This is a genomic window from Clostridioides sp. ZZV15-6598 (genome assembly GCF_020657705.1).
Classification (GTDB): domain Bacteria; phylum Bacillota; class Clostridia; order Peptostreptococcales; family Peptostreptococcaceae; genus Clostridioides; species Clostridioides difficile_F.
In genome coordinates, this window is record NZ_JAGWCS010000010.1 from 1 (window position 1) to 57,671 (window position 57,671).

Here is a 57,671-nt window from a genome sequence, read left to right on the forward strand (position 1 = left end):
GATATATTGTTTATCACAGTGATATTATTTTTAGTAGGTTTCCTATTAATTACTAAAGGCGCAGATATTTTTATAAATTGTACTGTAGAGATAGGTAGAAAAACGAATATTTCAGAAATTATACTTGGAGCAACTATTGTTAGTTTTGCAACAACATTGCCTGAATTTACAGTATCATTACTTGCTTCTATTGATGGTCATACTACAATGAGTTTAGGAAATGCAATTGGTTCTATAATATGTAATACAGGATTAGCATTAGGGTTAGTTGTTTTTATAAGTCCATTTAATGTAGATAAAAAAATGTTTTTTTCTAAGTCTTTACTATTAATAGTATCTGTTATAGTTCTAATTTTATTGGGGTTAGATGGAGTTATAACAAGAGGAGATTCATTATTACTTATAATAATATTGATTTTTTATATGGTTAATAACTATAGGAGTGTTGTAGGAAAATCGAATACTAAAAATAGAGGTATTCAAAAAGATACTATTAAAGAAATACCTACAAAGAAGAGTAAACAGTACAGAGGTTTTTCTATAGCAGAAATCATAAAAATACTAATACTTTTTGCTACAGGCTTAATAATGATGATAATAGGTTCTCAAATTCTTATAGAGAGTGGTGTAAGAATAGCTAGTTTTCTTAATATACCTCAAGGTATAGTGAGTTTGACTATAATAGCACTTGGAACTTCTTTACCAGAGATAGTGTCTTCAATTACTGCCATAAGAAAAAATCATCATGAAATATCTGTAGGAAATATTCTAGGTGCAAATATATTGAACATCGTATCAGTAATAGCTGTATCAGCAATACCAAATAACATACCAATATTATCTCAAAATAGAAAACTTGATATACCATTTATGATATTATTATTGTTATTAGTAATAGTACCAACTCTTAAATCAAATAGACTTAGTAGACTACAAGGTATATTAATGTTATTTACATATTTTATATATATATCAATTTTGTATTTTATGTATATTATTTAATCATACTGTTAAAAATATTAATTGCAGAATATCCTAAAAAAGTATATAATGGATAGGTTAAGATTAATTGATAACGGAGAGGAATAATATATGAATATAACAAAGTTTGAAGATTTACCAATAAGTGAGGGAATAAAAAAAGCTATAGCTGAAATGGGGTTTGAAGAGCCATCTCCTATACAAGCACAGTCTATACCTGCAATTTTGTCAGGTAAAGACGTTATAGGACAAGCACAAACTGGTACGGGGAAAACAGCAGCTTTTAGTATACCTATACTAGAAACAATAGACCCAAATAATAGAAGTTTACAAGCTGTAGTACTTTGTCCAACAAGAGAGCTTGCAATACAAGTATCTACAGAAATAAGAAAACTAGCTAAATACTCGCACGGAATAAAGACATTACCTATATATGGTGGTCAACCAATAGACAGACAAATAAAATCTCTAAAGAGTGGTGTGCAAGTTGTAATAGGTACACCTGGACGCACAATAGACCATATTAATCGTAAAACATTAAAGATGGATAATGTAAAAATGATTATACTAGATGAAGCAGACGAAATGCTAGATATGGGATTTAGAGAAGATATAGAAATGATTTTAAGTAAGATTCCAGAAGAAAGACAAACAACTTTCTTTTCAGCAACTATGCCAAAAGGAATTTTAGATTTAACTAAGAGATATCAAAAAGATCCAGAACATATAAAAGTTGTTAGAAAAGAACTTACAGTTTCAAATACAAAACAATATTATATAGAAACTAGATCATCAAATAAATTGGAAGTATTATGTAGATTAGTTGATGTGTATGACCCTAAATTGTCAGTTGTTTTCTGTAATACTAAGAGAAAAGCAGATGAATTAGTGGGAGATTTACAAGCAAGAGGATATTTTGCAGATGCATTACATGGTGATTTAAAGCAAACACAAAGAGATATAGTAATGGATAAGTTTAGAAATGGTACAATAGATATACTTGTTGCTACTGATGTTGCAGCTAGAGGTATAGATGTTGATGATGTTGAATGTGTATTTAACTATGATTTACCACAAGATGAAGAGTACTATGTTCATAGAATTGGTAGAACTGGTCGTGCTGGTAGAGAAGGTATGTCATTTACTTTTGTATTTGGAAAAGAAATGAGAAAGATGAAAGATATAGAAAGATATACTAAATCTAAATTAATCAAGCATAATATACCAACAATAACTGATGTTGAAGAGAAAAAAGTAGGTACTTTCTTTGCACAAGTTAAGCAAACTATAGAAGAAGGTCATTTAACTAAACAATTACAATGGTTAGAAAGTTTCTGTAATGATGAAGATTATGCAATGGTTGATATTGCTGCTGCACTTGTTAAGTTATCTCTAGGTGAAGAAATGAAAGAAGAAATAATAGAAGAAAAACCTAGAAGAGAACGTGGAGAGAGAAAAGGTACTACTGGAGCTAAAGATGGTATGATTAGATTGTTTATCAATATTGGTAGAAATCAAAGAATACAAGCTAAAGATATCGTTGGCGCTATAGCTGGAGAAGTTGGAATACCAGGTAAAATGGTAGGAACTATAGATATATATGATAAGTATACTTTTGTTGAAATACCTAAAAAAGATGCAAAAACAGTGATTGAAAAAATGAAAGATATTAAGATAAAAGGTAACAAGATTAATATAGAAAAAGCCAATAAAAAGAAAAAATAATATATAGTATATAAAAATATAATTTTAAAATATAAAATAATATATCGAATATTTAAAAAGCCTAATGTGTTTTCAAAACAGATGATGAATAATCTGTAAGAGTCAACAACATAAGGCTTTTATTGTTTTATATAATAGTATTGTTAAAGACATTTTAAATTTTATTTGTGCTTTATTTCCATAAGTATAAAAAATACATTAAAAAATAAATAATAAAATAAAAATTAACATATGATTTTCATTTGATAATGGGAAGTAAGAGATTGATTTATGACATAAGAAAAAGATACTGTCAGATAATGATTTTTTATTTGACTTCTGGCAGTATCTTTTGTTAAAAATCGCATAATAGAAATTGTAATACAACACATTAGAATGTGTTATGAAATCTCATTTTCGCAATTTATCACTTTATGATAGGCACATATATAGAGAAAAACATCACTTACTAGAATATTTCATCGCCACTCTTAAAGCCAAAAGCTGGATGAAAATCAAATTTAACTGCACCCACAGCAACCTTAGGTCCAACAGCCTTTTTAATTCTATAAATACCTTCATTGCCGAAACCAGCACATAGCTCAATAGCTGTACATCCTTTTTCAACCATTTCTTTGGCTACTGTTTCTGCTTCATCATAATTTTTTACACCAATAACATTCATGTTGATGGTATCGGATGGGATAATAGCTCTTTGCTTATCTGAGCTAAGGCCATCAGCGACATAGATAAATGCACATTCAAACATCAGAAAATCTCCTCTCATAAATTATATGTAAAAACATATTAAAAATTTTTAAATAGACTATTAATTTGCCTATGACATTTAGGCGTAATTTTTCCTCCTTTTCTTGTAATTCTAATGATACCATGATACGATAGGGAAGAAAAGTACTGTCCTGTTATGGTTATAGTACATTACATACTACTAAGTAGCAAAATGATAGTATATACATTTTATGGATAGGAGGTTTTGTGGATTATGGCAGTTGAACGATGTGAAACAATTGCGAAAATACAAAAGATTTTAGGCGGAAAGTGGAAGATTGCAATTTTATATTATCTTTCCATAAAAACAAGACGTTTTGGAGAACTACAACGTCAAGTCGGGGATATTACTCAATCTACATTGACAAAGCAACTTAGGGAACTTGAAGCAGACGGTTTTGTTTCCAGATATGTCTATCAAGAAATCCCACCCAAAGTGGAGTATTCGTTAACTGATTTAGGGGAGAGTTTTGCAACTATTCTGGAGCAGATGAAAATATGGGGAAAAACATATCTTCACAAAGAAAACGAAGCAAAGGACTAATGAAATGTTCTCTGCTTCTTTTAAATATAACATCTAAGTTTACAGGAGAAAGAGATGAAGCAATTGGAAGAGCCATATATTGAAGAAAAAGAAATAGCACCTATTGGCATAGGTACTATACTAAAAATAATTAGAAAATAAAATTTAAAACTAATATAATCATATTATAAGTAAGTTATAGATAAAAGTCAATTTAACTTATCAAGTTAACTTTTAATGTGATACAAAATAGTAATTAAACAGTATATGTGAATTTAAATTTAAAGAAAAAATTGATTTACTTTAAATTTATTAAAATTTTTTAGGAAGAATTATAATATATTATAATATTGTATTGTTATCTAACAACAGCTAAAGCATAGTTTATATTTTCAAAAGCATGTAAATAATCATTTCTATTATCAAAAAATTTCTTTTCAATAGCATCTGATGTTAAATGTTCAGTTAGGGAAAAGTTATTTTCATTTAAAAGGTGTTTTAACTCGTCATAGCTATAGCAGGATTTCATTGGTTCTCCACATCCTTGTGCAAGTGTGACCATATTTTTAACACGTTTAATATTTGATTTAAATAGATTTTCATCAGCATAGTCAAATATAATGAGACTACCTTTTGGAGATATAGCTGAGATAGTGTTTAACATATTTATATTTTGCTCACTACTTAAATAATAAGTGACTCCAAGCCAACTAAAGAATGTACGTTTTTCAGTACTAAAACCATATCTTTTCAATTCATCAAATAATATATCCTGTGTAAAATCCATTGGAACATAATGTAAGTTTTTAGGAATATCTAGCCCAGCCATATTCACTCTATCAATTTTAAAATTTTGAGTGTCAGGATGATCTACTTCAAATATCTGAACATTATCAGATAAATCAAGATTTCTATATGCAAAAGTATCCATTCCAGCTCCAAGTATTACATACTGTTCTATGCCATGAGCAATTGAATCTTTTAATTTGTCCTCACAATATCTTGCTCTTGCAATTGGAGTAGGTTCAACTTGAGTTTGAACAACCCATTTTAAAATTTCTTTAGAGTCATCAAACTCATTCTCTTTATCTGAATTAAAAAACCCTAAACCGCTTATCATATAATCTGTAATCTGATTATATTCTTCAGTAGTCATTAATTTTATAGCAATTGTATCATTAAAAATCTTTGGCTTATCAAATTGCGAATGATAAGCTCTTCCAAAAGAAGAAATTAGTGATGTTAAACTTGCCTGGTTTTTTTTCATTTAAACACGTACCTCCAAGATAGAATTTATTATTTGAGTGAATCCATAATCTAAAAAATTATCTATACTTGTATCAAATTCTTTTTCGATGAAAGTGTTTTTAGACGATGCTAAAGATAGCAATGACGAAATACTTGCCCATAAGATATAAACTGTTTGCATGGGCTTAATGCTTTTCATGACAATTCCTTGTCTTATTCCTTCCTTAATATAATTTTCTAATAAATTATTTATATCAGTACCTACTGTAAATATTTGTACTACTACAGGGGGAATTTCATCAAAATTAATATCTTTAGGTTTTTGGTTATTAATAGCATTAAAAGAATGAGGATTGTTTAAATAATAATATTTCATAGAATTACAAATAGCTTTGTATTTATCTAAAAATTTAATATGGTTTGAGATGCTTTTTGTTATATCTTCTCTTAAGGTTATTAAACCATCTAATACAATATGATTTAAAATATCTTCTTTACTTTCAAAGTATGAATAAAGAGTTCTTCGACTATATTGTGATTTTTTTGAAATATCATCTATCGTAGTTGCAATAAATCCTTTCTCTGTAAATATTTCTTTTGCAGACTGTATAATAGTATTTCTATGTAATTTAGCTACACTTTCTTTTTTATTTTCTCGATTCAAAGTATATCTCCTTTCTATTTAGTATATTGTTAGTATACTAAATAGAACTGTAGTTGTCAATAAATTATAAATTTGAAGAGATGTAGTTTATACAAATATAATTTTAAATTTAATATTGGCTTTCTAAATTCGATTTTTTGAAAAGTAATTTTATATGATTATCATATTTATAAAGTATTTTTGAATTTAATTTGATAAAATATATTTATGCCTTAAGCAGAGAATTTTAAGTATACAAAATTTAATGAAAATATAGTGAAAATGTAACTTTTATAAGGAGATAAAGATATTTTATGGATACAATAAAGAAATTAAGTCATGGATGTACACTAGATTGCCATGATTGTTGTAAATTTAATGTTTATACTAAAGGAAATAATGTGATAAAAATTGAAGGAGATAGAAATCATCCTTATACAAAAGGATTTATATGTAAAAAGGGGTCTGCTCATTTAGATAGATTAAATCATAAAGATAGAATAGAGACTCCAATGTTAAAGGTAGATGGTCTATGGAAAAAAATTTCTTTTGATGAAGCTTTAGAAATAATGGCAGATAAACTTCTATACTATAAAGAACATTATACATCAACGTCTATTATGCACTATGACCAATATGGAAGTGGGTCTATATTAAAATATATAGGAGATGTATTTTTTAATTTTTATGGAGGAGTTAGTAGACATAAGGGAGGGCCATGTTGGAGTGCAGGAATGCATGCCCAAAAGTATGACTTTGGAGTAACTAAGGGACATGCTATAGAAGATATGCTAAACAGCAAGAGTATCTTTATATGGGGAAAAAATCCAGCATATACTACCATTCATACTATGCAAATAATTAAAAAAGCTAAAGAAAAAGGGATAAAAATAGTAGTCATTGACCCTATATATACAAAAACTGCTCAAATGGCAGATAAGTACATACAAGTAAGCCCTGGAACAGATGGAGCATTAGCTATGGCTATGGCAAAAATTATAATAGAAGATAGCTTGCAGGATGAAGAATATATAAATTCGTATGTTGTTGGTTTCGAGGAATATAAAAAATATTTGGATTCATTAGATTTAAACTTTTTATGTGATGAATGTGGAGTTAAAGAAAAGGATATAAGAGAACTAGTTAATTTATATGCTAATAAATATTCAAGTATAAATGTAGGTTATGGTCTTCAAAAGTATAAAAATGGAGGAAATACAATAAGAGCGATAGATGCCTTAGGAGCTATAACAGGTCAAATAGGATTTAGTGGTGGAGGAGTGAATTATGCTAATAAGGTTTATCCAAATGTGATAGATGCTGATCCTTATAATAGCCAATCATATGGCGAAGATAGGGAGTTTTATGTAAGTAATATTAGCAAGTTTATAGAAGAATCCTTAAAAGACAATATATCAGATGAAGTTAATAATACATTAGAGAAACCAAATAATACATTGAACAAGTTTGATAATATGCCAAGTAAATCACTAAAAGGAAATATTCCTATAAAGATGGCAGTAATAACTAAAAGTAATATGTTAAATCAATTGCCAGATTTAGTAGAGCTAGAAAGAGTTTTTTCAAAGATTGAATTTAAAGTATGCTTTGATATGTTTATGACTGACACAGCTACTTTATGTGACTTATTTATACCTTGTACAAATACGCTTGAAAGTGAAGATATAATTTATAGCTCAATGACCAATCCATATATAACATACAATGAAAGAGCAGTAATACCAAAGCATGAATTGATGGATGAGTATTATTTCTTTATGGAGTTAGCTAAAAAGATGAAACTAGAAGGTTATCCTTTTGTAACAAAAAAAGAATACTTAGAAAAAGTAATTGAGCCACTTAAACGTTTTGATAAAAGTTTAGGTATAGAAAAGCTTAAAAATAGTTATTTTACTATACATAATCCTATTGCTTGGGAAGATAAGAAGTTCGAAACTCCCTCTGGAAAGTATGAACTTTATTCAGAAAGGATAAGAGATTTAGGAATTAGCCCAATTCCAGTGTATATAAGTAATAAAGCTAGAAACTTTGAAGATGAAAATAGAAAAAGTATTTTTAGACTGCTAACTAATCACCATGCAGATACTTTGTTTAGTCAACACTTTATGGATAAGACATCTATAGCTCAAGCATATATAAATCAAAGTATGGCTAAAAAAATAGGTGTTAACAATAAGGATATTGTATCTTTAAAGTCAAAAAAAACAAAGATAGATGTACAGATAAATATAGATAATGGAGTAAGTGATTATATAGTAAAAATGTATGTTGGATGGTGGAAGAAACATGGCAATCCTAATAGTTTAACAGATACTGGTATATCGGATATTGGTGGTCAAGTAACATATAATGAAACGATGGTAGAAATAATACGACAAAACTAGTTAAATTTCATTGAAGGAATAGAAATGCGCTTATAGAATTGATTAAAAGTTACTATTTTTACAAAACTATTGAAGGAGGGATTTTGATGGTAAAATATTCCTTAGAACATAAGAATCTATACATAGAATTTATGTGCTCAGAACTAGACCACCATGTAGCTAATGAAATAAGGGAAGAAATAGATAACTTATTAAGTGTTAATCAAGTAAAAAATGTTGTATTTGATTTTGGAAATATTAATTTTATGGATTCTTCAGGTATAGGTGTCATCATAGGTAGATATAAGAAAATTTCTAATGAAGGGGGACGAGTTTCAGTAATTAATATAAGTTCACGAGTTAAGAAAATTTTTGATTTATCTGGGTTAAATAAAATTATTGGCATTTATGATACGTATGAAGAAGCTCTAAGTTCTTTGTAGGGAGGAGTATGTGATGAATAATATTATGGAAGTTAAATTTTCGGCACTATCAGAAAATGAAAGTTTAGCAAGAGTTATAGTAGCATCATTTGCAGCAAAATTAGACCCAACAGTAGATGAATTAGTTGATATAAAGACTGCTGTCTCTGAGGCTGTTACAAATGCTATAATACATGGATATGAAGAAGACAGTTCTAAGTTTGTTTTTTTGAGATGTGAGATAGAAGGAAATACTATAAAAATTGTAGTTGAAGATGAAGGGTATGGAATAGAAAATGTGGAGAAGGCAATGGAACCACTTTATACATCAAAACCAGAACTTGATAGATCAGGAATGGGATTCACAGTTATGAAAAGCTTTATGGACGATGTAGAGGTAAGTTCTAGAAAAGATAATGGCACTAGAATTGAAATGACTAAAAAAATAAATTTGCCTAAATAAAGTCCAAAAGTGAGGTTTTATTATGGAAGTAACTGTTGCCAGAGAAGAAAAAAAACCTCTTCTTAGTCATGAAGAGACTCTAGAACTTATTGATAAAGTTCAAAATGGAGATGAAGAGGCAAAAGAAATATTAATATCAAGTAATTTAGGTCTAGTTAGGAGCGTTGTATCTAGATTTTTAAATATAGGGTATGATAGAGAAGATTTATTTCAGTTAGGTTCTATAGGTTTAATAAAATCAATATATAAATTTGACCCAAAATTTAATGTTAAATTCTCTACTTATGCAGTACCAATGATTCTAGGTGAAATAAAGAGATACTTAAGAGATGATGGTATGATAAAAGTATCAAGGTCATTGAAGCAAATAGCTGTAAAGGCCAAGATGGAAAGTGAAGCTTTAACTAAAAAGCTAGGTAGAGAGCCAAGTATAGAAGAAATAGCTCAAGCATTAGACGTAGAAAAAGAAGATTTAGTAATGGCTATGGAAGCTAATTTTAATGTGGAGTATTTGCAAGGTGTTATTCATGAAGAGGAAGGTTCTCCTATATGCCTTATTGATAAAATAAGCATGAAGGGAGAAAGTGAGGAAGAAAAAGTTGTAGATAATATATTATTAAAGGACATACTTGGAAGACTTGATAAGAGGGAACGTCAAATAATAGTTCTCAGATATTTTGAAGATATGACTCAAAGTGAAATAGGAGAAATGCTCAATATATCACAGGTTCAAGTATCAAGGATAGAGAAAAAAGTATTGTCTAAGTTAAAAGAGTATATATCATGATAATACTTATAATATATTAAACTTTTAAATTCTTTCTATTAAATTTAAAAATTATTATTAAAAAAATTATGAGTCTGAATAAAAAATATTAAAAAACAAGGTGTCTTTATGATAGAAAATAAATTATTTTCTTTATTAGGCATCTTTTTTATTTTTTGACTAAACTTTGAGTGTCTAAAATAAATTATAGGTTTATTTTTTTAAAATTAACAAATAATACTTTAGAGAGGTGTTTAGTATGGATAAAAATTATAAAAAGTATGTAGACCAAATAAGCCCAAAACCTACATATTTAAAAAACTATACACTTGCATTTATTGTAGGTGGAATTATTTGTATGATAGGGCAAGCTATAAATGATTTATATATGAAAGTTGGAGGGCTTGATAAATTAGGTGCTAGTTCTGCTACATCAATAACACTAATATTTATAGGGGCATTTCTAACTGGATTAGGAGTGTATGACCTAATCGGAAAAAGAGCAGGAGCTGGTTCTATAATACCAATAACAGGTTTTGCTAACTCAATCGTATCTCCTGCAATGGAGTATAAAAGAGAAGGATATGTATTAGGTGTAGGTGCAAATTTATTTAAAATTGCAGGACCAGTTTTAGTTTATGGTATAGGTTCTTCTATTTTATGTGGAATTATTTATTATATTTTTAAAATGTTTTAGATGATTTTTATTTAATTTAAACTTTATTAATTAACTATTAGCTATAATTATTGATTAGAAAATAGCTATGAAAAATTCAATTAATATTAAAGGATTAAATAATAAAATTCAAAATTAAAAAGGTGTGAAAATATGAAAAATAAAAGAATTGGAAAAAGAACAGTCAAGCTAGAAAATAAACCAACAATAATATCAGCTGGTACTATAGTAGGTTCTAAAGAAGGTGAAGGACCGCTAAAGGACTATTTTGATATGATTATGACAGATGATTTATATGGTGAAAAAACTTGGGAATTAGCTGAAAGTAAAATGGTAGAGACTGCATCTCAGAAGGCAATACAAAAGGCAGGGAAAAAACTGTCAGATGTAAATTACATGCTAGGTGGAGATTTAATCAATCAAATAGTGCCAGCATCTTTTGCTGCAAGAGAATTAGCAATTCCATTTTTAGGTATATATGGTGCATGTTCTACGATGGCAGAAGGACTTTGTATAGGTTCTATGCTTGTAGATGGTGGTTTTGCAGATTTAGTGTTATCAGGTACATCAAGCCATTATTGTACAGCAGAAAGACAATTCAGATTTCCACTAGAGTTAGGAAATCAAAAGCCAATGACAGCTCAATGGACAGTTACAGGAGCAGGAAGTGTTTTACTAGCTCCTAATGGAGAAGGTCCTAAAGTAAAATATGTTACAGTTGGAAAAGTAATAGATAAAGGTATTGATGATGGTAATAATATGGGACCAGCCATGGCTCCAGCAGCAATAGATACTATATATTCTTACTTTGAAGATACTAATGATGACCCAAATAGTTTTGACATAATTGCCACTGGAGATTTAGGTACACTAGGAAAACAGATAACAGAAGACTTTTTAAAAGAAAAAGGTGTAGATATTTCAAAGTGCTACACTGATTGTGGTATAGAAATGTTTAACCTTAAAGAGCAAGATGTTCACTGTGGTGGAAGTGGATGTGGATGTTCAGCTACAGTATTTGCAGGATATATATATGAAAAGTTGAGAAAAAAAGAATTTAACAAAGTAATGCTCGTATCAACAGGAGCACTATTATCACCAACAAGTACACTACAAAAGCAAACAATACCATGTGTTGCACATGCAGTAGTAATAGTAAATGAGTAGGAAGTGATATATATGTTAATGGACTATGTAAGAGTATTTATTGTAGGTGGAATTATATGTTTAATAGCCCAAGTAATGATGGATTATTTTAAAATGCAAACTCCATATGTTATGGTAACATATGTAACATCTGGTGTAGTTTTAACTTTTCTAGGACTTTATGAACCATTAGTTAAGTTTGCAGCAGCAGGTGCAACAGTTCCTATAATAGGATTTGGATATTCACTTGCAACAGGAGTAATAAAATCAATACAAAGTGATGGATTTTTAGGTATTTTTCTAGGTGGAACAACTGCTACAGCTGGTGGAATAGCCGCAGCTATATTTTTTGGATATATTATGTCAGTAGTATTTACACCAAAAGCAAAACCATAAAATAACTTAAATATATGATAAGTTTTTGTATTAAATAGGTAGATATCTTTTTAGATTCTGCCTATTTTTTTATAGTTACAAGCGTTTACATAATCAAGTTGACAATTATTTACAACATGGTGTAGTATTATATTAGCAAAAATAAAATGAAGTGAAGTAGGGGATAAAGATGGTAACTATTAAAGATATTGCAAAGAACCTAGGCATTAGCTATTCCACTGTTTCTAGGTGCTTAAACAATAATCCTAATGTATCTGAAAAAACAAAAAAGAAGGTAGTGGAAGAGGCTAACAGGCTAGGGTTTCATTTTAATGTAAATGCAAGAAATCTAGCAAAAAAAGAAACAAATAGAATAGGGGTAATCTTTTCAAATAATTTTAATCATCAAGACACTAGAAAATTTTTTAGTGATATAATGGATAGTTCTATAAATTCTATTGAGACCAATAAGTACGACTTTATAATACAGCCTAATAATAACATTAGTGGTGATAGTAATGTCTATAAAATGGTTAATGGACAAATGGTTGATGGATTAGTAATAGTGTCTCAATCAATGAAAAAAGAAGAGTATGAGTTTTTAAAAGATAACAATTTTCCACATGTATTCATATATTTTAAGCCATCTTTTGTAGGGGAAGTAGATAATTTCTTTTGGGACGATAATGTATATGGAGGTTATATAGCTACTAAGCATTTAATCGACCATGGTCATAAAAATATAATAACAATAACTTCAGAAGATAAGAGTTCAAAAATGCATGAAGATAGAACAAAAGGGTATTTAAATGCTATGGAAGAAGCTAATTTAAAGACTGATGTAATTGAATCTAAAATGGATTTTGAATCTCAAGTTGAACTATTAAGAATTCATATTGATAAAATAAAAAAAGCTTCAGCTATCTTTGTGCAACAAGATGTACCAGCTATTTCTATAATACAAGAATTAAAAACTACTTATGGTATAAATGTACCAGAAGACATATCTGTAATAGGATATAATAATATTGAATTAATATCTTACTTTAGGTCACACTTATCGACGATAGATGACCCAAGAGAACAAGTTATAAAAAATGGAGTAGATAGTTTAGTAAATACAATAAATAAAAAGAGTACAGAACATATCCCAAGAAAACTTTATCCAAGACTAATTATAAGAAATAGCGTTAATAGAATAAAAAACTAAAAGTAGTCCAGTTATTTATAGAATTTAATATGAATAAAAACCTGAATAAAATAAAAATACTGGAATGAAAGCTCATTCCAGTATAAAGTCCAACCTTTGGAGCTCAGTATAACACTGAGCTTTTTTATTTTTTAAGTGGTTTTATTAAGATAGTTTTTTATAAAGTCAATAAATATCCTTGTTGATTTGTTTAAAAATTTATTATCTGTCCAATATAGTTCAATAAATTGCTCGCATTTTATATCATTAATAGGTAATAGTTTAATAGAAGATTCATAATCTATACACCATGATTTTTCAGGAATAAATCCAACTCCATAACCTTCTTTTATCAAATTATAAACAGTTGAAGGAGAATCACATTCAAAACCTACATTAGGTTCAAAGTCAGCATAGTTACAAAATCTATCTGTAATTTTTCTGAAATTTGTACCTTCTTCTAAACATATAAAATTCTCATCTTGTACATCTTTAAAATATATACTATTAAGCTTTGATAGTGGATTGTTGTAAGGTACACCTATAAATATTTCTTCACTAGTTAATACTTCATAATTTGATGATTTAAATTCAAAGCAATATGAAGTAATACATATATCAAAATCGTAGTCAAATGTTGATTTTGGAACATGTTGTATTAATTTGAATGAAATGTTTGGATGCAATTTTTTAAATTCACTAAGTACATCTAAAATTAACCCTGATGCAGTAAGTACGATTAATTTGATTTGCTCAAATTCACTACAAGCTAAATCTTTTATTTCTTTAGTTGATGTATCTAATAAATTGAGTATCGAATCAACTCTTTTAAGAAAAATATTTCCACAATAGTTTAATTTGATAGACCTTCCTTTCCTGTCAAATAATTTTACACCTAAATCCATTTCAAGTAGAGCTATACTTTTGCTAAGTGCTGACTGTGTTACATGTAATTGTTTAGCAGCATTAGTCATATTTTCAGTACGAGCTACCACCTGAAAATATTTTAATTGTAATAAATCCATGATGCTTAATCCTCCTTTTGCTTTATGACTAAAAGCATATAAAAATAATGAAAAATTTATATTATACATTATCGATGAGAGAATATATAATTAAATCACTAATAGTTATATTGTAAGAAAATTATAAAAATTGCAAGGAGGTACAGAAATGAAAGAGAAGACAGGAATTAGAAATGCTCTGATAGCAGCCTGTATAATTACAGTATTGGCTGAATTAATTGGGCCTATTTCATTTAAAGTTATGGGTATTAATATAACTTTACTTAGTATACTATGGGCTATCTTTATAGGTATGGCTATTTCACCTCATTTGTTAGGAAGGGTTATACCAATTTTAAAAAAGTTTATAGGAGATAATGAAATAAATGTGTCTCCATATCTTTTATCTTTAACTTTATATCCATTAGGAATAATGTTTGGAATTAATGCAGGTCCTAAAGTTGGTATATTACTTCAAGCAGGACCAGCACTTTTATTACAAGAGTTTGGTCATATGGGTACAATGTTAATAGCATTACCTGTTGGAGTAGCATTAGGTCTTGGAAGAAGTGCATTAGGAGGGACTTTTTCATTATGTCGTGACACAGCACTAGGAATTATTGGGGATAAGTATGGATTAAATTCACCAGAAGGTATAGGAACATTAGGAACTTATATAAGTGGTAGTATCTTTGGAACATTACTATTTTCATTTTTGGCACCACTGGGTGTTCTTATAGGCCTTCATCCATATGCTTTAGCAATGGCATCAGGAATGGGAAGTGGTTCTATGATGGGGGCTGCAACAGCATCATTGATGAATACTGTCCCAAATATGTCTGAACAGATTTTAGCTTATTCAGCAACCAGTGGATTGATTACAGCTGTTACTGGAATATACATAGAATTATTTTTATCATTACCAGTAGCCAATTATTATTATAGTAAAGTGGCTCCAATTATTGAGAAGTTTAGAAATAGAAAAAAAGCAAACACAAGAGATGTCTTATAATGGAGGGTGTATAGATGGAAAAGACTTTGAAGACTATTATGGAACAGATAAAAATAGTAATGTTCATATATATTATTATTTGCTTTGGACAGGCTATAGCACTTAAAACACAGGCTAAAGATTTGTTGATTGGAAGTATATTTGGGTTTATATTAGTAATAATTGCTATTGTAATAAAGAATTTTGTTAAGAGACCAAATTTACCAGGTTTTGCATGGGCTACTTTAGTTGCGTTTGCATTATCACTTCCAATATCACCAGTTGGAGATTTTATAGCAAGTAATATAGGAAAAATCAATTTTATGTCTACAGTAACACCATTATTAGCTTTTGCAGGAATTTCTGTAGGTAACCAATTAGACATATTAAAGACTTTGAGCTGGAAGCTAGTAGTTATATCATTTATAGTTATGACATCTACTTATTTTGGTTCTGCTTTTATATCTCAAACAGTTCTAAAAATAAATGGAATGATTTAAGGAGGTAGTAAGTATGGAAGAATTAAAATTAAAAATCAAAGAAGATATAAAGTTGTTATCTGATGAGAAAAAAGCATCATTTGAAAAGGTATCTAAATCTCTATTTGAAAATCCAGAATTAGCATTTGAAGAATTTAAATCACAAAAAGCATTATGTGATTTATTAGAAGAAAAGGGATTTAATGTGACAAAGGGTGTAGGAGGATTAGAAACATCTTTTGAGGCAGTCTACTCAAATGGAACTGGTGGAAAGACAGTGGCTTTTCTAGCTGAATATGATGCACTTCCAGGTATGGGACATGCTTGTGGACATAATATAATAGGTACAAGTTCTGTTGGAGCGGGTATTATTTTAAAAGAAGTTATAAAAAAATATGATATAGAAGGAACTGTAAAAGTGTTTGGAACACCTGCAGAAGAAAGAGTAGGTGGAAAGATAACTATGATTAGAGAAGGAGTTTTTAAAGATGTAGATGCTGCATTAATTTTACATCCATGTGATGCTTCAATACCTGATGATATATCATTTGCTCAAGTTAATTTAAAATTTGATTTTAGTGGAAAAGCTTCTCATGCTGCTGCTTATCCTTGGAAAGGAAGAAGTGCATTAAGTGGAGTAATAGCACTGTTCAATAGTGTAAATAGCATGAGATTACATCTTAAAGATTATGCAAGAGTACATGGAATTATAACTGATGGAGGGAGTATACATAACATAATTCCTGAAAAATCTACAGCTATATTTAATGTAAGAGCATTAAGTATAGAATACCTAAATGAAATTTGTGATATGCTTAAAAATTGTGCTAAGGGAGCTGCAATTTCTACAGGAACTAGTGTAGAAGTAATTCAATTAGATGAGATATATAAAGAAATAAAAAATGATTCAAGATTAGTAAATATAGTTAGAGAAAATTTTGAAGTATTAGGTGAAGATTATATTGAAAGAGATTTAACACAAGGTATTGGTTCAACCGATACTGGAAATTTAACTCATGAAATACCTGCAATACAAGCATATATCAAATTAAAAGAAAACACTGCAACTCATACAGAAGAATTTGCTGTAGCTGCTGGTGGCGAAGAAGGAAAAATAGCACTTATAAAAGCAATTAAAGTACTAGCAATGTGTGGTGTAGATGTTTTGTACAGTAAATAATGTATTACTAAAAAATACATGAAGAAAGGACATTAAATATGATATTAAAACAAGTATTAGAGGTTTATGATATTTTAGACAAATCAACTGCAAGTGGAGAAGAAGTAAAGACATACTTACAAAGCTATGGTGGAGAAAAGATAATGGTAAAAAAGCTATCATCAAATAAAGGTTCTACAGATTTGGTTAAGCTTACAATTGCTGGTAAGAATGGTAAATTAAATGGAGGAAATGCTCCTACTCTTGGTATTTTAGGCAGACTTGGAGGTATTGGAGCAAGACCAGAGGTAATCGGTTTTGTTTCAGATGGTGATGGAGCATTGGTAGCAATTTCAGTAGCAGCGAAACTTTTAGATATGCAACGAAAAGGAGATGCATTAGAAGGCGATATTGTAATTTCCACTCATATTTGTCCAGATGCTCCAACTAAAGAACATTATCCTACACCTTTTATGGATTCACCAATAGATATGATAACTATGAATGAAAATGAAGTTGACAGTAGTTGTGATGCAATACTTTCAATCGATACTACTAAAGGTAATAGAATAATCAATACTAGAGGATTTGCAATATCACCAACTGTCAAAGAAGGGTATATATTGAAAACTAGCGATGATCTTTTAGATATTATACAGACTGTAACTGGAAAATCTCCATTTGTATTTCCTTTATCAATTCAAGATATAACACCATATGGAAATGACTTGTATCACTTGAATAGTATTTTACAGCCAGCAGTTGCTACAAATTCTCCAGTAGTTGGAGTAGCAATTACTACAGAAATGCCTGTTGCTGGATGTGCTACAGGTGCAACTCATTTTAGTGATTTAGAGTCAGCTGGTAGATTTGCAATTGAAGTTGCCAAATTATTTGGTGCAAATAAGTGTGATTTTTATGATAAGGAAGAGTGGGTAATATAACTGTTAATAAAAATCTATACAAATGTATATAAATTTATACAAAAATACAGATAAAATATAGATAAACAGTAAGCCCTTCGTATCAAGTAATTGGTGCGAACTCCACGTTAATTGCTTTTAACTCCTAAAGCTCAATGACCAAAGCAAAGCTAGAAATGGCATATGTAAAGGTGCGAAAGCGGAAAAAATAATTGAGATGGCATATGGTGAAATAAAAGCTATCAATTTTATGTGATAGTCCTAAGTGCTAATGCAATGGATGTTTAGCAGGGAAACTCCTAAGTCTTAGATATGGAGAACCTTCAACGACTATCTCCTTGAGGGAGAGTAAAACCACAAGCTAATGGTGGAAGAAAAATGTGGCTCTTATCAGAGGATAAGATGAAGATATAGTCTACGCTTATGTGAAAGCATAAGAGGTCTACTTGTGAGAGAAAGACTGCATTAAAAGTTGCGTTTTAATGTGAATGAGAAAAATGTAGACAAATTTAGAATATATAGATAAATTAGCTGATTTGTATTAAAATATAATTAATACAAGGAGGTGGTACATATGGAATTAATGTCCATTGGAAAGTTTGCTAAAAAAGTTAGTGTTCATCCAAGAACATTAAGAAGAATGGAAGTTGATGGAAGGTTAAAGCCTTATTATGTTTCAGAAGGTGGTACAAGATACTATTCAACTGAACAACTTAGAGAATTTAATCAAAAGTCAGAATTAAAACGCATTGTAGTTGGATATTGTCGTGTTAGTACGCCATCTCAAAAGGATGATTTAGAAACACAAGTTGAAAATCTTAAAACTTATATGTATGCCAAAGGATATGAATTTGAGATTATTAAAGACGTAGGTAGTGGCATTAATTATAAGAAAAAAGGTTTGCAACAGTTAATAGATAAGATAAATAATAGAGAAGTAAGCAAAATCGTAATTCTATATAAGGATAGGTTAGTACAATTTGGTTTTGAACTTATCGAATATCTTTGTGAAATTAACAGTGTTGAAATAGAAATTGTAGACCATAGTGAGAAATCTAAAGAAGAAGAATTAACTGATGATTTGGTTCAAATTATCACAGTATTTGCCAATAGATTATATGGTTCACGTTCTAAAAAAACTAAACGTTTGATTGATGAGGTGAAAAGCATTGATAATAGGGAAAAAGATTAGATTAAAACCCACAAAAGAACAAGAAATGTTATTTTGGAAATCAGCTGGTGTAGCTAGATGGTCATATAATTACTTTATAGCTACTCAAAATGAAACATATCAATCATATTTAGATAATAATAAAACAGGAAAAAAATTTATAGGTGATGGGGAGGTAAGAAAATACATTAATAATGTATTAAAACCTACTACTCATGCATGGTTAAAAGAGGTTGGAAGTAATGTAATGAAGCAAGGTGTTAAGGATGCAAAAGATGCCTACACTAAATACTTTAAAAAACTTGCTGACAAACCAAAATTTAAATCAAAACATAAATCTACTCCAAGTTTTTATGTAAATTATGAATCTTTAAAAAGAATTGATGGATTTCATTTTAGAGGAGAAAAAATAGGAATAGTTGAAACTTCTGAGATGTTACCAAAAGTAAAAGATAAATATAGTAATCCCCATATTAAGTATGACGGAAAGTATTGGTGTTTATATTTTAGTATTGAAATTGAGGAAGAAACATATCAACTTACAAATATATCACTAGGAATTGATGTTGGAATAAAGGATTTAGCTATATGTTCAAATGGTGAAACTTATAAAAATATTAATAAAGGTAAGGAAGTTAAAAGACTTGAAAAGAAACTTAAAAGGGAATTAAGAAGTTTTTCACGTATGAAGGAAAATAATATGATTAATAAAATCTATTATAAAAGTGGAGATAAAAAAGGAAGATTGAAGTCTTTTGAATATATTCGTCCACTTAGAGAGTGTAAAAACTATCAAAAACAACTTAAAGTTGTTCAAGGAATTTACCGTAGACTTACAAATATTCCTAATAACCATTTACATCAAACAAGTTCTGAAATTGTGAAAACCAAACCTTTCAGAATAGTAATGGAAACTTTGAACATAAAAGGTATAATGAAAAACAAACATTTATCTAAAGCTATTCAACAACAAAAATTATATGAATTTAAAAGACAAATTCAATACAAGTGTAAAAAATATGGTATTGAATTTATAGAAGTTAATAAATTCTTTCCAAGTAGTAAAAAGTGTTCTTGTTGTGAAAATATTAAAAAAGATTTAAAACTAAGTGATAGAATTTACAAATGTGATAATTGTGGAATATCTATTGATAGAGATTATAATGCAAGTATTAATTTAGCAAATTATTCAGTTTAAGAGCTTTCACATTAAAAGAAACCTTAAACGTGTACCCATCGATACTGGGGAATTTAAGCCTATGAAGTGTTATATCAAACTAAAGTAGATTATCTTCGGATATTCAAAATAGGACACGTTGAAGTAGGAAAAGTTAAGTTGAAAGCCTTTTAGGTATAAGACAACTTACAGTAAAGATGTAGACAAGTAGATATATTTATATAAATTTGTATATGTTTTTCGTATCGGATATACTTATCAAAAGATATGGTAAATTGAACACATTCCAGACTTTTGGTATACAATAAGCAAAAAATATAAAGTTTATATAATTTGTAATACATAAATATTATTAAAAAACACACATCTTGATTATAATTACTAAAAAAGGAGTGCCTCATTGATGATTTTTAAAAATCACTTTGAGGCAACTCCTTATATTTTTGTTTAAAATTTAATTATTTATTAATATTTAAATATAATCTTTTGTTAAACTAAGGTGTTGTATTTCCACCACCATCAGGAGGGGTGACAGTACCGCCACTATTACCACCATTATCAGGAGGGTTAGTAGTGCCACCACTGTTACCACCATTATCAGGAGGAGTAGTAGTACCACCACTATTACCACCATTGTCAGGAGGGTTAGTAGTACCACCACCATTATTTCCACCATTATCAGGAGGAGTAGAGCCACCACCATTATTACCTGAATTATTGTTGTTATTATTGTTCTCTTCTTCTTGTTGATTATTATCTGGTTTCTTTGTATCTTCAGTAGATGGTTGAGAACTTACTCTAGAAGGAGCAGTACCTTCAATAAATGCTGCTTTAGAGCCAGAAGATTGCTTTCCTCCATCTTCTAAATTAATTTTTGTAAAATATACATTTTTAGGAACTTCAAATTCAGTAACTGTTAAATTTGCATGTATTTTTGCCATAATTTTTTGCCAAAGTTTTGCTGTACTAGTACTTCCATGTGGAACATCTCTACGTTTTATAGTGTTACCAGCATCATCTTTTCTACCAGCATCATCTCCAATGTATGTTGCTCCTACATAATAAGGTGTATAACCAACAAACCAAGCATCAAATGCGCTATTTGTAGTACCAGTTTTACCTGCAACAGGCATTCCTTTTGGAAGTGATGCAACACCACCTGTACCTTCAGTAATTACACTTTCTAACATATCTGTAACAACATAAGCTACTTCTGGGTCTACAACTTTATGCTCCTCAGGAGCGTTTTTAACTAACAATTGACCATCAAAAGTAGTTATAGTAGTGTAAATAGATGGTTCTACATAAACGCCTTGATTTGCTAATGTACCATAAGCAGCAGCCATCTGAAGTGGAGTAATACCACTTGCCATACCACCAAGTGTTAATGCTGGGAACTGTCTATCAGTTGCTCCTGTTTGGCTATTTTTAACAGTTGTTATACCAAAGTTCTTTAAGTAGTCCATCATTATATCTATACATTCATCGTAAGAATCTCCAAGCATTTCAGCAGTTTTAACTGCTATTGTATTTGAAGATTTAGCAAGTGCTTTACGTAAACTCATAGAACCATGACCACTAGTAGTAGTTCTTGGATTCCACTCATTATTTTTTTTGAATTTATATCCTCCTCTAACATCATTTAGAGCAGTTGATTGTGTAATCTTTAAAGTATCAATAGCTGGTGTATAAATTGCTAAAGGTTTTATAGAAGAACCTGGCTGATGAGGGCTAGTAGCACGATTTAAAGTTTTTCTGCCACTTATGTTTCGGCCTCCAGCTAGTGCTCTTATTTCACCATTTTTGTAATCTAAAATTACCATTGACGCCTGAGGCTGGCTAACTCCATCAGGTCCAACCATATGTCCTGGGAAATTGCTATTTCTATCAAATTCTTCTTCTAAAGCATCTTGCATTTTAGGGTCTATAGTTGTATTTACAATTAAACCACCATTGTAGAATAAGTTTTGAGCTTCATCATTTGTATGACCTTGTTCCATTAGGGCATTTATAACTTCACTTTCAATAAGGTCTTCTACAGATGAAGAAACTTTATCTGCTGATTTAGGTAATTTTATTTCTATCTTAGCATTAATTGCCTCGTCATATTCTTTTTGTTTTATATATCCTAGGTCTAACATTTTCTTTAGAACAATTTCTTGTCTTTTCTTAGCTTCAGGATTACTTTCAGCTTTTCTAACTACTAATGTACCTGCTTTTAGCTGTCTATAAGTATCATTAGATATAAGTTCCCAAGTCTTTAATTTTTCAATCATATCAAAGTCTACTTGAGTTGGGTCATCTAAATTATCATCAGTTGTATTAACAAAAAATAATAATTTATTCTCTAAGTCACTCTTAGTTTCACTTCCATCCAATTTAGAAGTTTTGTAAGCTGAAAACCTAGATGGATTTTTAGTTGAACCAGCAAGAAGTGCTGATTCAGCTATAGTAAGGTCAGCTGCAGACTTATCAAAATAACCACGTGCACCAGCCTCAGCTCCTGCTAGACCTCTACCAACGAAAAAGTTATTTAAATAAGTTTCTAATATTTTGTCTTTACTTACTGTCTTACTCATCTCATATGCATAATAAATATCTTTTATTTTACGAGGTATAGTTTGTTGCTCAGTAGTCAACAGCATCTTAGATACCTGCATAGGAATAGTACTACCACCTTGTTTGGTACCTGTAAGAGTTTTTAATACTGATCTAAATAAACCTCTAATGTCAACACCCTTGTGTTCATAAAAACGTTCATCTTCTATTGCAACTACTGCATGCTGAAGATGAGGTGAAATTTTATCTAATGGAACGGGTGTCTTCTTATTTACACTTGGAGCAGTAGATAATGTTTTTCCATTAGCGTATTTAATTGTAGTTGTTTGGTTAGTTTGCTTGTCTAAAACAGCTTCTGTAACTGGAGACACATCTCTTAATGATGCAAATACTAATCCAGCAGTACCTGCTGCACCAACAACTAATAAAACTAAAAATACTATACCAAATACTCTTAGTTTTTTAAATTTATCGCTTTTTTTAGATTTCTTCTTGCTTTTAGTTGAATGAGTTTTGTTAGCTGAATTTCTATTAACTGGTTTATTTGAGCTACTAGATGAGCTAACCTTTTTTCTTCTTATTTTATTTCCATTTTTATCATTATCGTTATTCATAAGATTTTAACCTCCTTACTTAATGCAATATTATAACACAAATAGGAGTAATTTTGTAATTAATAGAAAAAATGAATTTGCTATAATATTCTGTACATTGTAGATATGTATAAACAAAATGTATTAATAAGTCTATATTTTTATTTATTTATTTTTGACAAATATTATAAAAATTATGCCAAAGTTACATATAAATAAATAGGAGGCGATAATTTTGAATAGGATAGTAGATAGAAAAAAGAAAAATGAATTTAGAAAAATTGTAGCTATCTTCTTGTTAATTCTTTTCTTGTCTGTATTTATAGGCAGTTTTATATATATAGATAAAAGTTTAAGACCAACAATTACAGTTTTAGCAGAAACAAAAGCTCTTGAATTGGCAAACAGGTCTATAAATAAAGCTGTTGCTGAAATGGTAGAAGGAAAAATAAATTATGAAGATTTAATGGATATACAGCTTGATAATAATGGAAAAATAACTATGATACAAGCAAATACTATTATGATGAATGAGATTGCATCTGCAATAGCTTTAGAAATACAAGATGAATTAAAAAAAGGTAAAACAGCAGATTCTTACATACCTATAGGAACAGCATTAGGAAGTCCTATATTAGCTAAATACGGTCCTAAACTTGAAGTATCTATTGAACCTATAGGAACAGTATCAGTAAACTTTAAAACAGAATTTGAGTCTTCCGGCATAAATCAAACAAGACATAGAATATATTTAGAAGCTCAAACACAAGTAAAAGTTGTAATCCCACTTATAACTTCAACAAAACAAATTAAAGCTCAGATACCTATCTGTGAGACTATAATAGTAGGTGATGTTCCAGAAAGTTATGTAAATATACCTGAAAAGAACCTTGGGAATGTTTTACCTAACACTGGAAAAAATGCTAACAAGTAATATAGTGATATTTATTTTTTAATAAATTTGAAATAATAGTTTATAAATAAAAATTTTGTAAATAATAAGTAGTAAATAATAATTAATAGAGTTGTAATAAAAGCTAATATAATTGTAATAAAAATTTATACTTTAAAGTATGTAAAATATTTAATATATTTGGTCTGTAGAGTGAAGGAATATATCTTCAGACCAAATATATTATTAACATTTATTTAGTGATGTTTTAGAGTTTACAAATTACTTATAATATTTATTATCTAGAGCATCCATTTAATAAATACACCATAACCAACAGCTGGGTCATTTTCAATGGCATGAGAGACTGCTCCTATTATTTTATCATCTTGTACTATTGGAGTACCACTCATACCTTGTACAATACCACCAGTTTGAGATAAAAGGTTTTTGTCAGTGATTTTAATTTTAAAACTTTTACTCTCAGGATGGTTTTGGTTTTCTATATCTATAATTTCAATATTATATTTTTTACATTCATTAGAGTTGTTTTGTAAAATTATTTGAGCTTTTCCTAATTTAACTTCATCTAATGAAGCTACTTTATATTTTTTTAAGCTAGAAATATCAAAATTATTAATTTGACCTCTTATTCCAAAATCAGTGTTTTCTGTAAAACTACCAATAATATTTTCTCTTTTTGCATTTATACATCCAACACTACCTCGATAAGATTTTTCTATATCAAGATGTTTAGTTGTAGAAATTGAACCTGATTTTATAGGTATTTTTCTTGAACTACCAACACTTATTGGATGACCTACAGCACCAAATTCTGATGTTTCTGGATTGATATAAGTTAAGGTAGCAAATCCAGAAAGCAAGTTATTAAAACTAATTTTTTCTAATATGTGTTTAGTTGTTTTCATTGTTAAAAGTTGACCACTTCTATTTAATAAGATAGAGACTGGTTTTTCTTCAGGTAAAGCATTTAGTGTATTAGCAAAATCACTATATCCATCAACTTCTATATTATTTACCTTGATTATAGCATCACCTAATCTAAATGGAGATGCTTCACCAGGACTTCTAACAATGATATTTTTTAGTTCTGCATCAATTTGAAGAACATTTCCTATAGGTATTAAATATTCAGGTTCACTTTTTTGTAAATTTTGTGCATAAATTAAATTATTTGAGAAAAAATATAATAAAAATAAAAATGTTAAAACAATTGTAAATTTAGACTTAGCTAAGTTACTTCTTTTATTTAAAGCTTTATTTTTAAAATAAAAATTTTTAAATTGCATAGAACACCTCTTTCTTATTAAAATATTTTAATAATAAAATTGAAATTTTCTTGCTGCTTCAATATTATGTTGCTCAAGAATCAGTTTTTGATGCTTGGAAAACTGACGCAATAACACCTTTGTTTTCATAAAAATAAATAAAATAAACAAGGTATATGATAAAATAGATACATATTCATATAAATTTAAAATAGATAATAGCTGTCTATCATTGAAAGGAGCAAAAGATGAAAAAATATAGATTGTTAGTTACTTGTATAATTGCCATGGGAATTATAATTATAGGAACATCAAATCCAGTTACCAATTTTTACAAGACAACAAATTTAATTAATTCAGGTACTACTAAAAATGAAAAAACAGATAAAGATAAAGATTCAAATAAAAATATAAAAGATAAAGATGAAAATAAATCAAATTCAAAAAGCAAAAATGATAATAAATCAGAGGATAATAAATCAGATAGTAAAACAGAAACTCAAAAAAATAAAAAGTTTTTAATTTGTATAGACCCAGGACATCAAGGAAAAGGAGATAGTAATTTAGAGCCAGTAGCTCCAGGTTCTTCATCTCAAAAAGCAAGAGTATCTTCAGGAACAGAAGGTATAGCTACAAAGAAAGCAGAGTATGTTTTAAATCTTGAAGCATCTGTAGTTTTAAAAAATATATTAGAATCTAAAGGTTATAATGTAATAATGACTAGAGAAACACATGATGTAAATATAAGTAACTCAGAAAGAGCGATACTTGCTAATGAGAAAAAAGCTGATATGGTTGTAAGAATACATGCAGATAGTTTAAATAATTCTTCAAAAACTGGTGCATCTATATTAGTTCCTGAAAAGGATGGAAAATATACAGCTCCTATATATGAAGATAGTAATAGATGTGCAGAATTTATCAAAACAAACATGGAACAAGCTGGAATACAGATAAATGGAATTGTTCAAAGAGGAGATTTGACTGGATTTAACTGGTCAAAAGTGCCAGCTGTATTAGTAGAGATGGGATTTATGAGCAATTATAATGAAGACCAAATGATGTCAAATCCAGAATATCAAAGAAAAATGATGCAATGTGTAGCAGATGGATTAGATGAATATTTTAAATAAAATGTAAATAGAGAAAAAATTGGGATGGTACTATTTTCCTAATTTTTATCTCTATTTTTTATTTTACATAATATAGTGATAAAGTTTATTCTCAGTTAAATTATTGTAAATATAACTAAAAATATTGGTAATACTTGATTTAAGTTTCAAAAGAATATATTATAGTATAGAATGTGTAAAATTTTTTTGAGAGGTGTTAAAATGCTAGTAGTAGAAAACGTAAGTCACGGATTTGGTGCAAGAACAATATTAGAGAATGTATCCTTTAGACTTAGAAAAGGTGAACATATTGCACTAGTTGGCGCTAATGGAGAAGGAAAATCGAGTTTTTTAAATATAATAACGAAAAAACTTATGCCTGATGCTGGAAATATAAAATGGTCTTCAAGAGCTACAGTAGGTTACTTAGACCAACATACAGTATTAAGTAAAGGTAAAAGTATAAGAGAAGTGCTTAGAGAAGCTTTTAAGCATATGTTTGATTTAGAGCAAGAAATGATTGCTATGTACGACAAGATGGGAGAAGCTAGCGATGATGAGATGAGTAAGCTTCTTGAAGAAACAGCAGAAATACAAACTATACTTGAAAATAGTGGTTTTTATATGATAGATGCAAAGATACAAGAAGTTGCAAATGGTCTTGGTCTTGGAGAAATTGGTCTTGATAAGGATGTAACTGATTTAAGTGGAGGTCAAAGAACAAAAGTACTTCTTACTAAACTTTTACTTGAAAATCCAACTATTCTTATTCTAGACGAGCCTACAAACTATTTAGATGAGGAACATATAACATGGCTTACTAGATATCTTCAAGAATATGAAAACAGTTTTGTTCTAGTATCGCATGATATTGACTTTATAAATAATACTTGTAATGTAATATATCATATGGAAAATGGTGAGTTAAATAGATATAAAGGTAATTATGATGAATTTGTAAGACTTAATGATATAAAGAAACGTCAAGAAGAGCAAGCTTATGATAAACAAGTTGAAGAAAGAAAGAGATTAGAAGACTTTGTAGCCAGAAATAAAGCTAGAGTTGCAACAAGAGGGATGGCTAATAGTAGACAAAAACAACTAGATAAGATGGAAATACTAGAAAGACCAAAGGAAAAGATAAAACCTACTTTTTCTTTTAAAGATGCCAGAGCAGCAAGTAAAATAATTTTTGAAACAGAAAACTTAGTTTTAGGATATGATGAAGCATTAACAAAGCCACTTAACTTCCAATTAGAAAGAGGAAAGAAGATTGCTTTAAAAGGGATGAATGGTATTGGGAAGTCTACATTATTAAAGACATTACTTGGAATAATAAAACCATTTGGTGGAAATGTCAGACTGGGAGACTATTTAGAAGTTGGATATTTTGAACAAGAGAGTTCAAAAGAAAATAATAATACACCTATGGATGAAGTTTGGAGTGAATTCCCTGGTCTTACGAATTTTGAAGTTAGACAAGTCCTTGCAAAATGTGGACTTACTAATGAACATATAACTAGTCAAATGAGAGTATTAAGTGGAGGAGAAGCTGCTAAGGTTAGACTTTGTAAAGTTATGTTAAAAAATATAAATTTCTTAGTACTAGACGAGCCTACAAACCACTTAGATGTAGATGCAAAAGACGAATTAAAGAAAGCTATAAAAGAATTTAAAGGTACAGTTCTTTTAGTATGTCATGAGCCAGAATTCTATTCAGAAATTGTCGATGATGTATGGAATATAGAGGATTTCACTACTAAAATCGTTTAGGCAATTAATTTGTTACTGGGGGGATTTCATGAAAAAGTTTCTAAATATAATTTTTTCAGTGTGTATAAGTTTGGTGGTAATAGTAGGTGCTATTAATTTTACTGTTGGATTTAAGCAACTTTATTATTTTGATATTGATTATTTAAACATATCGGAGTTATCTGGTTTATCTAAAGATAATATAAAATTAAATTATGATTATTTAATAGATTACAATCTAAGCAAGGATGTATCTGAGTTTAAGTTACCAACAATAGAATCTTCTCCAGAAGGGAAAATACATTTTGAAGAAGTGAGAAATATATTTCAAAATATAAATAAATTAGCTAAGTTATTAATGATAATTTCTTTGGTAGGAATTATATTAAGTATAAAAAATAAAAATATAAAATTACTAAAAACTACATCAATGACATTGATAATCATGCCAGTAGTGTTGGCACTTCCTATTTTGTTGAATTTTGAAAAATCATTTATTATTTTTCATAAATTATTATTTAGAAATGATTATTGGATATTTAATCCTGATTTAGACCCAGTTATAAATATGCTTCCAGAAGAATTTTTCTTTCATGCTGGAATGATGATTTTGATATTGATTTTTGCAGTAAGTATATTGCTTTTCGCAATGTACAAATTATGTAAATTATTTCAAAGTAGAAAGATATAAGGTAGAATGATATAAATTAAAACTTAAACAATAAAAATAGCTATGTAATATGATTTAGACTAAAAGTAGTCAAAAAATATTTATGCATAGCTATTTTTAATGAAAAATTATTTTTTACTAGTGATTTTAACTAAATCTTTAAATTTTCCCATAATATAATTATAATTATCTTTTTTATGAGGTAGCATACAACTACTGCAATCTTTAATGCCTTTATCTGTGTACTTAAAGTTTCCGCCACAATTTTCCCCTAAAGCATATAAAGGACAGTAGCAAAATAAACAGTTAAATTCTTCTGGCTTATTAGTTTTATGACAAGGGAAAAACTCACAATCTTTGTGATTAAAAAATTTATAATTTTCGCCCATCTTTTCCTCCTAATTTAAATAAAGTATCAAATCTTTTATAACTATATAAGATTTTGGTGATAATATAATTATACTAAATATTTTTATTAATAGTTGATAATATAGTATTATTAATCATATTATTAATGGTATAATTAGTCAACAGAGAAATAATGTAAATGTTTAATACAATTATATTATGCTTTATAACAAAAAATGAGGTGATTAAGTGAAAGAAATTCAAGAAAGAGCACTTCTTGTAGGTCTAAATTTGACAACAATAATTAAAAAAAGTGATGATATAGACACAAATGAATCCATGGAAGAACTAAAAGAATTAGCAAAAGCTGCTGGAGCAGAGGTTGTAGGTAGCTTAATTCAAAATAAGCAAGCTGTTGATGCAGCTTATTATATAGGCAAAGGTAAGGTAGAAGAAATAAGAGCATATAGTGAATCATTAGATGCTACTTTAGTAATTTTTAATGATGAATTATCTGGCGCTCAAATTAGGAATATTGAAAATGTTGTTGGAAAAAAAGTAATAGATAGAACTACCTTAATTTTAGATATATTTGCTCAAAGAGCACTTAGTAAAGAAGGTAAATTACAGGTTGAATTAGCACAATTAAAATACAGATTACCACGACTTTATGGAATGGGTGGTGAGATGAGTAGAACAGGTGCAGGAATTGGAACTAGAGGGCCTGGTGAACAAAAACTAGAAGTAGATAAAAGACATATACTTAATAAAGCAGCGGATATAAGACGTGAACTTAAAGAGGTAAAAAAGAATAGAGAGACACAAAGAGTTAAGCGTTTAAAATCAAATATACCAATTGTAGCACTTGTTGGGTATACAAATGCAGGAAAATCGACCTTACTAAACGAATTAATAAAGACACACAAGGATTATGAACAAGAAAAAGAAGTTTTTGTAAAAGATATGCTTTTTGCAACTTTAGATGTAACTTTAAGAAAAGCTCTTTTGCCAAACAAGAAAGAATTTTTAGTAGTAGATACTGTTGGATTTGTCAGTAAACTTCCCCACGATTTAGTAGAGGCATTTAAGGCTACACTAGAAGAAGTACAATATGCAGATTTAATTTTACATGTAATTGACACAACAAATACTAGTTATGAATTGCAAAAAAGTACAACTGAAGGTGTATTAAAAGAACTTGGTGCAAATGATAAAAAACATATACTTGTATACAATAAAGTAGATAAGCTAGAGTTAGATATATATCCTAAGAGTCAAGAAGATATTGTGTATATATCTGCAAAACAAGGCATAAATATGGATAAGCTATTAAATATGATAGAAATTGCTTTAATGGAAAATACTTATTCAGTAAGTTTGATGTTACCTTATGAAAGAGGTGATATATTTAGTAGAATAAAAGATAAATACAATGTGGAGAATTTTGAGTATGGGGAAAATGGTATAACATTAGATGTAAATTTAGATGAAGAAGATTTTAATATCTATAGAGAGTACATATTAGAAAAATAGGTTTGATATGGATATAAATTGGGAAAATATAGATAATCTTGAAGATTATTTTATAACCTATCTTCTTTACAAAGAATCTAAAACAGTATCTCAAATTAGTAGAATTAGAAATATTTCAAATGTTGAAGCAAGTGAGCAACTTATACAAGCAAAGTTGAAGATAAAAGAAATGCAAAAAGATGATTTTGAGGCATCTAAGGATATTTTAGATAAATTTTTAGAATTAGATAAAATTAAGAGACTTGATTTTATGGATAGCTTAGATGACGAAAAAATGGTATACTTTAAGAGAAAGGTTTTCAAAAGAATCCTTGTAGAAAAAAATGCTGAAGATTTGATTGTTTTAATTTGGGCAACAGGTGAGCTAAAAGATGATAGATTTTTGAAGTTACTCCATCAGCTCACAAACCACAGACACTCAGATATTAGAAGAATAACTTATTCAGCAATAAGAAAGATTGAGTCACCAAGTAGTAGAGAAGTTTTGCAAAAAGGTCTCTACGATAAAAATGCACAAACTAGACAATATTGTGCAAAAGCTCTTTCAAAATTAGGAGATGAAAACAGTTTAAAGATTTTACAGCAGTTAAAAGATAAGAATAGGAATTTTGAAAAAGAGTACGTGCTTAGAGCTTATGATGAAGCCATTAAAGCATTATCAAATTTGAAAAAGTGATTTTTTATTAAAGTAATTTGTTTACTTAATGATTTATTTATGGAGTTTAACAAGATAATTAATAAATTAATGGGAGGGGTTTCAAATGATAGTAAGACGTTGTGCAGGTGGAGTAGTGTTTTATGCTAATAAAGTACTTATTGTAAAAAATGATAGAGGTGAATGGACACTTCCAAAAGGAAAGATACTTGGAGGAGGACTTCCATATGAAAGTGCTGTTGAAAGAGTTAAAGTAGAAACTGGCATAGATGCTAAAATGATAGATGTAGCTGGCGATACTATGTATGAATTTTTCTCAAGAAGTAGACAACAAGAAGTTTGCAATGCGATAATGTGGTATGTTATGGAAGCTTGTAATACTGAATGTGTACTTGCTCCTGAATTCCAAGAAGGTGGATTTTACAAGATAAAAGATGCTTTAGAAATGTTATCACATCATAAAGAGCAAGCTTTAGTTGAAGTATCTTATAAAAAGTTTAAAGAATTAAAGAAATTAGTTTCAGAGGGCGATGATGTTCCAGCAAACTAGTAGTGAATTTATAGAATTTTGAGGAAGGGATATACCCTTCCTTTTTTAGTTGAATACTTTAGAAATGTATACTTTATAGCTTATTTGATTTTTATTTTACTAAACTATTTTTTATTTTACTAAATTATATTGATTTATGTCTTAATGAATTATATTAAAAATAAAAATTAAAAATCTTGTGATTTTATTATATAATTGACTTATAATGTTAACAAAATGAATACTAAAAATTCTATTTACATTTTAAGTGGAGTAATTTTTATAAATAAAGATATATTTTAGCAAATGACAAAAATAGGAGGAGTTATAATGAGTAATTATAGGACATTACACGAATTTGGAACGGATGAGATAACAATTGAAAAATCTGTTTTTATTGGATATGCTAAGCCTATACAAAGTGAAGAGGAAGCAGTAGAATTTATAAATGAAATAAAGAAAAAGCACAAGGATGCAAATCATAATGTGTGGGCTTATACAGTTGGACAAAACATGAATATACAAAGGTATAGTGATGATGGAGAGCCACAGGGAACAGCAGGTATACCAACATTAGAAGTCATAAAAAAAGAGGATTTAAGAGATGTAGTAGTTGTTGTTACTAGGTATTTTGGTGGTATAAAATTAGGTGCAGGTGGTCTGGTTAGAGCTTATACAAAAGGTGCTAAATTAGGCTTAGAATCTGGAAAAATAATTAGTAAAGTAATGTACCAAGAAGTTAAAGTTAAGATAGATTATACTCAACTTGGAAAAGTACAAAATGAGTTGATGAACTTAGGGTATTTTATAAAAGATACCATATATGAGGATAATGTTGAGATAATAGTATATTCAAAGTTAGAAGATGTTGAAAAACTATCAGAGAAAATGATTGATATAACAAGTGGGACAGGTAAGATAGTTTTGGGAGATGAATTTTATTTATCTGAACAGGATGGAGAAATTTTACTATAAAAATTCTGCTGTAATTTAAGCTAAAAGTAAAAAAGTAGAATGTCAATATAGAAGATAAAAGCATAAAAATAGAATAGTTATATAGAAAATAAAAGCCACTAATTTATATTGAAATAATTTAATGGCTTTTATCAGATTTTGCACAGAATCCTTTTTTAACTTCAAATAAACCAACTAAAAGTAAAAACACTCCAAATATTTTCTTCAATATATCAGAAGATAAATAATTAGCTAATAATGAGCCAAATATAGCTCCTAACACTCCAAATACAGCTATTGGGATAACTAATTTGAAAATTACGTTTTTATTTTTGATATGTATAGCTAATGCTATCAAAGTCATAGGTATGGATGAAAGTAAGTTGACACTCTGTGCAATTTTAGTATCTATACCAGCAAGTAAAACGAGAGCAGGAATAAGAATAGTTCCACCACCCATTCCCATTCCTCCAATAATTCCTGCAAAAAATCCAATTAAAGCAAATAACATTAAAACACCATCCTTAATGCTGCAATTATCATGATTAATCCAAAAGAAATCCTAAGAAACTTTCCAGTAACTTTATTTAGTAATTTAGCTCCTATAATACCGCCAATAATACTTCCTGCTGCAACTTTTATTGTTAAGTTAATGTCGTAAGTTCCTTTAGAAACATACAAAACAGAACTTGCTGTTGTCAAGAAAATGATTATAGAAAGAGCTGTTGCATGAGACTTATGTTCTTCTACCTTCACAATATCATTTAATATTGGTACTAAAAGAGTACCGCCTCCAGAGCCAAATACTCCATTTATAAATCCTGTAAATACCCCAATTATCGTATTTTTTATATTGAAATCAAAATATTTTTTCTTTAAGTTATTAGTATTTTTCATAAAAACCACCTTCTGAAATAGTTTTACCAAAATAGGCAAATTATATTTATATAAAATAATATTAAATATAATCCTTCATTTTTGCTTAAATTTGCATAAAAAAAAACATGTTAAAACAACATATTAATATATGGTATAATATATTAATACAAAGTAGTAAATTGAGAGGAGATAATAATGTCAAATATAAAAATACAAATAGACAAAACTGTAGAATGGCTTAAAAATAAGGTTAATGAGGCAAATGCAAAAGGATTAATTGTTGGTGTATCTGGAGGAATTGATTCAGCAGTAGTTGCTAACTTAATCAAAAAAGCTTTTCCGGAAAACTCTATGGGAGTTATAATGAGCATAAAAAGTAATCCTCAAGATAGAGAAGATGCACTTAAGGTTATAGAAGGATGTGATATAGAATATCTTGATTTAGACCTTATAGAACCACAAAGTGCTATATTAGACATGGTAGTAGGAAATTTAAAAGAGAAACATTTATATAGAGAAGAATATTTAAAAATGACAGATGCAAATTTAAGAGCAAGAGTAAGAATGAGTACTATTTACACAATTGCTAACAACTTAGGATACTTAGTTGTTGGTACAGATAATGCTGCAGAAATACACACTGGATACTTTACTAAGTTTGGTGATGGTGGAGTTGATATTTTACCAATTGCAAATTTAACTAAAGCTGAAGTGTATGAATGGGCAAAAGAACTTGGTGTTCATGAAGCTTTAATAAATAAAGCTCCTTCAGCAGGTCTTTGGGAAGGACAAACAGATGAAAATGAAATGGGAACTACTTACAATATGATAGATGCTGTATTAGAAGGTAGATTAGATGAAGTTCCTCAAAGAGACCAAGAGATAATAGAAAGACTTCATAGAATAAGTGAACACAAGAGAAAAACGCCTGCACAACCTCCTAAGTTCTAATTTACTATTTTCAAGATTTGTGATAAAATTTACAAGTGATAAAAATTAGAATAATTAATTGTACGTATTAAGGAGTGGAAATATGGGACGTATAGGAAATATAATTAATAGAAAAGGTAAACAAGATGCTCAAAGAGCAAAAATATTTACTAAACATGCTAGAGCAATAGCAGTTGCAGCTAAAGAAGGTGGCGCAGACCCAGAATATAATGCAGCATTAAAAACAGCTATAGAAAAAGCTAAGGCAGATAATATGCCAAATGATAATATAGATAGAGCTGTTGCTAAAGGTGCAGGTGCAGGTGCTGGAGAAGACTATGAAACTATAGTTTATGAAGGATATGGACCTGGTGGGGTTGCTGTTATAGTAGAGACTTTAACTGACAATAAAAATAGAACTGCTGGTAATGTAAGATACTACTTTGATAAAAACGGAGGAAACCTAGGAACTACTGGATGTGTGTCTTTTATGTTTGATAACAAAGGACAAATCTTAGTTGGTGCAGGAGATGGCGTTTCAGAGGAAGAATTAATGGATGTTGCATTAGAAGCAGGTGCTGAAGACTTTATAACAGAAGAAGATGGTTATGAAATAATAACTACACCAGAAGATTTTTCTAGTGTTCGTGATGAATTAAAAGCAAAAGGGTATGAATTTATATCTGCTGATGTAAAGATGATACCTCAGACTACAACTGTTTTAACAGAAGAATCTCATCTTAAAATGATGAATAAATTAGTTGATATGCTTGAAGAAGATGATGATGTTCAAGATATATATCATAACTGGGAAGTAGAATAAATATTATATCACATTGAGATTTGTAATTATTACATTAATTTTACTATGTGATAAATTCTATAAAATAAGTAATTATTAAAATAAACATATACACCTCTAAGCTATGTTTGCATAAATAATATGTAAACATGGGTTAGAGGTGTTTTTGTGTGTATAGAATATATCTAAAAATATTTATAAGTTAAAAATTTTAAAGTAAGTTCTGAGCAGGACTTGATTGTCTATAAATAATTGATGGGTATATCATCTGTTGCTGAATACCACTTATACGACCAGTGACTATATCAATAATCATCCTAAGACTACGTTCTGCGGTCTCTTCCATTTTCAAATCTATAACTGTCAAAGGAGGAATACTTCTTGCCATTAATCGTGCAGGTCCATTACTTGCTGCAAATATTTGAACATCATCTCCAATTACAATTCCCGATTCATTAAATGCATTCATCATACCAAGAGCTACTACGTCATGATTACAGAAAATTACTTTTTTTAGTGAATTTTTTGCAAGCATTTTCTGAGCAATATCGTATCCACTATCTATTTTATTAGAACAATAATATATAGAGTCTGATAAATGTATTCCATGTTCTTTACATGTTTTTAAAAAAGATTTACCTCGCAAGGTCATGCATGTGAAGGAAGTTGGGTTGAATACAACAGCAATATCATTTTTTCCATTTTGAATAGCATGTAAAGCTGCTATACGACCAGTTTCCTCATTGTCAATAGAGACACTTGAAAAACCAGGTATTTCACGATTTACAACAACTACAGGAATTTTAGGTTTATTTTTTAATAGGTACTCTATGTCATCAGCATTGATACCTGTTAAAACAACTCCATCATAATAATTATTTGAAAAAAGATATTCATCATCACATAGATGGCCAACACTGTAAGGTCGTATTATGATATTTATATTTAAATGTTCTAAAGAAACTATGTGGTTTATTGCTTGAAATATATTAGTTGATGCCAACTCAAATCCCGCATCTTGCCAATAAAATGCTATTTGAATATTGTCACGTTTAATAGGGGTAGAGCGTTTATATCCAAGCTTATCTGCTGAATTTAATACAAGTTCTTGTGTCTGTAGTGGAATTCTACGCTCATTTCCTTTACCACTTAAGACATACGAGACAGTTGCTGAAGACAGGCCACAGTCCTTTGCAATATCTTTGATTGTTGCCATTATAAAATCCTCCTTGAGTAGTTGCTTAAATTTGCTTATATCAATAATCTTAACATATATTCAATTAAAGAACAATATTCTACAACGTGCATATTTTACATGTTTAGAATAAATAAATTTCAAAAAATTTCTTATTATGTTGACAGAATTCAGTTTATAGGATTATAATATGCTTAAATAAGCTTATTAATTAAGTTAAATTAAGCAAAGTTAAGCAGGAGCATACAATGCTAGCTTGTTATGTGACTGTAAAAAGGGGGAAAAGAAATGAGTAAGGTAAATATATTTGAAGTTGGTCCTAGAGATGGATTTCAAAATCTGAAGGAATTTTTAGATACTGATAAAAAACTTAAGATTATTGATGGTCTTATTGCATCTGGTATTAGACAACTTGAAATTAGTTCATTTGTAAGCCCAAAAGCAATACCTCAGATGAAAGATGCAAAGGAAATAGCAACTTACTGTGTAAAAAATTATCCTGATGTGAAACTTTATGCATTAGTTCCAAATTTATATGGTGCTAAAGTTGCATGGGAATGTGGTATAAGAAATATATCTTATGTTATTTCTTTGAGTGAAACTCATAACAAGAAAAATATAAATCGTACTCATGAAGAGTCTATTGATGAGCTTAAAAAAATAATGAGTACTTATCCAGACATGAATATATGTATTGGAATGGCTACTGTATTTGGATGTCCTTTTGAAGGGTTGCCAAAAATTGAAGATGCCGTAGCATTTGCTAAACGTCTTTGGGAAAACGGTATCAGAGAAATAAACTTAGCAGATACAATAGGTATTGCTGACCCTAAACAAGTAAGAGATACTATTAGTGCACTAGTTGAAGCTTTGCCAGAATGCAGATGGCAGGTACATATTCATGACACTAGAAATATGGGGATGGTTAATACTCTTGCAGCTATTGAATGCGGAATTACCACTGTGCAGTCTACACTTGGTGGATTAGGAGGATGTCCTTTTGCTCCTGGAGCATCTGGAAATACTGCAACTGAAGATTTAGTGTACATGCTTGAGCGTATGGGATATGATACAGGCGTTGATTTTGTTAAACTTCTTGAATTATCAAAGTATCAGATGAGTTTTGTAAATGGTGTATATAGTGGTCACCATGTAAATATAAAGTCTGAGAGTTCTAATTGTCAGTCCTATTGATTAACGAAACATATCTATTAATAAAGCGTATCGGTTAATAAAATAAATAAAAGAATTGAGGGGATTAGTATGGATGTTATAGCTTTACTTTTGTTTTTAGGCGTTATTATTATTGCATTTGTACGTAAGAATAATGCAGGTATTTTAGCTTTAGCTATTGGTGTTATAGCTGTTAGAATTTTTGGTATGGATGATAAAGATCTTTATGGAGCTATAAGTAACTCAATGTTTACTACACTTGTTGGTATAACACTACTTTTTGCAATAGTGAATTCAACAGGAGCATTGAAACTTGTTGCTGAAAAAATTGTAGCTGCTTCAGGTAAACGTGTTTGGCTTATACCCATAGCGGTTTTTATAGCAGGATTTGTTGTTGCTGGTGTTGGGCCTGGAGCAATCCCAGCACTTGCAATTATTCCAGCAATGGCTGTTCCTGTAGCAATAACTGTTGGTTATAATCCTGTGATGCTTGCACTTATAGGTGAATGTGGATTAATGGCAGGACGTATGACTCCTATTACTCCAGAAGGTCAAATCATAACAACTGTTGCCGAGAGTGTTGGAATTGAAAATGTTATGCCTGCTGTTTTAGCTTGTCAGACTCTTTCAACAATTGTATTTTCAATAGTATTATTTATAATTTTTAAAGGATATAAACTTAAAAAACCTATAAATGTTATAAATAGCAATGAAATAGAAAAATTTAATGTAAAGCAGATAATTTCTCTGATAAGTATAGTGGTTATGATTGCTCTTATCATAATCTTTGATATGAATGTTGGACTTGCAGCGTTTTCAGTTTCAGCTGTACTTCTTCTTTTCAATATTGCTGAAGATGGAGAATGCATCAAAGCAATTCCATGGAGTACGATAGTGATGGTGCTTGGAGTAGGTGCAATGATGACAATCGTAGATGCAGCAGGAGGAATTGATTTAATGAGTAATGCATTGTCATCATTAATGAATAGCAAAACTGCTACCCCAATTATGAGTATTTCAGCAGGGCTTATGTCTATGGTTAGTTCTGCTTTAGCCGTAGTTTATCCAACCATGATGCCTATGTGTGTTGATATAGCTAAGACAGTTGGAAGTGTAGATCCAGTAGCACTTATTGCAGCAGTTGGTGTAGGAGGTTCTCTTGCTGGAGTAAGTCCACTTTCTACTGGTGGAGCATTGATTTTAGCAGCTATGGGTTCAAGCAAGAAAGATTTTAACAAAGAAGAGCAAAATAAGGTTTTTGTACAACTTTTCATTATGAGCGCAGTTGGGTTATTAGTTATTGCAGTAGTATCAGTACTATTCTTTAATGTAATAACACACTTAATTCATTAATTAGAATAACTAGAGAGTACATTATTAAGTTTAACTTTTAATACTAATCAATATAATGTAATTTGGAGGGGAAATCATGAAAAAAGGAGCTTTAAGTAATATAAAAGTACTTGACCTTACAAGAGTTCTTGCAGGTCCATATTGTACAATGATGTTGGCAGATTTTGGAGCTGATGTTATAAAAATAGAAGTGCCAAAAAAAGGTGATGATACAAGAGGTTTTGGCCCTTTTGTAAATGGAGAGAGTCTATATTATGCAAATATAAATAGAAATAAAAAAGGTATAACTCTAAATCTTAAGTCAGAGAAAGGCAAAAAGATATTTTTGGATATGGTAAAGCAAGCTGATGTTGTAGTAGAAAATTATAGACCAGGTGTCATGGAAAAGCTAGGGCTAGGTTATGATGAGCTGGCTAAAGTTAATAATCAAATAATTTATGGAGCTGTATCAGGGTTTGGATGTTATGGACCATATTCAGAACGCCCAGGTTATGATATTATTGCACAGGCAATGGGTGGTCTTATGAGTATAACAGGTACAGCAGGAGGAGAACCGACAAGAGTAGGTAATGCTATGGGAGATGTATTGGGTGGAATGAATTTAACTATTGGTATACTTGCAGCACTCAATGCTAGAAAGATAATAGGAAAAGGGCAAAGAGTAGATGTTTCCCTCGTTGATTCTGTTGTATCATCTCTCGAAACTGGCATACAGAGATATTTTGATTCAGGTCAACCTGAACTTATGGGAAATAGATATGCCTCAGCTTATCCTTATGATTCTTTTAAAGCAAGCGATGGTAATTTTGTAATAGGTTGTGGTAATGATAAACTTTTTGAAAATTTATGTAAGAAGGTTCTTTTTAGAGAAGACCTTTTAATAGATGAAAGGTTTAATACAAATCTTAAGCGTTGTGAAAACCATGCATCCCTCAAACCAGAGATAGAAAAATGGTCTATCAACTATACAATAGAAGAAGCTGTTGATTTAATATCAAAAGCAGGAGTTCCTGCTGCTCCTATATATGACCTCGGTCATGTTACAACAAATGAGCATATTGCAAAGGCAAGAGAAATGATTGTAGATATTAAACATCCTATTATAGGAGATATGAAAGTGAATGGAAATCCAGTTAAGCTTATGACAACAAAGGCTAAAATTAATGTGCCAGCACCATCTTTAGGTGAAAGTAATGAGGAGATTTATAATAGCTGGCTTGGGTTTGATGGTGGAAAAATAAATGAACTAAAAGAGAGTGGAGTTATTTAATTTTGGAATAATATCAAAAAAAGATTGAATCAACATTATAAATCAAATCTAAAACTATTAGGAACTTTTAAGATAGGAAAAGCTATTTAGACATTAAGTCTTTGTGGCTTTTCCTATTTTAGTTAAAAAATTTATACTATTAGAACTGATACATAGATGTACTAAACTAAAGTATTAACAATTTAAATCAATAGAAAATAAACTACCTATATGTTGAATAAAGACCCCTTTATTAGAGTGTAAATGAACTTATGGATATGCAACTTAAACTATTTTGATAAAAATATCAAAAATGAGACTATATTCTCAAAAATGAGACTGTGTTTTTCAAGTATTTTCTCGAAAATGAGACAAAAATATTGTTTTATGGGTTTTGTTGAATAAAAATTCTTTAGTGAATTACAATTTAATCAATTCTAAAGTTAAAAATTATTAAAAATTAGGTGAAATTTATGTATATTTTGTTTATTTTATCAAAAAAAATAGTTTTTTAATAAAAATAAAGAAATTCAATATAAGTTGGCGTAGAACTTGCTAATATATATTAATAAGAAATGTAGAAAAAATAACAATGTATAATGGGGGGAATATGATGGGATTTGTAATGGAAAATCTTAAGGTGGAAGTTAAGGATAAAGTCTGTGTTATTACTGTAAATAGACCGAAAGCTTTAAATGCTCTTAACAATGACACCCTTAGAGAATTATCTCAAGTTATTGATGCAGTATCAGAAAAGGAGGAAATATTAGGCGTTATTATTACTGGAGAAGGTAAAGTTTTTGTAGCTGGAGCTGACATACGTCAGATGCAAAACTATAAAAGTGAAGAAGGCAGAAAATATGCAGGTTATGCCCAAGGGATTTTTGATAAAATTGAAGCTCTTGAGAAAATAGTAATAGCAGCAGTTAATGGATATGCATTAGGTGGTGGCTGTGAACTTGCTATGAGCTGTGATATTAGAATTGCATCAGAAAAGGCTATATTTGGACAACCTGAAGTTAATTTAGGAGTCATTCCATGTTTTGGTGGAACTCAAAGATTATCAAGACTTGTTGGAACTGGGATAGCCAAGGAATTAATTTTTACAGGAAGGCAAGTAAATGCAGAAGAAGCTAAATCTATTGGTCTTATTAATAAAGTGGTTCCAAGTGATGTGCTTTTAGAAGAGACAATGAAGATGATGAACCAAATAGTTGAAAAAGCACCAATAGCAATAAGATATGCAAAAGTTGCTATTAATAAAGGGATAGATATGGATTTAAAAAATGCTCTTGAACTAGAGAAAGATATTGCAGGCTTAACTTTTGCTACAAAAGATAAGCAAGAAGGCATGGATGCATTTATAGAAAAGAGAAAACCGATTTTTGAAAATAAGTAATTATTATAACTAAAATTGGAACAAATATAGAATATATTCAAAATCTAAATTTCGTGAAAAAATACATATAGTTTAATTTTAAAAGGAGTTAATTTATGAATACGGGAGTAATTATAAGTTTAGTAGGGATTATCATGGCCCTATCCCTTCTAGTTGTAATGGTTATGAAGGGAGTAAATATTTTTATAATAGCAATTGTATGTTCATTATTAGTTGCTATAACAGGGAATTTAAATGTGTATGATGCACTTAAGGTGGATTATATGACAGGGTTTGTTGAATTTCTTCAGGCAAATTTCTTTATTTTCTTAACAGGTACCTTAATGGGAAAAATAATGGAGATTACTGGTGGAGCAAAATCTATTGCTAAGATGATTGTAAGATGGATTGGTAAGGATAAAGCATTACTTTCTATTCCAATAGCTTGTGGAATATTAGCTTATGGAGGAGTAAGCGTTTTCGTTGTAAGCTTTGCAGTGTTTCCGATAGCTTTAGAAATTTTTAAAGAAGCTGATTTGCCACGACGATTTATACCAGCAGCCTTGACTTTTGGATGTTCAACTTTTGCTATGGTTGCACCAGGGGCACCCCAGATTCATAATATTATTCCAGCTTCAACATTAGGGACAGATATTATGGCTGGAGCAGTAAATGGATTTATATCATGTGCAGTAATGTTTATAGTTGGAAGCACCATTTTATACAAGATGGTTTCAAAAGAAAAAGCAAATGGTGGGCATTTTATAGCACATGAATCAGATACATTTGATGAAGTAGCAACAACTAATTCTAAGAGAGAAAATGGTCCTAATGGTCTAATTGCGTTAATTCCATTAATAGTATCAATCTTAATAATTAATGTGAAAATTAATGGACAAGCAATAGTACCAATTGAGGTAGGAGTATTTATTGGAGCTTTATTAGTGTATTTATTGTTAAATAAATATCAAGATAATGCCAAAATAGTTGGCCATGTTGGTGATGCATGTAAAACTACAGTAGTAGCAATATGTAATACTTGTGCTGTAGTAGCATTTGGTTCAGTTGTAAAATCAGCAGTCGGTTTTGGCTTCATAGTTAATGCTATGACTAATATTCCTGGACCTCCTATTGCAGGGGCTGCAGTTGGAACTACAGTTATTGCGGGTATCTGTGGGTCAGCTTCAGGTGGACTTGGAATTGCGGCTCCACTTCTTGGACCAGTATTTTTAGCTAAGGGTGTCTCTGCTGCAGCATTAACTAGAACTATGGCAATTTCGTCAGCAGCATTAGATTCACTTCCACACAATGGATATATTGTTACTGTAACAAATGGTCTATGTAATGAATCACATAAGGATGCTTATATGCCAATATTCTGGGTAACTGTTTTAACCCCGATTATTGGAACTGTAGTAGCAGTTCTTCTGTTTACTATGTTCCCAGGATTACCATAACAGAAAAGATAAAAAGTATAAATTATATTTTGATATTGTAAAATCAATTTTCAAAGTATATACAATAAATTTTATGTTTTAATACCATAAATACCATATTTAAAATACCAAGTTGACAGTATAAGGAGGAATTGAAAGTGTTAAATAAACCATTAGAAGGAGTTAAGGTCATTGACTTAACATATTTTGTAGCAGGTCCAGGAACTTCTAAGATATTAGCTGACTGGGGTGCTGATGTTATTAAGGTAGAGCCAAGCTTTGGAGACCCAGGAAGAAAGACAGGAGCAACAATGACAATGCCAATAGATGATTATAATAATCCTTTTTACAGCACATATAATTCAAACAAAAGAGGTTTGTCTATAAATCTTAAGAGTGAAGCTGGAATTGAAGTTATGGATAAGCTTTTAAGTGAAGCAAACGTATTTGTTTCAAGCTATAGAACAGGAGCATTAAAAAGACTAGGTCTTGACTATGAATCATTAAGCAAAAAGCATCCACATCTTATCTGGGGACAAATAAATGGTTTTGGCGATTTTGGACCTGCTAAGGATAATGCAGGTTTTGATACGGTTGCTTTTTGGGCAAGAAGTGGAGCTATGCTTGATATAGCAGAGAAAGATACAAGCCCAATAAACCCACCTATAGCCTTTGGAGATGCCACAACTTCTTGTAGTTTATCTGGAGGTATATGTGCAGCTTTATACCAACAAGCTAAGACTGGAAAAGGACAAAAAGTAATGGCATCTTTATTTGGACAAGCAATATGGAATGCATCATCTTTATTAGCATCTACACAGTTTAGCGATGAGTATCCAAAAACTAGAAAAAATGCTATTTCTCCAGTAATAAATTCTTATCGTTGTAAGGATGGAAAGTGGATATTCTTAAGTATCCTAGAGCATGAAAGATATTTTGAGGCACTTTGCAGATTATTTGGAAGAGAAGATTTAATAAAAGAAGAAAAATTTGCATCTTCAGTAGAAAGTAAGAAAAATGCTACAGAGCTTATTAATATTTTGGATGGTGAATTTGCAAAATTTACTCAAAATGAGATGGTTGATAAGCTTACTACTGCGGATATAGCCCATGAAAGAATTCAACATGTTAATGATGTAGTAACTGATGAACAGGCTATTGCTAATAACTATATATATGAACATACAAGTAAAAATGGAAATAAGACAATGCTTGCATCCACTCCAGTTAAGTTTGGAAATATTGAAGTTAACATGACTTGTGATGCTCCACTTATAGGAGAACATTCAGATGAGATATTGAGAGAACTTGGATATAGTGATTCTGATATAGAAGTTCTAATTGAGTCTGGAATTGTAACAATGAATAAAGAAGCATGTGAAATATGTTAATAAACTTTTGAAGTATGTTAATAAATAGGAGGAAATTTTATGGATTTTAGATTAACAGAAGCACAATTAATGCTTCAAAGAGTAGCAAAAGAATTTGCAGAGAATGAAATAGCACCAATAGCTGCTGAAACAGATAGAACAGGTATTTTTCCAAGAGAGCTTTTTAGCAAAATGGCTAAAATAGGCTTTAATGGTATTGGAACACCTGTAGAGTATGGCGGTTCTGGTGGAGCAGATATAGAAAAAGTAATTGTTGTTACTGAGGTTGCCAAAAAATGTGCAGCATCTGCAGCAATATTATCAATACACACAATATATGCTCAAGCTATTTTGAAGTTTGGTACTGAAGAACAAAAGAAAAAATACCTTCCAATGATGGCTGAAGGTGGGTGTGTAGGTGCTTTTGCTTTAACTGAGCCTAATGCTGGTTCAGATGCTGCAAGAGCTGCAACAACTGCAATCATTGATGAAGCAACTGATGAATATGTCTTAAATGGGACTAAGTGCTTTATTTCTGGTGGAGGTCAAGCAGAATCATTAATAATATTTGCATTGACAGAGCCATCAAAGGGAATAAAGGGAATGTCTGCTATCATCGTTGACAAAGGTACTCCAGGCTTTTCAATAGGAAAAATTGAAGAAAAAATGGGTATCCATGGTTCAGAAACTGCAGAGTTAATATTTGATAACTGTAGAGTTCCAAGGTCTAATTTATTAGGAAAAGAAGGGAAAGGCTTTAACATAGCTATGACTTGTCTAGATGGAGCAAGAATTGGAGTTGGAGCTCAAGCTGTAGGAATTGCGGAAGGGGCCTTAGAAGAAAGTATCAAATATTCTAAAGAAAGAGTTCAGTTTGGCAAGCCAATTTCAGCTTTACAAGGTATTCAATGGTATATAGCAGATATGGCGACTATGGTGGAATCAGCAAAGTTGTTAGTATATTATGCAGCAGACTTGAAAGCTAGAGGAGAAAAACACACTAAAGAAGCTGCCATGGCAAAATACAATGCGTCACGTACTGCAAGAGAGGTTACAAATCTAGCTCTTCAAATCCATGGAGGATATGGATATATGAAGGATTATCCATTAGAGAGAATGTACAGAGATGCCAAGATAACAGAAATTTACGAAGGTACTTCAGAAATACACAAGGTTGTTATTTCAAGAGCAGTACTAGGATAGGAGGAAGAGCATGAATATAGTTGTTTGCTTAAAGCAAGTTCCAGACACTAATGAAGTTAAAATAAATAAAGAGACAGGTACCCTAATAAGAGATGGTGTACCAAGTATAATCAATCCAGATGATAGAAATGCTTTAGAAGAAGCTTTAAAAATAAAAGATGAACTAGGAGCAGTGATTAAGGTTATAAGTATGGGACCTCCTCAGGCTAAAAGTGCTTTAAAAGAAGCTTTGGCAATGGGTGCTGACGAAGCATATTTAATTTCAGATAGAGCTTTTGGTGGTTCAGATACTTGGGCTACATCTACAATTATTGCTGCTGCAATAGAGAAGGTTGGAAAGTATGATGTAATATTCTGTGGAAGACAAGCTATAGATGGAGATACAGCTCAGGTTGGACCAGAGGTTGCAGAATTTTTAGGGGTACCACAGGTTACATATGCAAAAGAAGTAAAGGTTCAAGATGATAAATTACTAGTAACTCGTTATACAGAGACAGGAGATTATTTAATAGAAGCAAAGATGCCAGTTTTACTAACTGCTATAAAAGAGTTAAATAATCCAAGATATCCAAGTGTCAAAGGAATCTTAGAAGCTTATAATAATGGAGATGCAAAGATTACTGTGTTAACACTTGAAGACTTAGCTGTTGATACAACTCAAATTGGATTAAAGGGTTCACCTACAAATGTTTACAAGTCTTTTGTACCAGTTAAAGACAAGCATAATGAAATAATCGAAGGTATAAATAAAAAGGAAAAAGCTGAGAAATTAATAGAAATACTATTCGATTTGAAACTAGTATAGGAGTGTTAAGATGATGAGAGCAAAAGTTAATCAAGGTATAAATTTAAATGATTATAATGGTGTTTGGGTAATAGGAGAGCAAAGGGAAGGCAAAATCAATCCTGTTACTATAGAACTTATTGGTGAGGGAAGAAAGCTTGCTGACCAATTAGGAAAAGAGCTTGCAGTTGTAATAGCTGGATATGAAGTAGAGAAAGAAGTAAAGGAGTTACTTCACTATAGTGTTGATAAAGCTTATTATATCAACGACCCTCTTCTTAAAGATTTCACAACTGATGGATATGCAATTTCAATTGCAGGTCTAATTGAAGAGAAAAAGCCAGAGGTTGTACTAGTTGGAGCTACTTCTATAGGAAGAGATATTGCACCTAGGATTGCAGGTAAAGTTGGAACTGGTCTAACTGCTGACTGTACAAAACTTGAAATAGATTCAACAGATAATAAGTTATTACAAACAAGACCAGCCTTTGGTGGAAATTTAATGGCTACTATTGTTTGTCCAAAAAATAGACCACAGATGTCAACAGTTCGTCCAGGTGTTATGGCAAAAGCTGTAAGAGCTGAATCAGAGACTGGAGTTTTAGAGGTTGTTACTCCAGAACTTCATGAAAAAATGATTAGAACTAGATTAGTAGAAATGCTTCCACAAGAAAAGAAATCCATAAATCTAACTGATGCTAGAATAATAGTATCAGGAGGAAGAGGATTAAAGAGGGCAGAAGGATTTGAACTCATAAAAGAATTGGCCGATAAATTGGGGGCAGAGATTGGTGCTTCAAGAGCGGCAGTAGATTCAGGGTGGATAGAACATTCTCATCAAGTGGGGCAAACAGGAACTACTGTTAGACCAGAGTTATACATTGCGTGTGGGATATCTGGAGCAATACAGCATTTAGCTGGTATGAGTGATTCTAAATATATAGTTGCTATAAATAAAGATCCAAAAGCCCCTATTTTCAGTATATGTGACTATGGAATTGTAGGGGATTTATATGAAATTCTACCTGAAATGATAGAATCATTAAATAGGTAACTTCTAGAAAACATTGAATATATAGAATGGTAAGTCTTATAATATTGTATTGTAAGACTTATTATTTTTGCTGAAGGTTATAGTGGAGGGATGAAACAATGAAAGAGCACTGGTATAAGGATATATTTGCAAGAGTATTATCCATGACTGATGATGGTTTTATTGTTGTAAATAAAGATGGAGTAATCATAGATATTAACGATAAATATTGTGACTTCTTAGGAAAAGAAAGAGACGATATAATAGGACACAATATACAAAGTATTATACCAAATACAAAAATGTTAGATATTATGAAAGATAAATATTGTGAAGAAGGAGCTATACACCATTACTCAGGTGGAAAAACAAAAGAAAAAAGCGTAATAGTAAGTAGGTCTTATGTGGAAAATGACGATGGAGAAGTAGTTGCAGGGGTAGCTCAAGTTAAATTTAGATTACAATCCTTTGATGTAGCTAAAAAGTTAATGTCAGAATATATGGAACTCCAATATTATAAAGAACAGTTCAAGGATAAATGTAGTTTTGACAAGCTCATAGGTGAAAATAGAGATTTCATAGAACTTAAGAAAACAGGTATGAAAGCTTCTAAAACGAACTTCTCAGTACTTTTAACAGGTGAAACAGGTACAGGTAAAGAAGTTTTTGCTAGAGCAATTCACAATAATAGCAGTAGATCAGACAAACCTATGGTTAGCATAAACTGTGCTGCAATACCAGAAGAACTATTAGAATCAGAGCTATTTGGGTATGACGAAGGAGCTTTTACTGGAGCAAAAAAAGGAGGCAAAAAAGGTAAGTTTTTAGTTGCTAATAATGGTACAATCTTCCTAGATGAAATAGGTGACATGCCTTTGACCATGCAAGCAAAACTTTTAAGAGTTCTTCAGGAAAGTGAGATAGAACCAGTTGGAGGTCTTAAAACTATAAAGATAGATGTAAGAGTAATCTCTGCTACAAGAAAGAATTTAAGTAAAATGGTTGAAGAGGGATTATTTAGAGAAGACTTATACTATAGGTTAAATGTAATAAATATTCATATGATGGAATTAAAGGATAGACAAGATGATATTTTATTGCTAGCAAATTATATATTAAACAAATTAAATGTTGAATATAAGGAGTTGAAGGTTTTAAGTGATAAGGTTAAAAATTGTTTTATTAACTATATTTGGCCAGGAAATATAAGAGAACTACAGAATGTAATAAAAAGCGCCTACGCTGTAAGTGATGATATGGTCATTATGATGTGTGACCTTCCATCTAAAATGGATAATATAAGCAGAGTGGCTCAATGTAATGTGGATAGTAATTGCTCAATTCATGAAATGGTTGAAAATTATGAGAAGAGTTTAATTATTGATGTATTAAAGAAGTACAATTGGAAATGTTCCAAGGCAGCAGAGGTTATGGGAATACACAAAAGTCTTTTGTATAAGAAAATAAAAAAGTATGAAATTGAATTAAATAATTAGTATATACATCTGACTTGAGAATAATTGTTCTGTAAAAAAGGAGATGACTCAAATTTTTATTTTGAGACATCCCCTTTATCTTCCTTGTATTTATAAAACATATTTTAAAACATTTCTCTTGTTAATTAATCGTAATTTTCTACTTCTTTATCAAGTTCTTTTCCACAAGAATCACACTTATATATAGCATTATATCCGTAATCATATTCATCAACTATTTTCTTTTGTCTAAATACACCACCACAATCACATAAAAAACCGTTTTTTATAAGAGTAATAATAAATTGTGATTTTATAAATTTTATATCATTACATTTATCATTAGTGTAAAAATTATAAATATAAGAGTTGTCACATTCGTCTCTTAATTCAAATTTTTCAATATATGTGTTGTTTTTTAGTTCCTCAAATTCTTCTTTAGTTAAGTATGACTTTTGTTGCAATTCGTGTAAGCGCTTAATTTGGTCCATAATTTATATCCTCCTAATAATTTTAGTACTTTAAGCTTAGATAAGGACTCTAAGTTTTATTAAATTTATCTCAAGGAATTATTTAAATTATATTTAGTTTTATTTAATTACAACATAAATAAATTAGCTATAAATAAAAACTAATTTTAAAAATAATTTCCTATGAAAATCTAAATTACTAACCCCTTACTAACCCGAAAAACTAAAAAAGAAAATAAAAAATATATCCAATCTGAATGATATATAAATAAAGGTGTTTTATATAAATTTAACTTTAAATATCTCAACTGTAATATATAAAAATATATTATAGTTAAAATATACCACATATTTTGGGTATTGTATACTGGAATTGAAGCAATTAATTTATTTTTTAACACACAAATGATTTTATAAAAAAAAACAAGACTGAAAAATTCTTATATTATTTGATAGAATAAAAATGAGAGTAAATTTATTGAATTTTATAAAATTTATAAGGAGTGAATTTAAAATATGCAAGAGAATAAAAATGATATATTTGAATCAATAGATAATGATGACTTTGACAATAAAACAGAAGACGAATATTTAGAAATAGTAAAGCAAAATGGATTAAATTTAATATACATAAAAAATCAAACAGAAAAGATATGTTTGGAGGCTGTTAAACAAAATTGTAATGCAATAAAATGTGTTGATAATCAAACAGAAAAAATTTGTATGGAAGCAGTCAAACAAGACTGGAGAATGTTAGAATTTGTGGAAGAGCCAACAGAAGAAATATGTATGTTAGCACTTAGCCAAGATGGAACAGCATTAAAATATATAGAAAATCAAACAGAAGAACTATGTTTAAGAGCTGTTGAAAAAAATGGTACAGCTTTAGCATTTGTAAAAGAGCAAACAGAAGAAATATGTATAGAAGCGGTTAGAAATAGTGAATTTGGATTAGCAAGAGTAAAAAATCAAACAGATAAAATATGTATGGAAGCAGTTAAACAATGTAGTTATAACTTAAAATGGGTGGAAAATCAGACAGAAGAAATATGCATGGAGGCAGTAAGACAAAATGGGCTTGATTTGAAATTTGTAAAAAATCAGACAGAAACAATATGCTTAAGAGCAGTAAGACAAAACGGTATGGCTTTAGAATTTGTAAAGGAACAGACTGTTGGAATATGCTTGAAAGCAGTGAGACAATATGGAATGGCTCTAAAATTTGTGAAAGAACAAACAGAAGAAATTTGTACAGAGGCTGTTAAACAAGATAAAAGAGCACTTAGTTTTGTCAAAGGAGATAAAGAAAAATATAAAGTTTTATGCGATGGGAATGAGCCATTTGCAAAAAGATATGTTAGAAATGTAATAGAAAAAGAAAATAGAGCTTTGATTAAAAAAGGAGAAGAAAATGCAAAAATCAAAATTGCAGGAAAACTTCATGACAGAGGAATGCCTTTTGAAGATATATCAGATATAGTTGAGATTGAAATAAATAAATTAAAGGTGAGTTTGGGTATTTTTTAATATAAATAATTAATTAAAAAATAATTGGATAGTTCTTTGTAGGATAGCAAAATAAGTGCTATAATTTGACATATAATAAATTATTTTTATTACATATAAGGAGGGATTGAAATTGAAAATTACAATATTATATCAAACAAGAAGTGGAAACACAGAAAGAGTAGCTAAGTTAATAGAAGACGGTGCTAAAAAGGTAGACGGAATAGAAGTTAGACTTATGAGATTTGATAGTATTGATACAGAGTATTTAAATGAAAGTAAAGCAGTAATATTTGGAACACCAACATATTTAGCTAATACAACTTGGGAAGTAAAAAAATGGTTTGATGAGGATTCAAAAAAGATAAATCTAGCTGGCAAGTTGGGAGCGGTTTTTGCTACATGTGACTATGTCTGTGGAGGTCCTGATGTTGCAATTCTTACTATAGTAGGGCATTTAATGGTTAAGGGAATGCTTGTGTACTCTGGAGGTGGCTCTTTAGGAAAACCATTTATACATTTAGGGCATGTACATTCAATTGAAGGACCAGAAATACAAGACGAAAAAGCTGTAATATTTGGAGAAAGAATTGCTACAAAAGCAAAAGAATTATTTGCTTAATTTCTATATACATAACAATGCTTGAGATAAGTTTAATATTTTAATGGGGATTTGAGGTAAAAATTGTATACAAATAAAAATTTTCCATAAAATTACTCAATATGCTATCAATATGAATTATAATATGATTGTAAACATATTATATTAAATAAAATAGTGAAAATTAAACGATAATAGTGAGGTAAGTTTATGGTATGGCATATAGAATATGAAATTTTTTCTGCAATTATAGTTATTTTTTTGATGGTATACTTTTTTAAAAGTAAGTTTATACCTACTTTGCAAAATAAAATATATTGTGCACTTTTAATTTGTTCATTTTTATTTATAATTTCAAATGTTTTAGGCTCGCTTTGTCTAAATAATATAGACAAACTTCCAATTTTTTTAACTGCTTCATTGAATCAAATATATTTATTTTTATTGCCGATACCAGCGGCTCTTGTATTATTTTATGTTATGGCTATTATTTACCAAGATATAAGATACATGAAAAAAAAGCTTCTACTTTTATCTATACCACTTATAATTTGCATATGTCTATCTATAACCAATCCTTTTACACACATTTTATTTGGATTGTCAAAAGAAACAGGTTATGTACGTGGTTATGGATATGCTGCAACTTTTTTATCGTTTTTCTTTTATGCAACATATTCGGCATTTTTATCTTTTAAATACAAAAAAGCAATGCATGAATCTAAAATATGGGCTATTAGAGGTTTTCTTATAGTTTCAATTATAGCAATTATTCTACAAGCGATTTTTTTACAGTATCTTCTTACAGGAGCCGCATGTGCATGTAGTTTGCTTTTGACATATCTTTCTATGCAGAATCGAGGTCTTATCATTGATGACCTTACTGGTGTACTTAATAGACAATCCTTTATTCAAGAGCTAGATTTAAATATAAATACTGAACAATCAGGGTTTATTATTACAATTGCTCTTGATGATTTCAAATTTATGAATGAAACTTTTGGAACTAAAAATGGAGATATTGCATTAAAAGAAGTTGGTAAATATTTGATTCATATCCATGATGTAAATCATGTGTATAGAATAGGAGGAGATATATTTTCTATTGTTGTTAATAGGCAGTTAGGAATATCTCCAGAGACAATTATCAAAGAGATAGAAGAAAGATTTAAAAAACCGTGGCTAATAGAATCAATAAGTTTTAATTTATCAACTAGTATTGCAGTTGTTTCTTTTCCAGAAAATGCTGAAACGACAGAAGATGTTATAGTTGCAATTGACTTCTCTATGCATGAAGCAAAACGTTCTGAATCAAGACAAGTTATTTATGCAGATGCGTCTATAAGTGAAAAGATAAAGAAAAAACACATAATAAAAAATTGTTTAAAAGAAGCTCTAGAAAATGATGGTTTTGATGTATATTATCAGCCTATATTTTCTACTAGTAAAGATAGATTTGCTTTAGCTGAGGCTTTGATTAGGCTAGAACATAAAGAGTTAGGGTTTATACCACCAGACGAATTTATACCAATTGCAGAGCAAACAGGTCTTATTAATTCAATTGGGTTAGTGGTTTTCGAAAAGGTATGTAAATTTATAGCTAGTGATGATTTTGAAGATTTAAAGCTAGACACCATAGCTGTTAATCTCTCTGTAGTACAATGTATGCAAAAGAATTTGGCTGATGATTTGTTTAATATTATGAAAAAATACAATGTCTCACCAACTAAATTTAAACTTGAAATTACAGAAACTGTGGCATCAGGTTCATTTAATATAATTAGAGAGACCATGGAAAAATTAATTGATTTAGGTGCTAAATTTGCACTTGACGATTTTGGGATTGGTTATTCTGGAGTTACTAATATGCTTTCTTTACCATTTTCAGTAATTAAGTTAGATAAGAGTCTGATTTGGTCTATGAATGAAGATAGTAAGCATAAGCTCACAGTTGAAACTATTATATCTCTTATAAATAAATTAAATATGAAAGCTGTAGCAGAAGGCGTTGAAACTATTGAATATGCTAAAAATTTAAAGTCTATGAATTGTGAATATTTACAAGGATATTATTTCTCTAAACCTGTTCCAGAGGAAGTTTTAAGAGATTTGTTGAGAGAAAATGTTTTTACAGTTTGATACCCTTTATTTTTTTAATTACAATTTTGTTTATTGACACTATTAGCCAAATATTATAAAATTAACACAATAATAAATATTAAAATTATTATATATATTATTAATATTAATTCCTAGAGTAAAGATTTATTATATATTTTTATAGCTTAAAATATATATTTTACTTAATTATTCTAAAGTAAGAAAGGAAGATGTGACATGAATAAAAAGAAAATATTAGTACCAATTGATGGAACAGAAAGAAGTATGCATTCTTTGGAATTTATACAAGGAATATTCAGAAAAGATGAAGTCGAAGTGGAAATAATGAATGTGAAAGAACTAGTATTTATTGATGGCATATCCCTAGCTGAAGAGATAAAGAATTCTGAAAACTTAGGAAGACGAATCCTGGATAGAGCAGCAGAGATAATGGGAGAGTATGATGTTAAAGTTCATTTTACTTTTGGTTATCCGGGAGATGAGATAATTAGAAAAGCAAAAGAAGACAATGTAGATATTATAGTTATGACAAAATCTACTAAAAAAGGTTTAACAAGAATGATAGGTTCAGTAACAGCAAGTGTAGTTAAACAAGCAAAGTGTATAGTAATGATTGTACCGGAGTAGAATTAGTGAGGTATCTGAAATATGAATAAAAAGATAGCAGCAGTTTGTGAAAGTGAAAAAAGTTCAAATTCTCTTAAAGAAGCTGCAAGTATTTTAGGGTTTGACTTAGTTTATGAAATTCAAAATGATGGTAATATAAAAAATGAACTTTCTATATATGATATAGAAGACGCATCTATAGTATTATTTGTTACAAGTGATTCTATAGAGAGCATAGAAAAGATTGATAGATTTATAGATAGAGAATTTTATGAGGTCGATCCAAAATATATAATAAGTGATGCAAAATCTATAGTAAATGAAATTTTAATAGATTTAAATTAATCTTAAAAATATATAAAAAGCTTCAAGTAAATAGTATTTACTTGAAGCTTTTTTTATGTTGAATATTGAGCTATATTTGCTTGTAGAAAATATTTTAAAATATTTAAAGAGAAAATAAATAAAAACTAAAATTGACAAAATATGGTATATAATCTAAAATAATAACAGTAATCGTTATTAATATTAAAAAATAAAGCGTAATTACGAGAAAATCACAATTATAAGGAGAAAGATTAGATGAAACACTCATTTACTGAAATTAGAATTCCTATTGAAAAGGATAATCCTGCAATACTTAGGGACGAATCAAAATGTGTAAAATGTGGTCAGTGTAGAACTGTTTGTGAAAAAGAAATAGCTGTAGGGAAAATGTATGATTTAGATAAGACTGGAGATAATGCCATCTGTATTCATTGTGGGCAATGTGCAGTTGTATGTCCAGTTGAATCAATTACTCAAGTATATGATTATGAAAAAGTGAAAGATTCTATTAATGATTCAGAAAAAATAGTTATATTCAGTACATCTCCATCTGTAAGAGTTGCACTTGGTGAAGAATTTGGTATGGAACCTGGCACATATGTTGAGGAAAAGATGGTTTCTGCTTTAAGAAAATTAGGGGCAGATTATGTATTTGATACTACATTTTCAGCTGATTTAACCATTATGGAAGAAGCTTCTGAATTAATAGAGCGTATAACAAAGAATGATAAATCACTACCTCAATTTACAAGTTGCTGTCCAGCTTGGGTTAAGTTTGTAGAAACATTTTATCCAGAACTAATACCAAATTTATCTACTGCTAAAAGTCCAATAGGCATGCAAGGGCCAACGATAAAAACGTATTTTGCTAAAAAGAAAGGTCTTAATCCGAAACAAATTGTAAATGTAGCTGTAACTCCATGTACAGCTAAAAAATATGAAATATTAAGACCAGAAATGAATGATTCAGGAAAATACTATAAAGATGAATCCATACGTGATATGGACTATGTGATTACAACTAAAGAATTAGCAAAATGGTTAAAAGAAGAAGAAATTTCATTTGAAAATCTAGAACATTCATCATATGATGATTTATTAGGTAGAGGAAGTGGAGCAGGAATTATATTTGGTAATACTGGTGGGGTTATGGAAGCTGCTATAAGAACTGCCTATTATCTAATTACAGGAGAGCAACCTCCTCAAAATATACTAAATTTTAATCCTGTTAGAGGTATTGATGGAATAAAGGAGGCAGAAGTTAAAGTTGCTGATAAAGTTATAAATGTAGCAGTAATACATGGTACTGCTAATGCTAAAAGTCTAATAGAAAGTATGAATGATAATAAACATAAATATGATTTTATAGAGGTTATGACATGTAGAGGTGGATGTATAAGTGGTGCAGGTCAGCCAAAAACATCTTTTGAAGTTACAGATATGATTAGGTTTAAGCGTATAGCTGGTCTGTATAATAAGGATAATACTATAAAAATAAAATCTAGTTATGAAAATCCAGATATAAAACAAGTGTATAAAGAATTTTATGGGAGTCCACTTTCTGATTTAGCAGAAAGTATGTTACATACAGAATATAATTCTAAAAATTATATGTTAAATAATATATTAGAAAATGAGAATATTTAAATAAAAAAAATAATATTATATATAGTTGACAAAAAGTGGAAATTAATATATTATATAAATATAGAAATAGTAATCATTACTATTATTGAAAAGGGAGGAATTAATTATGAACTTAAAAGGAACTAAAACAGAAAAGAATTTAATGGCAGGATTTGCAGGGGAATCAGAAGCAAGAAATAAATATACATATTATGCATCAAAAGCTAAAAAAGAAGGTTACAATCAAATAGCAGCTATATTTGAAGAAACTGCTAACAATGAAAAAGAACATGCTAAACTATGGTTTAAACTTTTACATGATGGAATGCCTTCAACAGAAGAAAATTTAAAAGATGCAGCAGCAGGTGAAAATTATGAGTGGACTGACATGTATGCAACATTTGCTAAAGAAGCTAAAGAAGAAGGATTTGACAAAATAGCTTATTTATTTGAAGCTGTTGGAAGAATAGAAAAAGAACATGAAGAAAGATACTTAAAACTTTTAGAAAACTTAAATGAAGGAAAAATATTTAAAAGAGAAGAAGAAGTTGTTTGGCAATGTCAAAACTGTGGTCATGTGTATGTAGGTACTGAAGCACCAGAAAAATGCCCTGTATGTGACCATCCAAAAGCTTATTTCAATATAAAAGCTGAAAACTATTAAAAATTATTATAATTAAAAAGGAATGTTAACTATGAAATTTTCTAAACAAAGAGAACTGATTTTAAATGAAATATTAAATAATCCAGTTCATCCTACTGCTGATTGTTTGTATGAAAATCTAAAAAAAGATAATCCGAGCTTAAGCTTAGGGACTGTGTATAGAAATTTAGCTCAGCTAACAGAACATGGTTTTATAAAAAAAGTTAGTATTCCAGGAAATCCAGATAGATTTGATGGTAGAACAGAAAATCACTATCATATTATATGTGAAGTATGTGGAGAGGTGTACGATTTAGAATCTGAAATCCTTAGCAATTTAAAAGAATCAATATCAGAAGAAACAGACATAAAAATAACATCTTATAACATAAGTTTTAAAGGGATTTGTAAT

The 57,671-nt window shown here is 29.7% G+C and carries 56 protein-coding genes (1 of these 56 running past the window's edge); 45 read left to right on the forward strand and 11 right to left on the reverse strand.

Annotation, left to right across the window (positions count from 1 at the left end):
• Both KGF50_RS03260 and KGF50_RS03265 read left to right on the forward strand, forming a co-directional pair.
• A partial coding sequence (locus tag KGF50_RS03260; protein ID WP_227846807.1) for a calcium/sodium antiporter occupies positions 1 to 1,002 on the forward strand: 1,002 nt, incomplete at its 5' end.
• Between the two features lie 90 nt (positions 1,003 to 1,092).
• Positions 1,093 to 2,706 carry a DEAD/DEAH box helicase gene (locus tag KGF50_RS03265; RefSeq protein ID WP_227846808.1) on the forward strand — a complete coding sequence of 538 codons (1,614 nt, stop codon included), beginning with the start codon at positions 1,093 to 1,095 and terminating at the stop codon, positions 2,704 to 2,706.
• A 448-nt stretch (positions 2,707 to 3,154) separates the two neighbouring features.
• Here KGF50_RS03265 and KGF50_RS03270 read toward each other — a convergent pair whose 3' ends face one another.
• Positions 3,155 to 3,472 carry a DUF6506 family protein gene (locus tag KGF50_RS03270; RefSeq protein ID WP_413926784.1) on the reverse strand — a complete coding sequence of 106 codons (318 nt, stop codon included), beginning with the start codon at positions 3,470 to 3,472 and terminating at the stop codon, positions 3,155 to 3,157.
• A 216-nt stretch (positions 3,473 to 3,688) separates the two neighbouring features.
• On the opposite strand from KGF50_RS03270, the gene KGF50_RS03275 reads away from it, so the two are divergent.
• Entirely contained in the window at positions 3,689 to 4,018 is a 330-nt protein-coding gene (locus KGF50_RS03275) for a winged helix-turn-helix transcriptional regulator (RefSeq protein WP_227846810.1), read from the forward strand.
• 337 nt (positions 4,019 to 4,355) lie between these two features.
• On the opposite strand, the gene KGF50_RS03280 is transcribed toward KGF50_RS03275, so the two are convergent.
• The gene (locus tag KGF50_RS03280) at positions 4,356 to 5,264 is read right to left on the reverse strand and encodes a class I SAM-dependent methyltransferase (protein ID WP_227846811.1); all 909 of its coding nucleotides are present in this window, start codon (positions 5,262 to 5,264) and stop codon (positions 4,356 to 4,358) included.
• Positions 5,265 to 5,909, reverse strand: a complete 645-nt coding sequence (locus KGF50_RS03285; protein WP_227846812.1) for a TetR/AcrR family transcriptional regulator — start codon at positions 5,907 to 5,909, stop codon at positions 5,265 to 5,267.
• A 293-nt stretch (positions 5,910 to 6,202) separates the two neighbouring features.
• Here KGF50_RS03285 and KGF50_RS03290 point away from each other — a divergent pair, with 293 nt between their 5' ends.
• The 8 genes from KGF50_RS03290 (at position 6,203) to KGF50_RS03325 (ending at position 13,330) form a co-directional block, all read left to right on the forward strand.
• Entirely contained in the window at positions 6,203 to 8,293 is a 2,091-nt protein-coding gene (locus KGF50_RS03290) for a molybdopterin-dependent oxidoreductase (protein WP_227846813.1), read from the forward strand.
• Between the two features lie 86 nt (positions 8,294 to 8,379).
• A complete protein-coding gene (spoIIAA, locus tag KGF50_RS03295) occupies positions 8,380 to 8,715 on the forward strand; it encodes an anti-sigma F factor antagonist (protein ID WP_227433405.1) in 336 nt (111 codons plus the stop codon).
• Positions 8,716 to 8,728: 13 nt separating this feature from the next.
• Entirely contained in the window at positions 8,729 to 9,157 is a 429-nt protein-coding gene (gene spoIIAB / locus KGF50_RS03300; RefSeq protein WP_227829680.1) for an anti-sigma F factor, read from the forward strand.
• A 22-nt stretch (positions 9,158 to 9,179) separates the two neighbouring features.
• Entirely contained in the window at positions 9,180 to 9,944 is a 765-nt protein-coding gene (gene sigF / locus KGF50_RS03305; RefSeq protein ID WP_227433403.1) for an RNA polymerase sporulation sigma factor SigF, read from the forward strand.
• 238 nt (positions 9,945 to 10,182) lie between these two features.
• The gene (spoVAC, locus tag KGF50_RS03310; protein ID WP_003418420.1) at positions 10,183 to 10,620 is read left to right on the forward strand and encodes a stage V sporulation protein AC; all 438 of its coding nucleotides are present in this window, start codon (positions 10,183 to 10,185) and stop codon (positions 10,618 to 10,620) included.
• 132 nt (positions 10,621 to 10,752) lie between these two features.
• A complete protein-coding gene (gene spoVAD / locus KGF50_RS03315; RefSeq protein WP_227846814.1) occupies positions 10,753 to 11,766 on the forward strand; it encodes a stage V sporulation protein AD in 1,014 nt (337 codons plus the stop codon).
• A 12-nt stretch (positions 11,767 to 11,778) separates the two neighbouring features.
• Positions 11,779 to 12,141, forward strand: a complete 363-nt coding sequence (gene spoVAE, locus KGF50_RS03320; RefSeq protein WP_169468704.1) for a stage V sporulation protein AE — start codon at positions 11,779 to 11,781, stop codon at positions 12,139 to 12,141.
• 169 nt (positions 12,142 to 12,310) lie between these two features.
• The gene (locus KGF50_RS03325; protein WP_227846815.1) at positions 12,311 to 13,330 is read left to right on the forward strand and encodes a LacI family DNA-binding transcriptional regulator; all 1,020 of its coding nucleotides are present in this window, start codon (positions 12,311 to 12,313) and stop codon (positions 13,328 to 13,330) included.
• A gap of 131 nt (positions 13,331 to 13,461) precedes the next feature.
• On the opposite strand, the gene KGF50_RS03330 is transcribed toward KGF50_RS03325, so the two are convergent.
• Entirely contained in the window at positions 13,462 to 14,334 is an 873-nt protein-coding gene (locus tag KGF50_RS03330; RefSeq protein WP_227846816.1) for a LysR family transcriptional regulator, read from the reverse strand.
• 148 nt (positions 14,335 to 14,482) lie between these two features.
• Between KGF50_RS03330 and KGF50_RS03335 the strand changes: the two genes are divergently transcribed.
• The 6 genes from KGF50_RS03335 to KGF50_RS03360 all read left to right on the forward strand — a co-directional run bounded on the left by KGF50_RS03335 (position 14,483) and on the right by KGF50_RS03360 (position 20,234).
• Positions 14,483 to 15,325 carry a DUF3100 domain-containing protein gene (locus KGF50_RS03335; protein WP_227846817.1) on the forward strand — a complete coding sequence of 281 codons (843 nt, stop codon included), beginning with the start codon at positions 14,483 to 14,485 and terminating at the stop codon, positions 15,323 to 15,325.
• Between the two features lie 14 nt (positions 15,326 to 15,339).
• Positions 15,340 to 15,804, forward strand: coding sequence for a hypothetical protein (locus tag KGF50_RS03340; protein WP_227846818.1), 465 nt, complete (start codon positions 15,340 to 15,342; stop codon positions 15,802 to 15,804).
• A gap of 13 nt (positions 15,805 to 15,817) precedes the next feature.
• Positions 15,818 to 16,963 (forward strand): M20 family metallopeptidase, encoded by a 1,146-nt coding sequence (locus KGF50_RS03345; protein ID WP_227846819.1) that lies wholly within the window; start codon positions 15,818 to 15,820, stop codon positions 16,961 to 16,963.
• Between the two features lie 38 nt (positions 16,964 to 17,001).
• Positions 17,002 to 17,886 carry a DUF1177 domain-containing protein gene (locus KGF50_RS03350; protein WP_227846820.1) on the forward strand — a complete coding sequence of 295 codons (885 nt, stop codon included), beginning with the start codon at positions 17,002 to 17,004 and terminating at the stop codon, positions 17,884 to 17,886.
• A gap of 553 nt (positions 17,887 to 18,439) precedes the next feature.
• Positions 18,440 to 19,057: an IS607 family transposase gene (locus KGF50_RS03355; protein ID WP_227846821.1), complete on the forward strand. Its 618-nt coding sequence runs from the start codon at positions 18,440 to 18,442 to the stop codon at positions 19,055 to 19,057.
• Positions 19,035 to 20,234 (forward strand): transposase, encoded by a 1,200-nt coding sequence (locus KGF50_RS03360; protein ID WP_227846822.1) that lies wholly within the window; start codon positions 19,035 to 19,037, stop codon positions 20,232 to 20,234. Before KGF50_RS03355 ends, KGF50_RS03360 begins: the two co-directional genes overlap by 23 nt.
• Positions 20,235 to 20,707: 473 nt before the next feature.
• Here KGF50_RS03360 and KGF50_RS03365 read toward each other — a convergent pair whose 3' ends face one another.
• The gene (locus KGF50_RS03365; RefSeq protein WP_227846823.1) at positions 20,708 to 23,386 is read right to left on the reverse strand and encodes a transglycosylase domain-containing protein; all 2,679 of its coding nucleotides are present in this window, start codon (positions 23,384 to 23,386) and stop codon (positions 20,708 to 20,710) included.
• A gap of 214 nt (positions 23,387 to 23,600) precedes the next feature.
• Here KGF50_RS03365 and yunB point away from each other — a divergent pair, with 214 nt between their 5' ends.
• A complete protein-coding gene (yunB, locus tag KGF50_RS03370) occupies positions 23,601 to 24,299 on the forward strand; it encodes a sporulation protein YunB (RefSeq protein ID WP_227433393.1) in 699 nt (232 codons plus the stop codon).
• Positions 24,300 to 24,559: 260 nt separating this feature from the next.
• Here the strand turns inward: yunB and KGF50_RS03375 are convergent, their stop codons facing one another.
• Positions 24,560 to 25,567 carry a SpoIVB peptidase S55 domain-containing protein gene (locus KGF50_RS03375; RefSeq protein ID WP_227846824.1) on the reverse strand — a complete coding sequence of 336 codons (1,008 nt, stop codon included), beginning with the start codon at positions 25,565 to 25,567 and terminating at the stop codon, positions 24,560 to 24,562.
• Between the two features lie 227 nt (positions 25,568 to 25,794).
• Between KGF50_RS03375 and KGF50_RS03380 the strand changes: the two genes are divergently transcribed.
• From KGF50_RS03380 to KGF50_RS03390, 3 genes are all read left to right on the forward strand, one after another.
• Positions 25,795 to 26,679, forward strand: coding sequence for an N-acetylmuramoyl-L-alanine amidase family protein (locus KGF50_RS03380; protein ID WP_227846825.1), 885 nt, complete (start codon positions 25,795 to 25,797; stop codon positions 26,677 to 26,679).
• Between the two features lie 201 nt (positions 26,680 to 26,880).
• The gene (locus tag KGF50_RS03385) at positions 26,881 to 28,431 is read left to right on the forward strand and encodes an ABC-F family ATP-binding cassette domain-containing protein (protein ID WP_227846826.1); all 1,551 of its coding nucleotides are present in this window, start codon (positions 26,881 to 26,883) and stop codon (positions 28,429 to 28,431) included.
• Positions 28,432 to 28,459: 28 nt separating this feature from the next.
• Positions 28,460 to 29,101 (forward strand): TIGR01906 family membrane protein, encoded by a 642-nt coding sequence (locus KGF50_RS03390; protein WP_227846827.1) that lies wholly within the window; start codon positions 28,460 to 28,462, stop codon positions 29,099 to 29,101.
• Between the two features lie 107 nt (positions 29,102 to 29,208).
• On the opposite strand, the gene KGF50_RS03395 is transcribed toward KGF50_RS03390, so the two are convergent.
• Entirely contained in the window at positions 29,209 to 29,469 is a 261-nt protein-coding gene (locus KGF50_RS03395; protein WP_227846828.1) for a cysteine-rich small domain-containing protein, read from the reverse strand.
• Between the two features lie 208 nt (positions 29,470 to 29,677).
• On the opposite strand from KGF50_RS03395, the gene hflX reads away from it, so the two are divergent.
• The 4 genes from hflX (at position 29,678) to KGF50_RS03415 (ending at position 33,120) form a co-directional block, all read left to right on the forward strand.
• A complete protein-coding gene (hflX, locus tag KGF50_RS03400; RefSeq protein WP_227829666.1) occupies positions 29,678 to 30,961 on the forward strand; it encodes a GTPase HflX in 1,284 nt (427 codons plus the stop codon).
• Positions 30,962 to 30,968: 7 nt separating this feature from the next.
• Positions 30,969 to 31,637, forward strand: a complete 669-nt coding sequence (locus tag KGF50_RS03405) for a HEAT repeat domain-containing protein (RefSeq protein ID WP_227846829.1) — start codon at positions 30,969 to 30,971, stop codon at positions 31,635 to 31,637.
• A gap of 85 nt (positions 31,638 to 31,722) precedes the next feature.
• Positions 31,723 to 32,166, forward strand: coding sequence for an NUDIX domain-containing protein (locus KGF50_RS03410; protein WP_227433384.1), 444 nt, complete (start codon positions 31,723 to 31,725; stop codon positions 32,164 to 32,166).
• A 309-nt stretch (positions 32,167 to 32,475) separates the two neighbouring features.
• On the forward strand, positions 32,476 to 33,120 hold the full coding sequence (locus KGF50_RS03415) for a YigZ family protein (protein WP_227846830.1): 645 nt from the start codon (positions 32,476 to 32,478) through the stop codon (positions 33,118 to 33,120).
• A 118-nt stretch (positions 33,121 to 33,238) separates the two neighbouring features.
• Here the strand turns inward: KGF50_RS03415 and KGF50_RS03420 are convergent, their stop codons facing one another.
• Positions 33,239 to 33,610, reverse strand: a complete 372-nt coding sequence (locus KGF50_RS03420; protein ID WP_227433382.1) for a sulfite exporter TauE/SafE family protein — start codon at positions 33,608 to 33,610, stop codon at positions 33,239 to 33,241.
• On the reverse strand, positions 33,610 to 33,996 hold the full coding sequence (locus KGF50_RS03425) for a sulfite exporter TauE/SafE family protein (RefSeq protein WP_227846831.1): 387 nt from the start codon (positions 33,994 to 33,996) through the stop codon (positions 33,610 to 33,612). The genes KGF50_RS03420 and KGF50_RS03425 overlap by 1 nt, the downstream gene beginning before the upstream one ends.
• A 177-nt stretch (positions 33,997 to 34,173) precedes the next feature.
• Here KGF50_RS03425 and nadE point away from each other — a divergent pair, with 177 nt between their 5' ends.
• The gene (nadE, locus tag KGF50_RS03430) at positions 34,174 to 34,929 is read left to right on the forward strand and encodes an NAD(+) synthase (protein WP_227846832.1); all 756 of its coding nucleotides are present in this window, start codon (positions 34,174 to 34,176) and stop codon (positions 34,927 to 34,929) included.
• Between the two features lie 82 nt (positions 34,930 to 35,011).
• Positions 35,012 to 35,731: a YebC/PmpR family DNA-binding transcriptional regulator gene (locus KGF50_RS03435; RefSeq protein WP_227829661.1), complete on the forward strand. Its 720-nt coding sequence runs from the start codon at positions 35,012 to 35,014 to the stop codon at positions 35,729 to 35,731.
• A gap of 190 nt (positions 35,732 to 35,921) precedes the next feature.
• Here KGF50_RS03435 and KGF50_RS03440 read toward each other — a convergent pair whose 3' ends face one another.
• A complete protein-coding gene (locus tag KGF50_RS03440) occupies positions 35,922 to 36,926 on the reverse strand; it encodes a substrate-binding domain-containing protein (RefSeq protein ID WP_227846833.1) in 1,005 nt (334 codons plus the stop codon).
• Positions 36,927 to 37,193: 267 nt separating this feature from the next.
• On the opposite strand from KGF50_RS03440, the gene KGF50_RS03445 reads away from it, so the two are divergent.
• From KGF50_RS03445 to KGF50_RS03490, 10 genes are all read left to right on the forward strand, one after another.
• On the forward strand, positions 37,194 to 38,099 hold the full coding sequence (locus tag KGF50_RS03445; RefSeq protein WP_227846834.1) for a hydroxymethylglutaryl-CoA lyase: 906 nt from the start codon (positions 37,194 to 37,196) through the stop codon (positions 38,097 to 38,099).
• 69 nt (positions 38,100 to 38,168) lie between these two features.
• The gene (locus KGF50_RS03450) at positions 38,169 to 39,431 is read left to right on the forward strand and encodes an SLC13 family permease (protein WP_227846835.1); all 1,263 of its coding nucleotides are present in this window, start codon (positions 38,169 to 38,171) and stop codon (positions 39,429 to 39,431) included.
• Between the two features lie 76 nt (positions 39,432 to 39,507).
• Positions 39,508 to 40,701, forward strand: a complete 1,194-nt coding sequence (locus KGF50_RS03455) for a CoA transferase (protein ID WP_227846836.1) — start codon at positions 39,508 to 39,510, stop codon at positions 40,699 to 40,701.
• 604 nt (positions 40,702 to 41,305) lie between these two features.
• Positions 41,306 to 42,079 (forward strand): enoyl-CoA hydratase/isomerase family protein, encoded by a 774-nt coding sequence (locus KGF50_RS03460; RefSeq protein ID WP_413926786.1) that lies wholly within the window; start codon positions 41,306 to 41,308, stop codon positions 42,077 to 42,079.
• A 95-nt stretch (positions 42,080 to 42,174) separates the two neighbouring features.
• Entirely contained in the window at positions 42,175 to 43,515 is a 1,341-nt protein-coding gene (locus KGF50_RS03465; protein WP_227846838.1) for a GntP family permease, read from the forward strand.
• 137 nt (positions 43,516 to 43,652) lie between these two features.
• Entirely contained in the window at positions 43,653 to 44,885 is a 1,233-nt protein-coding gene (locus KGF50_RS03470) for a CaiB/BaiF CoA transferase family protein (RefSeq protein WP_227846839.1), read from the forward strand.
• A 39-nt stretch (positions 44,886 to 44,924) separates the two neighbouring features.
• Positions 44,925 to 46,067, forward strand: coding sequence for an acryloyl-CoA reductase (gene acrC / locus KGF50_RS03475; RefSeq protein ID WP_227846840.1), 1,143 nt, complete (start codon positions 44,925 to 44,927; stop codon positions 46,065 to 46,067).
• 10 nt (positions 46,068 to 46,077) lie between these two features.
• Complete coding sequence (locus KGF50_RS03480) at positions 46,078 to 46,872, forward strand: electron transfer flavoprotein subunit beta/FixA family protein (protein WP_227846841.1); 795 nt, start codon at positions 46,078 to 46,080, stop codon at positions 46,870 to 46,872.
• 13 nt (positions 46,873 to 46,885) lie between these two features.
• Positions 46,886 to 47,905 (forward strand): electron transfer flavoprotein subunit alpha/FixB family protein, encoded by a 1,020-nt coding sequence (locus tag KGF50_RS03485; protein WP_413926785.1) that lies wholly within the window; start codon positions 46,886 to 46,888, stop codon positions 47,903 to 47,905.
• 98 nt (positions 47,906 to 48,003) lie between these two features.
• The gene (locus tag KGF50_RS03490; RefSeq protein WP_227846843.1) at positions 48,004 to 49,380 is read left to right on the forward strand and encodes a sigma 54-interacting transcriptional regulator; all 1,377 of its coding nucleotides are present in this window, start codon (positions 48,004 to 48,006) and stop codon (positions 49,378 to 49,380) included.
• Between the two features lie 125 nt (positions 49,381 to 49,505).
• Here the strand turns inward: KGF50_RS03490 and KGF50_RS03495 are convergent, their stop codons facing one another.
• Entirely contained in the window at positions 49,506 to 49,850 is a 345-nt protein-coding gene (locus KGF50_RS03495) for a hypothetical protein (RefSeq protein ID WP_227846844.1), read from the reverse strand.
• A 495-nt stretch (positions 49,851 to 50,345) separates the two neighbouring features.
• On the opposite strand from KGF50_RS03495, the gene KGF50_RS03500 reads away from it, so the two are divergent.
• The 8 genes from KGF50_RS03500 to KGF50_RS03535 all read left to right on the forward strand — a co-directional run.
• A complete protein-coding gene (locus KGF50_RS03500) occupies positions 50,346 to 51,356 on the forward strand; it encodes a DUF4116 domain-containing protein (RefSeq protein WP_227846845.1) in 1,011 nt (336 codons plus the stop codon).
• 112 nt (positions 51,357 to 51,468) lie between these two features.
• On the forward strand, positions 51,469 to 51,957 hold the full coding sequence (locus tag KGF50_RS03505) for a flavodoxin domain-containing protein (RefSeq protein ID WP_227846846.1): 489 nt from the start codon (positions 51,469 to 51,471) through the stop codon (positions 51,955 to 51,957).
• A gap of 189 nt (positions 51,958 to 52,146) precedes the next feature.
• Positions 52,147 to 54,075 carry a GGDEF and EAL domain-containing protein gene (locus tag KGF50_RS03510; RefSeq protein ID WP_227846847.1) on the forward strand — a complete coding sequence of 643 codons (1,929 nt, stop codon included), beginning with the start codon at positions 52,147 to 52,149 and terminating at the stop codon, positions 54,073 to 54,075.
• Positions 54,076 to 54,273: 198 nt separating this feature from the next.
• On the forward strand, positions 54,274 to 54,684 hold the full coding sequence (locus KGF50_RS03515) for a universal stress protein (RefSeq protein ID WP_227846848.1): 411 nt from the start codon (positions 54,274 to 54,276) through the stop codon (positions 54,682 to 54,684).
• A 21-nt stretch (positions 54,685 to 54,705) separates the two neighbouring features.
• The gene (locus KGF50_RS03520) at positions 54,706 to 55,008 is read left to right on the forward strand and encodes a PTS sugar transporter subunit IIBC (RefSeq protein WP_227846849.1); all 303 of its coding nucleotides are present in this window, start codon (positions 54,706 to 54,708) and stop codon (positions 55,006 to 55,008) included.
• Between the two features lie 237 nt (positions 55,009 to 55,245).
• Positions 55,246 to 56,637: a [FeFe] hydrogenase, group A gene (locus KGF50_RS03525; RefSeq protein WP_227846850.1), complete on the forward strand. Its 1,392-nt coding sequence runs from the start codon at positions 55,246 to 55,248 to the stop codon at positions 56,635 to 56,637.
• Between the two features lie 106 nt (positions 56,638 to 56,743).
• On the forward strand, positions 56,744 to 57,280 hold the full coding sequence (rbr, locus tag KGF50_RS03530; RefSeq protein WP_227846851.1) for a rubrerythrin: 537 nt from the start codon (positions 56,744 to 56,746) through the stop codon (positions 57,278 to 57,280).
• A gap of 31 nt (positions 57,281 to 57,311) precedes the next feature.
• Positions 57,312 to 57,671: the 5' portion of a Fur family transcriptional regulator gene (locus tag KGF50_RS03535; RefSeq protein ID WP_227829639.1), read on the forward strand. 30 nt of this gene lie beyond the right edge of the window; 360 of the gene's 390 nt are visible here — the first part of the coding sequence; its start codon is at positions 57,312 to 57,314; its stop codon lies off the right edge, out of view.

What these genes read in the sequence shown, in the direction of transcription:
- KGF50_RS03265 (WP_227846808.1), top strand. Translation starts at nt 1,093, where the DNA reads ATGAATATAACAAAGTTTGAAGATTTACCAATAAGTGAGGGAATAAAA.
- KGF50_RS03270 (WP_413926784.1), bottom strand. Translation starts at nt 3,472, where the DNA reads ATGAGAGGAGATTTTCTGATGTTTGAATGTGCATTTATCTATGTCGCT.
- KGF50_RS03275 (WP_227846810.1), top strand. Translation starts at nt 3,689, where the DNA reads ATGGCAGTTGAACGATGTGAAACAATTGCGAAAATACAAAAGATTTTA.
- KGF50_RS03280 (WP_227846811.1), bottom strand. Translation starts at nt 5,264, where the DNA reads ATGAAAAAAAACCAGGCAAGTTTAACATCACTAATTTCTTCTTTTGGA.
- KGF50_RS03290 (WP_227846813.1), top strand. Translation starts at nt 6,203, where the DNA reads ATGGATACAATAAAGAAATTAAGTCATGGATGTACACTAGATTGCCAT.
- spoIIAA (WP_227433405.1), top strand. Translation starts at nt 8,380, where the DNA reads ATGGTAAAATATTCCTTAGAACATAAGAATCTATACATAGAATTTATG.
- spoIIAB (WP_227829680.1), top strand. Translation starts at nt 8,729, where the DNA reads ATGAATAATATTATGGAAGTTAAATTTTCGGCACTATCAGAAAATGAA.
- sigF (WP_227433403.1), top strand. Translation starts at nt 9,180, where the DNA reads ATGGAAGTAACTGTTGCCAGAGAAGAAAAAAAACCTCTTCTTAGTCAT.
- spoVAC (WP_003418420.1), top strand. Translation starts at nt 10,183, where the DNA reads ATGGATAAAAATTATAAAAAGTATGTAGACCAAATAAGCCCAAAACCT.
- spoVAD (WP_227846814.1), top strand. Translation starts at nt 10,753, where the DNA reads ATGAAAAATAAAAGAATTGGAAAAAGAACAGTCAAGCTAGAAAATAAA.
- spoVAE (WP_169468704.1), top strand. Translation starts at nt 11,779, where the DNA reads ATGTTAATGGACTATGTAAGAGTATTTATTGTAGGTGGAATTATATGT.
- KGF50_RS03325 (WP_227846815.1), top strand. Translation starts at nt 12,311, where the DNA reads ATGGTAACTATTAAAGATATTGCAAAGAACCTAGGCATTAGCTATTCC.
- KGF50_RS03330 (WP_227846816.1), bottom strand. Translation starts at nt 14,334, where the DNA reads ATGGATTTATTACAATTAAAATATTTTCAGGTGGTAGCTCGTACTGAA.
- KGF50_RS03335 (WP_227846817.1), top strand. Translation starts at nt 14,483, where the DNA reads ATGAAAGAGAAGACAGGAATTAGAAATGCTCTGATAGCAGCCTGTATA.
- KGF50_RS03340 (WP_227846818.1), top strand. Translation starts at nt 15,340, where the DNA reads ATGGAAAAGACTTTGAAGACTATTATGGAACAGATAAAAATAGTAATG.
- KGF50_RS03345 (WP_227846819.1), top strand. Translation starts at nt 15,818, where the DNA reads ATGGAAGAATTAAAATTAAAAATCAAAGAAGATATAAAGTTGTTATCT.
- KGF50_RS03350 (WP_227846820.1), top strand. Translation starts at nt 17,002, where the DNA reads ATGATATTAAAACAAGTATTAGAGGTTTATGATATTTTAGACAAATCA.
- KGF50_RS03355 (WP_227846821.1), top strand. Translation starts at nt 18,440, where the DNA reads ATGGAATTAATGTCCATTGGAAAGTTTGCTAAAAAAGTTAGTGTTCAT.
- KGF50_RS03365 (WP_227846823.1), bottom strand. Translation starts at nt 23,386, where the DNA reads ATGAATAACGATAATGATAAAAATGGAAATAAAATAAGAAGAAAAAAG.
- KGF50_RS03375 (WP_227846824.1), bottom strand. Translation starts at nt 25,567, where the DNA reads ATGCAATTTAAAAATTTTTATTTTAAAAATAAAGCTTTAAATAAAAGA.
- KGF50_RS03380 (WP_227846825.1), top strand. Translation starts at nt 25,795, where the DNA reads ATGAAAAAATATAGATTGTTAGTTACTTGTATAATTGCCATGGGAATT.
- KGF50_RS03385 (WP_227846826.1), top strand. Translation starts at nt 26,881, where the DNA reads ATGCTAGTAGTAGAAAACGTAAGTCACGGATTTGGTGCAAGAACAATA.
- KGF50_RS03390 (WP_227846827.1), top strand. Translation starts at nt 28,460, where the DNA reads ATGAAAAAGTTTCTAAATATAATTTTTTCAGTGTGTATAAGTTTGGTG.
- KGF50_RS03395 (WP_227846828.1), bottom strand. Translation starts at nt 29,469, where the DNA reads ATGGGCGAAAATTATAAATTTTTTAATCACAAAGATTGTGAGTTTTTC.
- KGF50_RS03405 (WP_227846829.1), top strand. Translation starts at nt 30,969, where the DNA reads ATGGATATAAATTGGGAAAATATAGATAATCTTGAAGATTATTTTATA.
- KGF50_RS03410 (WP_227433384.1), top strand. Translation starts at nt 31,723, where the DNA reads ATGATAGTAAGACGTTGTGCAGGTGGAGTAGTGTTTTATGCTAATAAA.
- KGF50_RS03415 (WP_227846830.1), top strand. Translation starts at nt 32,476, where the DNA reads ATGAGTAATTATAGGACATTACACGAATTTGGAACGGATGAGATAACA.
- KGF50_RS03420 (WP_227433382.1), bottom strand. Translation starts at nt 33,610, where the DNA reads ATGTTATTTGCTTTAATTGGATTTTTTGCAGGAATTATTGGAGGAATG.
- KGF50_RS03425 (WP_227846831.1), bottom strand. Translation starts at nt 33,996, where the DNA reads ATGAAAAATACTAATAACTTAAAGAAAAAATATTTTGATTTCAATATA.
- nadE (WP_227846832.1), top strand. Translation starts at nt 34,174, where the DNA reads ATGTCAAATATAAAAATACAAATAGACAAAACTGTAGAATGGCTTAAA.
- KGF50_RS03435 (WP_227829661.1), top strand. Translation starts at nt 35,012, where the DNA reads ATGGGACGTATAGGAAATATAATTAATAGAAAAGGTAAACAAGATGCT.
- KGF50_RS03440 (WP_227846833.1), bottom strand. Translation starts at nt 36,926, where the DNA reads ATGGCAACAATCAAAGATATTGCAAAGGACTGTGGCCTGTCTTCAGCA.
- KGF50_RS03445 (WP_227846834.1), top strand. Translation starts at nt 37,194, where the DNA reads ATGAGTAAGGTAAATATATTTGAAGTTGGTCCTAGAGATGGATTTCAA.
- KGF50_RS03450 (WP_227846835.1), top strand. Translation starts at nt 38,169, where the DNA reads ATGGATGTTATAGCTTTACTTTTGTTTTTAGGCGTTATTATTATTGCA.
- KGF50_RS03455 (WP_227846836.1), top strand. Translation starts at nt 39,508, where the DNA reads ATGAAAAAAGGAGCTTTAAGTAATATAAAAGTACTTGACCTTACAAGA.
- KGF50_RS03460 (WP_413926786.1), top strand. Translation starts at nt 41,306, where the DNA reads ATGGAAAATCTTAAGGTGGAAGTTAAGGATAAAGTCTGTGTTATTACT.
- KGF50_RS03465 (WP_227846838.1), top strand. Translation starts at nt 42,175, where the DNA reads ATGAATACGGGAGTAATTATAAGTTTAGTAGGGATTATCATGGCCCTA.
- acrC (WP_227846840.1), top strand. Translation starts at nt 44,925, where the DNA reads ATGGATTTTAGATTAACAGAAGCACAATTAATGCTTCAAAGAGTAGCA.
- KGF50_RS03480 (WP_227846841.1), top strand. Translation starts at nt 46,078, where the DNA reads ATGAATATAGTTGTTTGCTTAAAGCAAGTTCCAGACACTAATGAAGTT.
- KGF50_RS03485 (WP_413926785.1), top strand. Translation starts at nt 46,886, where the DNA reads ATGAGAGCAAAAGTTAATCAAGGTATAAATTTAAATGATTATAATGGT.
- KGF50_RS03490 (WP_227846843.1), top strand. Translation starts at nt 48,004, where the DNA reads ATGAAAGAGCACTGGTATAAGGATATATTTGCAAGAGTATTATCCATG.
- KGF50_RS03495 (WP_227846844.1), bottom strand. Translation starts at nt 49,850, where the DNA reads ATGGACCAAATTAAGCGCTTACACGAATTGCAACAAAAGTCATACTTA.
- KGF50_RS03500 (WP_227846845.1), top strand. Translation starts at nt 50,346, where the DNA reads ATGCAAGAGAATAAAAATGATATATTTGAATCAATAGATAATGATGAC.
- KGF50_RS03510 (WP_227846847.1), top strand. Translation starts at nt 52,147, where the DNA reads ATGGTATGGCATATAGAATATGAAATTTTTTCTGCAATTATAGTTATT.
- KGF50_RS03515 (WP_227846848.1), top strand. Translation starts at nt 54,274, where the DNA reads ATGAATAAAAAGAAAATATTAGTACCAATTGATGGAACAGAAAGAAGT.
- KGF50_RS03520 (WP_227846849.1), top strand. Translation starts at nt 54,706, where the DNA reads ATGAATAAAAAGATAGCAGCAGTTTGTGAAAGTGAAAAAAGTTCAAAT.
- KGF50_RS03525 (WP_227846850.1), top strand. Translation starts at nt 55,246, where the DNA reads ATGAAACACTCATTTACTGAAATTAGAATTCCTATTGAAAAGGATAAT.
- rbr (WP_227846851.1), top strand. Translation starts at nt 56,744, where the DNA reads ATGAACTTAAAAGGAACTAAAACAGAAAAGAATTTAATGGCAGGATTT.